Genomic DNA, 57,671 nt, shown 5'->3' with positions numbered 1-57,671 from the left:
GTGTTTCATCTTATCAATGAAGGATTCATCGTTCGAGTTAGTAACGACGTCTACATCGGCATCCCGCTTTTCATTGAAGAAATCCAAGTCTTCTTTCTTATCAGCCATCACGGTTATTTCTCCTTCATGGTCCCCCTTTTCCTTGAGGGATTGTATAGCCTGGATTATTTCTCTTTCCGTATTAAAAACACCATATACTGTTCTTCCCATACATCTTCCTCCTCCTATTATCCCGATATTTCTTCTTACGTGTATTTATACCCTGATGGGTGCTAATTAAACAAAAAATGGTCCATTCAAAGGTTTGCCTTCGCTAGATTCGAACCTTTAATCAGCCTTTAAAATCAAAAGTAGCCTGCAGTTTTTAAAACTGCAGGCCATTTCCTTCACTCTTAGAAGCGGTCGGTTCTACGTTCAGTTGCCTTTTTCTCATTCACGATCGAGTCATCTGTACTTTCAAGCTGGATATCTTCCTTTTTAAGAGTATCCTGAACTTGTTCCGTTTCTTGTACAGCATGTTTCTTAATGACAATTTCATCAGTGACAACCGGTTTTTTCGAAACTTCCAATTTTTCTTCAACAACGGGGATTCGTAATGTTTCCCCATCCCCATCCTCAATGCTTCCGGTTTCCAGATTCGCTTCACGTCCTGAAACTGATCTATGCTCAACTGTCACTTCTTCGTGTTCAACAGGGACATTAATCGTTTTATGTTGTTCATTGACTTCTTTGTTAATGACGACTTCACCTGTCTGAACTCTTTCTTTGTCAATGTTCAGCTGTTCTTCCCGAAGTGTAAGCGTCCTTTCATCCTCTGGCAATTCACGGCCTTGTCCGTTGACTCCATAAACATCTTCTTTATTTAATGCATCGGTTTTTTCAGTGCCGTTAAATAGTTGGTTGGTGGAGTTTGTATCAAGCCTTGTACCGGCAGTGTCCATTTTTCCGGTCGTGAATTTATCTCTTGCCGTTCCAAGGTGGCCTTCACCTTCTTCAACCAGAACCAGGACTTTTCCATTTTCTACATCAAAGACATGTTCAGCCGCATCACTGTTCGAAAGGCCTGCATTCGCCAATCTTGTTGAAAGGTCTGCCGTATCTTCCGGCATGAAGAAACCTGCCACCTTGTCCATAAATGATTCGTCGTTAGGTACATTCGTCATTGTATGAACATCCGTTTCGCGTTGATGATTCGTGAAATCCAATGTTTCTTCCTTGTCTGCGACGACCGTAATATCGTCTCCTTCAAAGCCCTTTGCTTTAAGTGCATTAATTGCTTGGATCACTTCTGCATTTGATTCATATACACCATATACTGTTTTATTCATTTTACATTCCTCCTTAGGTTTTGTTGTTTCGTTTAGTGGATGCTATATATAAACTCTACCCGCTATGTTCCTAAGTAAACGAGGAATCAATATTTCATTTATGTTATATCATTTACATTTTGTTCTCAGCACAGAACGCTTTTTCAATTGAAATCCAGTCTTTACAAGGGTTTCCCCCTTTTTTCAAATGCAATATTTAACCAAATAATGCTATTTTCATTTTTTTCGAATACTTCTTATATTTTTTCTTCTATTATAACGCCACAGCCTTTATTAGCAGGTCCGCTATATGCACCGCTTTCGTACATTCCCCCAAGTTTACCCTCTCGATTCCCAGTTGCATTTGCAACAGGCAGCCAGGGTTTGCCGTGACAACAATATCGGCCTGTGTCGATTTCGTGTGTTCCATTTTAGAGTCGAGAATTCTCATGGACATCTCTGATTCAACAATATTATAAATACCAGCGGAGCCGCAGCACCGATCCGCATCCTTCATTTCCCTGAAATCGATTCCATCTATCGATTGAAGGAGAATTCGCGGAGCCAAGGAGGTGTTCATCACATTCCGTAAGTGACAGGAATCCTGGAAAGTTACAGATTGAGCTGGCAGTTTCAAGCGAACTTTTTCATGAAAACGCAAATCAACAAGAATCTGGCTGATATCTTTCAACTTATTTTTAAATGCGATTGCACGATCGTGCCATTCCGGTTCATCTTGGAACAGATGGTCATAATCTATGAGAAAAGCTCCACAGCCGCCGGCATTCGTAATGATATAATCAACTTCCTCCGCTTCAAAAGCTTTTACATTACGCTTGGCCAGTTGCTTTGCACCTGCTTTTTCACCGCTGTGCCCATGCAGCGCCCCGCAGCATGCCTGGGATTTCGGAATCACGATTTCACATCCGGCCACCTGAAGAAGCTTTAGTGTGGCCTTGTTCGTTTCCAAAAACATCGTATCCATCAAGCAGCCTGAAAAGAAAGCCACCTTTTTGAGTGGCGTACCGATTGCAGGCAGCTCGGTTGGCCTATTTTTCATTTCTGATTTTTTAGGGACTTTCGGCAGCACTTTTTCCATGGTTGCCAAATTATCCGGAAGCATGTTGAGGACTCCCGTTTTACGGGCCATGTATTGGAGGCCTGATCTCTGATAGAAGCCAAGCAAACTTGTCATGGCCTGCATTCGCTCCTGGTGCGGGAATAATCCACTGAAAACGGCCTTGCGGATTGTTTTTTCAGGGTAACTGTGCTTTTTATTCTGATGGATGATATCCCTTGCCTCTTCAAGAAGATGTCCATATTTCACACCTGAAGGACACACAGGTTCACAAGCCCTGCAGCCGAGACAAAGACTCAACGAACGTTCTACATCCTCATCGGGCTCAATCACACCATCCGCCACCGCTTTCATAAGTGCAATCCGCCCCCTTGGTGAATGGGATTCCTTTAGCCCCGATTCTATGTATGTCGGGCAGTGGGGTAAGCAAAAGCCGCAGCGCATACAATTCAACAATTCATCTTCATTCATTTTTTCCGCGAATTGAATGGCAATGGTTTCCCTTTCCTGAACTGTCGTCATGAAGAAACCACCACCCTTTTCCTTGTTTCCTTGGCAAATACTTTGCCGGGATTCATGATGTTATTGGGATCGAAAGCTTGTTTAATCGCTCTCATGGCATCAATCCCTTCTTTCTTCAGCTTCCATTCAAGATAAGGCGCCTTCATCGCTCCTACACCATGTTCACCTGTAATCGTCCCGCCAAGGTCGATAGCCGCGGCAAAAATGTCGGCAAAAGCGAGCTCCACTCTCTCCATTTCCTCATGATCACGAGCATCGGTAATGCACGTTGGATGCAGGTTCCCATCCCCAGCATGACCGAAAGTGCAAATGTCCACGTTATGCTTGCCAGCGATCTCATTAATCGCCCTGACCATTTTGGCAATTTCCGACCGGGGAACGGTGGCATCTTCCAAAATGGTCGTCGGCTTGAGGCGTGCCAGTGCGGAAAGGGCGGTCCGTCTTGCCGTTTTCAAGGCGACAGCGTCAGATTCCGTTTCGGCAATTTCCACGGAAACCGCCTTTTCCCCTAGACAGATATCGGCCATCCTCTTCATATCGCGTTCCACCACTTCAGGCGGACCATCCTGTTCGATCAACAGGACGGCTTCCACATTGGTGGGCAAACCGATTTTCGCGAAGTCCTCAACCACGATCAACGTCGGCCGATCAAGAAATTCCAATGTAACAGGAATGATTTTATTTGAAATGATCTTGGCCACTGACTGGGCTGCAGCATCCAGATCTTGATATAAGGCAAGCATCGTCTTTGTTGTTTCCGGCATTGGGATCAGCTTTAAGATCGCTTCCGTAACGATGCCCAAGGTCCCTTCCGATCCGACAAATAGCTTCGTTAAATCATATCCGGCTACATCTTTGGCAAGCTTGCCCCCTGTTCGAATGATATCCCCATTCGGAAGGACAACTTCAAGCCCGATGACATAATCACGGGTGACTCCGTACTTTAATCCTCGCAGTCCACCAGAGTTCTCATTAATGTTGCCGCCAATCGTGGAGATTTTCATCGAACTTGGATCCGGCGGATAAAACAAGCCCTTCTCTTCAACGGCCGAAATCAAGTCCAATGTGATGAGCCCAGGCTGTACGGTCGCCGTTAAGTTTTCCTCATCTATTTCAAGTAATGAATTCATTCGATTGAATAAAAGGACAAGCCCCCCCTCTGTCGGGCAAGTGCCTCCGCTTAAATTCGTCCCAGACCCACGTGGAACGATCGGAACACCATATTCGTTGCAAACTTTGACGATGGCTGCGACTTCAGCTGAGCAGCCCGGTTTAATGACAGCATCCGGCATCGCTTGAAACCCTGGCGTTGCATCATATGAATAGACTAGACATTCCACTTTCGAGTCATCGTAATTCTCCTGACCGACGATGGTAAGAAGTAACTGCTTAACCTGCTTTGTCAACATGTATATCCTCCTCATATAAACAGATGGAATTCGATATTTTTTATATGATTTAAGTATAAGAAATAAAACATTCAACCTTCTATGTATGAACATATAGAATTTAGAGCTTTCCATAAAATTAATTTGTATGTTTATCCAATACACTTAATGCCAGATACATAGTGACTAGATCGGTAAGCTTTCTAGGATTCAGTTGGGTCAAATCTTCTATGCGCTTGAGCCTGTAATGGAGGGTATTGATATGGATATGCAGGGCTGCGGCGGTCTCCTTCAAAGATAGATCACATGCAAAATACATGGAAAGGGTTTTAAGCAGCTCTTCATTAGGAAGCAAATCCTGAATCGTCCGGGATAAATATTCCTGTCTTGTTTCAGCGGTAACTTCATCAAGCAGGACCTCAAGCTTCAAGTCCTCGTCAAATATAATCCCCGATGAAGGAAACGCGATTTTCAAGGAACGTTCGGCTTTAAAAAATGCTGACCTGAAAGCGGACCCTGATGCACGCGAACTAACTCCTGCACACACTTTATAACCCGAACTCTCTTCCAGCTTTTTTTGCAGTTTACTTAATTTCTTTAATTGTTGGATTTTTGAACCGATGAAATCGGCTATTGAAAGAATGACGAATTGGTTCCTCCCCCAACGGACTGCGATGTCATTGGGATGCTGCTGACTAATGTATATCTGAAGCGTTCTCCACACATGAGGCTCAATGATTTCCTCAGTCTTAAATTCACCAAGGGTGATGATCCGGTCAGCATGAACATCGACCCCAAGCAACTTGGCCTTCCGAAGGAATAGCTCATTGAACGTCTGCAGCTGATGCCATTCAAATACAAAGAATTCCATCAGGCGTGATTGGGATTCTGCTTGTTCGATATGATAGCTTTCCTGAATGAACATCTCCGTCATCTTTTTTAAAAGTTCCGCATAGGGGGAAACATGTATGGGGTCGCCCGTAATTCCAATGACACAAACGGCTTCCTGATTGAAGAAAATAGGTAGATTTATTCCTGCCTTCACTCCTTTCCAACTTCGTTCATCCTGTTTATTGATGATCAATTTCTCACGATTGTTGAAAGCGTGGATGGCTCCTTCATGATAAGATCCAATACGGCTGCTATCGGTGCTGGCGATAATCGTGCCAGCATGATCAATAATGATGATTTCCTCATCAATCAGTTTTCGAACCTCATGAACCAATTTTCCTGCCACAACTGCCAGTTGCATGATATGTCCTCCTTTTTTTTATTGGACTTGGAAAATATTTCGAGGCTCCCATTCAAAAGGGAGCCTCATTCTACTTATGGAATCATCCAGGAAAGGACGCCATTTTGCAAGAAGGTAATCACACAAACTAGCAACAATAAGAAAAGACTATGTTTGAGCGTGAATCTCAATAATTCTGATTCCCTGCCCGCCAATCCAACGGCGGCACAAGCAATCGCTATCGATTGGGGGGAAATCATCTTTCCCGTAACCCCTCCGGAAGAGTTCGCCGCTAGTGCCAGGACCGGTTCCATCCCCACTTTAAGAGCGGTCACTTTCTGCAGACTGCCAAATAAGAGGTTGGCTGATGTATCCGATCCGGTAATGAACACACCCAACCAGCCGAGAACAGGTGCGAAGAACGGAAATGAATCACCTGATTTTGCAAGGGTCATCCCTAATGTTGTCGACATGCCTGAAGCATTCGTCACATAGGCAAAAGCCACTACAGTAGAAATCATCAAGATTGGTTTTTCCAATTCTTTCATCGCTTCAACAAAAGTGCTATAAAAGTCTTTTGCAGACATGTGGGCGATGAACTTCGTTACGATGGCAGCCAGTAAAATGGCGGTCCCGGCTGCTCCGAGCAGTTCTATTTTATAGAAAGCCGCAATCGGCAATCCATTGCTTCCGATTATCTCATTATGCAGACCTGGGACTTCGATTTGGAAGGTTAATAGTTTCCCGATTTCATTGATTCCCCCAAGCAACGCATTGTTGCCTTCATAATGTCCTGAGAGTGCCGGCTTTATTGGGTTCATCCCCCATATTGTTATGAAAAGCGTTAACAGAAGGAATGGTGACCAGGCATGGAATATCTGCCATTTCGTGTATTTTGTTTCCGCTTCGGCTGTATATAAAGGTTCGACAGCTGCTGCCGTTTCCTCGGATGCAAAGCGAAAGATCGTTTTAGGTTTCCAGAATTTAAGGAAGATCGCCAATGCAAATAGTGACACTAACGCGGAAAGGATGTCCGGTAATTCGGGCCCAAGAAAATTTGAACTTAAGTACTGTGTAATGGCAAAGGAAAATCCGGAAACCAAAATTGCCGGCAAGACTTCAAGCGACCTTTTCCACCCAGTCATTATTAAAATGAGATAAAGCGGAATGAAAGCCGAAAGGAATGGCAATTGGCGGCCGACCATTTTTGAAATCTCCATGGCGGCTATGCCAGTAGGGCCTTCCATGGCGATGATCGGTATTCCAACCGCCCCGAATGCTACCGGAGCGGTGTTCGCGATCAAACAAATCCCTGCTGCATATAGCGGGTTAAATCCGAGACCGACCAAAAGCGCGGCTGAAATGGCGACCGGTGCTCCAAATCCCGCGGCACCTTCTAAAAAGGCCCCGAAAGAAAATGCCACCAATAATGCCTGAAGGCGGCGGTCTTCCGTAAGCGAAAGCACCGAAGACCGAATGATATTGAATTGTCCGCTTTTAACGGTCATTTTGTACAAAAATACGGAAGTGATGATTATCCATCCGATTGGGAGCAGCCCATATACAGCTCCTTGTGAAGCAGACATCACTGCTTTTCCTGCAGGCATTCCATATATCAATACAGCCACTGCAAGAGCTACAAGCAACGTGGTTATACCTGCAATGTAACCTTTCATCCGTTTGATGGTAAGTGCCCAGAAAAAGTAAAGAATTGGAATGAGTGCGGCAAGAGATGATAAAACTAAATTATCGGTAATCGGCGTAAAGTTTTGTGTCCATGTCATTCATTTCGTCTCCATTTTCTATAAATTTTTTAAAAAATTCAGAAATTAACAGCTGATTGAAACCCCTTACATAACCAAATATTCAAAGTCATCAGATGACTTGATGAGTACTCATTAAAATTAAATGATTGAAAATATAAAATCAAGATTTTTTTTATTTTTTGTTGATTTTTTAACCTTCTGGAAGTGTCAAAGATCATTTGTGTTATATAATATTAACCAGAGAAACTCATAGAAAATAGAGGTGCTACTACTTGGTATATAAAAAAATAAAGCCGAAAAAAATTTATGAAGAAGTCAGCGATGAACTTTATGAAATGATTCGGTCAGGCAGCCTGAAACCAGGTGAACAATTGGATTCCATCCAGCAGCTTGCGGAAAATTTCCAAGTCGGGCGCCCGGCCATCCGCGAAGCATTAAGTGCATTGAGTTCAATGGGTCTTATTGAAATAAAACAAGGTGAAGGAACATTCGTCAAAACCTTCGACCCTACCATCATGAACCATCCCTTGTCTGCCGCCCTTTTGATGGATCAAGACAATATCAAGCATTTACTGGAAGTTCGGAAAATCCTTGAGTCCGGTACGGCAGAAGTGGCAGCGAAGAAGAGAACGGAAGAAAACCTTATCGTACTGAAGGAAAGGCTTTTTGATATGGAAAAGGTATCCGATGATGAAGAGCTAAGTGATAAAGCGGATATCGCCTTCCATGTTGCAGTGGCAAACGCATCACAAAATGAGCTGCTGATTACATTGATGAACCACGTTTCAGAATTAATGACTGAAAAGATGCGTGATATCCGTCGGATTGCGCTTTATTCCGAAGAGATGACACTTAAGCAGCTCTACCAGCAGCATGTCAGGATTTATGATGCAATCGTGGCACAGGATGAAGACGGAGCCCGCAGTGCCATGCTGTTTCACCTTCAAAACGTCGAGGAATCACTGGACCGGGTCATCCAAAAAAATCAGCAAAAGCATAGTTGACTTTCCTTTAAATTTCAAAAATACCCTATACAAAAAAGGATTAAATTGATATATTATTTTGAAAACGATTACTTCATTTAAAAAATCTTGGAAATTGGTCTTAACCATTTCCTTTTTCCATTTTTTAGTCATCAGATGACCTGTTAACCTATTAGAAAAAGGAGGAGTTCAGATTGAAAGTTACTCTCTTTGCAACATGTTTAGTGGATTTGTTTCAATCCAGTGTCGGCAAAGCGACAGTGGAGCTACTCGAGAGATTAGGCTGTGAGATCGATTTCCCTGAGTCCCAGATATGCTGCGGACAGCCCGCATATAATAGCGGGTATACGAAGGAATCGAAGGAAGCCATGAAAAAGATGATTAAAACGTTCGCGGATGCTGAATACATCGTAACCCCTTCCGGTTCCTGCGCAGCGATGTTCAAAGAATATCCGGTCCTATTCAAAGGCGATGCCGAATGGGAGAAGAAAGCGGCATCATTAGCGGCTAAAACATATGAATTGACCCAATTCATCGTGGATGTCTTAAAAGTGACCGACGTCGGGGCGACCCTTAAGGGAAAGGCCACTTATCATACTTCATGCCATATGACACGGCTGCTTAACGTGAAGGAAGCACCTGCCATCTTGTTAAGCCATGTCAAGGGTCTCGAAATGACACCACTTCCGGATGCCCAAAACTGCTGCGGTTTCGGGGGGACCTTTTCGGTCAAGATGGGTGACATTTCCGGGCAAATGGTCGAGGAGAAAGTCTGCAATATTGAAGATACCGGGGCCGATTTTTTAATCGGCGGGGATGCAGGATGTTTGATGAATATCGGCGGACGGATCCAAAGGAAGGGGCAACCGGTGAAAGTCCTTCATATTGCGGAAGTCCTGAATAGTATTTAAAGAAAGCGAGGAGGGAAAAACTTATGGCTATGAAAACCAGCTCTGCCAAATTTAAAGACCGGGTGGATGAAGGAATACATAATGATTTTATGCGATTGGCCGTATCGAGTGCCCAAGAAAGATTACACGGGCGGCGGCTGACTGCCGTTGATGAATTGGGAAGCTGGGAGGATTGGCGGTCACTTGGGGAAGAAATCCGGCAGCATGTGCTTAGTAACCTTGATTACTATTTGCACCAGCTTGCAGAAAACGTCTCGAAAAGGGGCGGTCATGTCTTCTTCGCTGAAACGGCTGAAGAAGCAAGCGGATACATCAAGGATGTCATTTTAAAAAAGAATGCCAAAAAGGTCGTGAAATCAAAATCGATGGTCACGGAAGAGATTAATTTGAATGCAACTCTTGAAGGAGTTGGCATCGATGTCGTTGAAACGGACCTTGGTGAATACATTTTACAAGTGGATGATCATGATCCCCCTTCCCATATCGTCGCACCTGCTCTCCATAAAAATAAAGAGCAGATTAGGGATGTTTTTAAAGAAAAGCTTGCATATACGGAAACCGAAAAACCGGAAGAGCTTACCGCCCATGTCCGGGGCATTCTGCGGAAAGATTTCTTAAGCGCCGATGTGGGCATAACCGGCTGTAATTTTGCAATTGCGGAAACGGGCTCGATCGGTTTGGTGACGAATGAAGGAAATGCCGATTTGGTCACTGCCCTCCCTAAAACACAAATCACCGTGATGGGAATGGAACGGCTTGTGCCTACATTCGATGAATTCGAAGTCCTCGTCAGCTTATTGACAAGAAGCGCTGTCGGCCAAAGATTGACCAGTTACATCACTGCACTTACCGGTCCGCGTGATGAAGGCGATATAGACGGACCCGAGGAATTTCACCTTGTGATCGTAGATAATGGACGCTCCTCCATTTTAGGAACTGAGTTTCAATCCGTTCTTCAATGCATCCGCTGTGCTGCCTGTATAAATGTCTGCCCGGTCTATCGCCAGGTTGGCGGTCATTCATATGGTTCAATATATCCGGGACCAATCGGTGCTGTGCTTTCACCCTTACTCGGAGGATATGATGATTTCAAGGAATTGCCATATGCATCCACTCTTTGTGCAGCCTGTACAGATGCTTGTCCGGTAAAGATTCCTCTCCATGATTTATTGAGGAAGCATCGTGAAGTCATCGTTGAAAAAGAAAAAATGGCGCCATTTTCAGAAAAAATGGCCATGAAGGCCTTCGCTATCGGTGCGGCCTCGCCTATGCTTTATAAGTTCGGCTCCAAAATGGCCCCATCAGCGATGTCACCTTTTAAAACGGGGGATATCATCTCGAAAGGACCGGGACCACTCAAAACTTGGACAGAAAGCCGCGAGTTCCCTGCTCCAGGGAAAGAGAGCTTTCGGGACTGGTTCAAAAATCGGGAAAAGGGAGGGAAACCATCATGAATGGAACCATCCATAATGAAGGGACATTTTTAAACAATATAACCAAAAACCTCGGAAGGGCTCCTATTACGGAGGGCATCTCCGTTCCGGAATGGAAGCACGCCCCCCAAAAAGAAGTTTTGAAACATGCGACACCAAATGATCTTGTCGCGGAATTGGAGGAGCAATGTAAACGGGTGCATACCCAGTTTCACGTTACCGACTCCAAGCAGGTGATGCTTTGTTTAAAACAGGTGATCGAGGAACTTGGAAACGGACCCTTGATCATCCCTAAGGACGATCGATTTTTTGACTATGGGTTAGAGGGTATCTTAAAGGAAAAAGATGTCCATATATGGGATCACCAAGCAGGGAAAGAAAATATCGAAAAAGCAGAAAGTGCTAACATCGGAATCACATTCAGTGAGATGACACTAGCAGAATCAGCGACCGTCGTCTTGTTCAGCGACAAGGACCACGGCCGTTCCATCAGCTTCCTTCCTTCCTGCCATGTTTCCATCATTCCAAAAAGCACCATCGTTCCGCGAATGACCCAGGCAGCTGCGGCCATCCGTTCAAAAGTTACCCGGGGCGAAGTCGTTCCTTCCTGCATCAATTTCATAACAGGGCCGAGTAATTCGGCTGATATCGAAATGGACCTTGTCGTCGGCGTCCATGGACCCATCAAAGCGGTCTATATAATCGTCGAAGATAAGTAAAAATAAGAAAAAGAAAATGGAGAGGACCTGATTAGGCCTCTCCATTATTAACTTTCACTATATCACTCGTAAATGATCCGATCAACCGCTTCACGATCGAGGCGTTTAATCACTTCGACAATGAGCTTAACTGCATTCTCATAATCATCCCGGTGAAGCATTGCTGCGTGTGAATGAATGTAGCGTGTGGCAATCGTGATCGCCAGTGCGGGAACACCATTTGCCGTTAAATGAATGGAGCCGGCATCCGTTCCGCCGCCTGGAATCGATTCATATTGATAAGGAATATTCATTTCATCAGCCGTGTCGGTGACGAAATCGCGTAATCCCTTATGTGCCACCATCGATGAATCATATATGACGATTTGCGGGCCTTCCCCCATCTTACTCATCGCTTCTTTTTCGGAAACCCCCGGTGTATCACCAGCAATGCCGACATCGACGGCAAAACCGATATCCGGCTGAATTTTGAATGTGGATGTTTTGGAGCCACGCAGGCCGACCTCTTCTTGGACAGCACCAATTCCATAAACTACATTAGGATGGTCGCTGTCTTTCAGCTGTTTAAGCACATCAATGGCGATTGCACAGCCAATTCGATTGTCCCAGGCTTTGGCGAGCAGCATCTTTTCATTATTCATGACCGTGAATTCAAAATATGGCACAACCATATCCCCTGGCTTGACGCCCCATTCCTTAACCTCTTCTTTGCTGGATGCACCAATATCAATAAACATATCCTTAATATCGATCGGCTTCTTCCGCGCCTCCGCTGACAGGATATGAGGCGGCTTGGAACCGATAATGCCAGTTATATCACCTTTACTTGTAACGATCGTAACGCGCTGGGCCAGCATTACCTGTGACCACCAGCCCCCTACCGGCTGAAAACGCAAAAATCCTTTATCATCAATCTGTGTGATCATGAAACCAACTTCGTCCATATGCCCTGTAACGACGATTTTCGGTCCGTTTTCATCACCCGTTTTCTTGGCAATTAAACTTCCCAGGCCATCTGCCGATATTTCATCCGCAAATGGTGTTATGTATTCGGTCATCACTTTTCTTACTTCACTTTCATTTCCTGCAATGCCTTTAGCATCCGTTAAATCCCGCAGCATCCTTAACGTTTCATCCAATTGAGCCATCGTTTTACCTCCCTATAAATTACATTACAAGAATAATTATACAGAAAATCGATTGCATAAACAATCAGCAATCAATAGCCTTGCTTTTGCCTTTCGTAGTTCACTTCATTTTTGCTTACATATGCTTTTTCCACATCCACTGCCGAAAATCCAAGCAACTCCCCTAAATGTAAATACGCAGCAAAAACCTTTTGGAAAGATGACTCTGTCAACTGTGTCCGAAATTCACTGATGTAGCCGTAAATAGCAGTAAATTGAACCGTCAAATCCTCCTGATGCATTTTGAGGGCAGATGGAACTTCCGGTACAAATCCCCGTTCAATCCCGAGTGACAAAATGAAATGAATGCCATCCACGTATTCAGCCAAAATCGTTTCCTTATCAGAGGGGCCTTTAAGACTCCAGAATTTAAAACATCTTGTTTCATTGGCAAGCTCTCCAAGCTCCACTAAAAGAGCGAGTATCTTCCGTTCCACCAAGTCTTCAGCACCCAAATCATGCTTTGTTTGTATATGCTCATCCAAAGCTGCCTGCATTTCCATTAATTTACCTATGTTCATTTTCATCACTTCTTTCCATCGTCTTCCCCTAAATTATATCAAATAAATGAAACTTATTAAAAACCCATACGTAAATGAAGGGAATCACTCTGTTTAAGGAGGTAGCTCCATGGTATTGATCATGCGGTTCATTCTTTTGGCTCTCATCATTTTCTTAATATATACAGTCATAAAATACCTATTTAATCCGAAAAGAAAATTAGAGCTGGCACATGAACAGAAAAAGTTCTTTCTGCTCGACGATACAGCCAATATACGAAAGAATTTTTTATTGACGTACAACGGGGTGATGTTTGAAGGGGAAAAGTATTTAGGGACGACGGAACGCTCCTTCGAGGTCATCTCCATCTTCATATGGCCTAAAAAAGTGGCCGGACTGAAAGGCTTGAAGCGAAATGACTTCTTAAAAATCGAGGCAGCCATTAAAAAACAATATCCGGAAGCCGTTATCGATTGGAAGAGCCCGGTTAAGGAGTTTTTACAAAAATGAAAAAAATCACGCGTAATGAAGAGCCTTGAGAAAAATGGACTCAAGGCTCTGTATTAATCATCTGAACGAAAAAATTCCTTCCAGGGGACGACCGTCTGCTTCTCTCTCAATAAATATAGCAATAAGGTTAAGGATAATAAAATAATGACGATCAGCGTTGGACTGAAATCTGCAATATAGTGGCCAAAAACCGTGTATACGAATGCTACAGGGAGATTGGTCATGAAGGATAGATAAAAATAATTTTTCAGCCCTTTATTGGATTCCAATAAGCAAAGAGACAGTAAGTAAAAGTGTATGAATGGTATTAGCCTCAATACAGCAATTTGCCTGCTGTTTAGCTTTCGGTTTCCAAACAGCTTATTCTTAAGCCGCAGCAGCCTATCCTTTGTTTTCGGAAATTTGCCTATCACGAAATAAAAGGCCATACTGGACAAGGTCAAACCGATTACCGAATAGATGGTTCCAAAAGCTGCCCCGAATAATACTCCTCCAGACATGCAAACCACTATGACCGGAATGAATAAAAATTGCCTTAATAAATGAAAGGTGATAAAAATCAACGGTGCAAACACGCTTCCTGATTGAACGTAGCTCATCACAAGTGTCAGTTTATCATTCATGCTCTCCCTCCAGCTACTCTTTGCTGCTTCTACAAGCATATACATTATACGGGCTACATATTACAATTGAATGAATATCTTAATCAATAAGGCTATCTGAAGAATCATCAATATAGGCAGGCCCCACTTAAAAGCGGCATGCTTCGTCTTATGGCGGAATTGCTTCATCCCCAAAAAGGTCCCAGTCCCTCCGCCTATGACCGCCCAAAACCAAAGTGTCTTTTCGCTGATCCGGTACTCCCCATTACGCGCTTTCCTTTTGTCGATTCCCATTAAGGCAAACCCGATGATGTTTGTGATGATCATATAAGCAGCAATGAACCATACTCCTTGCATCCTCATTCCCTCCTTTAAATATGTAAAAAGCCACCCTCTTGAAAAGAGAGTGGCTGTATCAGTCAGACTTATTTGTCTAATTGTTGTTTAGCAGCAGTTGCTAATTGAGCAAAAGCTTGTTCGTCAGCAACAGCAAGATCAGCAAGCATTTTGCGGTTCACTTCGATACCAGCAAGCTTTAGGCCATGCATTAAACGGCTGTAAGAAAGACCGTTGATGCGTGCTGCAGCGTTGATACGAGTGATCCAAAGTTTGCGGAAATCACGTTTCTTTTGACGACGGTCACGGAAAGCATAGTTTCCTGACTTCATTACTTGTTGGTTAGCTACTTTAAAAAGAATATGTTTCGCGCCATAGTAACCTTTAGCTAATTTTATTACCTTTTTACGACGTTTGCGAGTAACAGTACCGCCTTTTACACGTGGCATGTTATTTCCCTCCTATTTAACTCGATAAATCGAACTTATTTAATGTTGTCTAGCATATGACGAATACGTTTGAAGTCACCTTTGCTTACAAGGCTAGCTTTGCGAAGCTTACGCTTTTGCTTAGTAGATTTGTTAGCAAATAAATGGCTTGTGTAAGCGTTAGAACGCTTAAGTTTGCCGGATCCAGTCTTTTTGAAACGTTTAGCAGATCCGCGGTGAGTTTTCATTTTAGGCATAAGGTATTCCTCCTCATTACAAATTACTTTACAATTACTTTTCGTTTTTCGGTGCTAAGATAATGAACATGCTGCGCCCGTCCATTTTTGGGTGTTGCTCGATTGTAGCCACTTCTTTACATGCTTCAGAAAAACGAACGAGTACACGTTGACCAATTTCCTTATGCGTAATGGCACGTCCTTTGAATCGGATAGAAGCTTTTACTTTATCGCCTTTTTCAAGGAATTTAATACCGTTGCGAAGCTTCGTATTGAAATCATGCTCTTCAATCGTCGGGCTCAAACGAACCTCTTTCAGACTGATGACTTTTTGATTTTTACGTGCTTCCTTGTCTTTCTTTTGCTGCTCGAAGCGGTGTTTTCCGTAGTCCATGATCCGGGCTACCGGAGGCTTTGCATTTGCAGCAACTAAAACTAGATCAAGATTTACACGAGCGGCAATTTCCAATGCTTCGAATTTCGTTTTAATTCCAAGTTGTTCTCCGTTTTGGTCAATAAGACGAACTTCACGGGCTCGGATGCCCTCGTTTACCATCGCGTCTTTACTAATAGTTAGCCACCTCCAAAGATATTGGCGAATACGAATATTTGAATAAATTCGGTCACGCTCACAACTCGCTTACAGGATATAATCATAATAAAAAAGTGTGGATGCATGTTGCACCCACACTGATAGACTCATTCAGAAAGATCCAAATAATCAAATCATGACCTGTTAACTGCATTGTTTGCGTCAACCAGGTGAGAAGCGGGTGCTTCTTCTTTTCCTCAAACACGTATTCAATTCACTTTAGAAATATATCATAAACACTGATGACTTGTCAAATGCTAATTTATTCGTTTTTCACAACAAAATTAATATTATCAGACATTCAGTTATTTGACAATACGTTTTTTAAAGTAATTTGGACAAAAAATATTCATCATGATACTCCCCATCAAAAAACAGTGATTCCCGCTTTATTCCTTCCTTTTCAAAACCCATCTTTCGATATAAGGAAAGCGCAGGGGCGTTGTTTGCAATCACGGACAATTCAAGGCGCCGCATTCCGCTTGTCCGTGCATGCTCCTCCATTTTCTGAAATAGCTTCGTACCGATGCCTTTTCCCCTGTCCTGTCCGGCGATGCCAATGACGATTTTGGCCGAATGCCTCGTTCGGCCCATTTGATTGCCCAATAAGATTAGGTAACCATTCAACTCATGGCCGCTAGCAGCAACGAGGAAAACGGAAAGGGGATTTTTTTCGATTTGCTCCATTTGCTTTTCCATTTGTTTCCAGGTCACTTTTCTTTCCCCAGGATTGAACAGCATATATCCGGAATCTTCAACATGATTGAACAGAGCAGCCAAGTTACCCGCGTCTTCCCTTGAAGCCTTTCTAATCTCCATTTATCCCCACTCCCCCTTTGGTTACAGTCCATACTGATCGAAGCCATCAAATGTTAAGAGTTTTCTTTCGCCTTTTTCTTTTTCTCAATGCTGTCCCAAGAAAATAGGGCTATCCAAAAAAGCAGGACCGGGACAATGGCATATTGTCGATAATCATCCAATAACAATAAGATGATGATGACAAGGAATGTCGGTCCGAATAGATAAGAAAATTTCTTTTTCATGCTGACCCTCCTTTTCGTTGCTGTACATATTTTCACATGATGGTTTCATTTTATCATGCCTTAATTAAAAAGAGGGACACAACTATATGTGCCCCTCTTTTTGCTGTTAACGGCTTACTTCCGCCTTAATCGCTGAAACGAAATCTTCAAAAGCGATCGTTTCGGATTTTTGTTCACCGTATTTACGTACATTCACGCTGCCTTCTTTGGCTTCATTGTCTCCAACAACCAGCATGTACGGGATTTTTTGCATTTGCGCTTCACGGATTTTATAACCGATTTTCTCGTCACGTGTATCCAGATCGACACGAATGCCTTGCGCTTTAAGTTTTTCCTGTACTTCTTTCGCATAATCCAAGTGCACTTCAGGTGAAACCGGGATCACTTGTGCTTGGATAGGTGCAAGCCAAGTCGGGAATGCCCCCTTATATTCTTCGATCAAGTAAGCGACAAATCGTTCCATTGTGGAAACGACGCCGCGGTGGATAACAACCGGACGGTGCTGCTTGCCGTCCTCTCCGACGTAATTAAGATCAAAACGTTCAGGAAGCAAGAAATCAAGCTGAACAGTGGAAAGCGTTTCATCTTTCCCTAAGGCAGTACGCACCTGAACATCAAGCTTAGGACCGTAGAATGCCGCTTCACCTTCCGCTTCAAAGTAATCCAGACCTAGTTCATCCATGGCGTCTTTTAACATGCTTTGTGCTTTTTCCCACATGGCATCATCATCGAAGTATTTTTCTGTATCCTGAGGATCGCGATAAGACAGACGGAATGAATAATCCTTGATATCGAAATCTTTATATACTTCCAGAACCAGGTTCACAACGCGCTTGAACTCTTCTTTGATTTGGTCGGGACGGACGAAAATGTGCGCATCATTCAAAGTCATCCCACGTACTCGCTGAAGGCCGGAAAGGGCACCTGACATTTCATAGCGGTGCATCAAGCCTAGCTCGGCAATCCGGATTGGCAGTTCGCGGTAGCTATGGATACTGTTTTTATAGACCATCATGTGATGCGGACAGTTCATCGGACGCAGTACAAGCTGTTCGTTTTCCATCTCCATGACAGGGAACATGCCGTCCTGGTAATGATCCCAGTGACCAGATGTTTTATAAAGGTCCACGCTTCCCATTACAGGTGTGTAGACATGGTCATAACCCAAACGTTCTTCCTTGTCCACGATATACCTTTCGATTGTCCGGCGGATGGTCGCACCTTTTGGCAACCACATCGGCAGCCCTTGCCCCACTTTCTGTGAGCTCATGAACAAGTTCAATTCTTTGCCGATTTTACGATGGTCACGTTCCTTGGCTTCTTCAAGGAAACGCAGGTGTTCGGCTAACTCTTCTTTTTTATAGAAAGCGGTACCGTAAATGCGTTGAAGCATTTTGTTTTTGCTATCGCCTCTCCAGTATGCCCCAGCGATGCTCAATAGCTTGAATTCTTTGATTTTCCCCGTTGAGGGAACATGAATTCCACGGCAAAGGTCAAAGAATTCACCCTGCTCATAAAGCGTTACCTGCTGATCGGCAGGAATCGCATCGATCAACTCCAATTTATACTCGTCGCCGATTTCTTTAAAACGGGAAATCGCTTCATCACGGCTCACTTCGATGCGGGAAATTTCCAAGTTTTCGTTGACGATTTTCTTCATTTCTTTTTCAATCAATGGAAGGTCTTCTGGAGTCAATGATTCCTCCATATCCATATCATAGTAAAAGCCGCCCTCGATGACTGGCCCTACGCCGAATTTAGCGTTTTTGTACAAGCGTTTGATCGCTTGTGCCATCAAGTGCGCTGTACTGTGACGCAATACTTTAAGAGCATCCGCTGCGTCCTGTGTGACGATTTCGATTGTACCATCTTGTTCAATCGGGCGTTTCAAATCATATAATTCACCATTGAATTTTCCGGCAATGGATTTTTTCCTTAAACCTGGACTGATTGATGCAGCGATGTCTTCAGTTGTTGTGCCTTTAGCAAACTCCTTAACCGCTCCGTCAGGAAAAGATATTTTCAGTAATTCTGACATTCAGTTTCACTCCTTTTTATTGTTCAAACAAATTACAGGTTTTTGATTCCATTACAACACAAAAAGCCCGCCCCTGTATAAAACAGGGACGAGCTTAGTATTATATATCATTAACCCGCGGTTCCACCCTCGTTCCAGCTTGCTTTTCACGGCAAAATGGCACTTGTAACTTGGTAACGGCAGCTTCCCGTCAGCTCATATTCGCAGAATGCCTGCTTTCCGAGCCGAAGTTTAAAGGTGGTAAGTGTTCCATGCGAATAGGAAGCTTACAGCCTGTTGGCTTCCCTCTCTGATAATCGGCGACTAGAATACCCTTGTCCTCATCATAACTTTTAGTTTTTTAATAGTATGTAGGAAATTATAATTTGTTATACGGTGAAAATCAAGGTTAATTTTCTTTTTTCCATGAAAGATCATTCAAATGCATGGAAAATGACGAAAGTGGCAGGATAGTCGCCCGTTCTTCGAAAATCCTTGAAATGGTCTGGATCAGCCCCTCTTCCTTGTCATCGGTATAGATACACAAGTTTTCAGGAGCAATCGATAAAAGCGGGGCAAGTATCACCGTATCGAGAAAAAGTGAACTTTTGACAAGAAGCCTCCTGTCGATCATACCATTGATTTTTGGACGGTCGAGTTTGCTGAATTTATGATCATAGAAATGAAAACCATCCCGGTTGACCAGGTGAAGCTTTCTTAATTTCGATTCCTGCCCATGAAGGCAATCACGGAGCGTAGCAATGAAATTTTGATAGTCCTGTTCCAGCTTGTATTCATCAATCGCCTTGACGACATACTTTTCCAAAGTGTGCTGAAATGATTTCAAACGGAAGGTCGTAAAAGAATCGAATGAAAAAGATACCTTTCCAGCCAAGATGCTTTGAAGTCCTTCCTCAATCAATCGTTTTTCCGTACTGAATGCTTCATCTTGGTTCCTGGCTCTTTCCACCTCGATGATCGATGATGCAATTTCAATGATGGCTTCAATTTCTTCCCGTTCCCTATAAAAAAATTTACCGACTATTATTTGCTCCAGAACAGGAAGCGTCTTTTCTTCCAATAAAAAAGAATGAAATGCATCACGAAGCAGAATTAGCCATTTATCACCTGAAGACTTCGTCATATCCACATGCATGCCTTGTTGCGGAAGAAATCGAATGTATGCTTGAAATTCTGCCCCCAGTGGATGGACAGAAACGAAATTCAGTAATTTCAATGCCTCTGAATCGTTTTGAAACGAAATTTGCACTACGACATCCCCCCTTCCCCCTTACTTCTTTTTTCATGTATATGGGGATGGGGACGTGTTTAGAAGTAGGATGGGCCTTGTAAGAAGAAAAAAGTGACCTCCATTAAGAGACCACTTTTCTTCATCTTCTCCGATTCACGCCATCAAGCTTGACCGGCTCCGCTAAATATTGAATTCTTTCCAGAACTCTGGCCGCCTTCACTTCTTCCTTCTCACCACGCTGTGAAAAGGTTAGGTGGTTCTCCAGGCCATTCAAGTCAAAATTCGAAGTGAAAAACGTCGGTAGGTTTTCCAGCATCCTAAATTGCAAAATCGGACCAAAAACCTCATCGCGTCCCCAGCTCGTCATGGACTCCGCTCCAATATCATCCAGCATGAGGACAGGTGCTGTTTTCACCATCTCAATTTTTTCATTGACCGTATTATCACCTATCGATCCCTTAAGTTCCCTCAAGTAGTCAGGGACATAGACAATAAGGGAGGAAATTTGCCTTTCTGCAAGTTCATTGGCAATCGCACCTAATAAGTACGTTTTCCCAACTCCGAATTTCCCATATATATATAAGCCTTTTTGCCTTTTACCTGGCTCATATTCCATAATGAACGACATAGCCTTACTTAAAACACCCAAGCGTTTGTTTTCATTATCCGTTTGGGTAAAGTCCTCTATGGTCGCTTTTAATATATCCTTCGGTACATATAGGCTGCGGATCAATTTTTCCCGTTTCCGCTTTTCATCCTCTGCCAATTTCCGCGGGCAGATTTCATAATGCAGGTTCAGGGCCTTCCCTTGAACCACCAATTTGGGATAATACCCTTGCATCATATTGATGCAGCCATCCAAGTTCGGACATTTATCACACTTATTGCTTTGTGAAGTGAACTCATAAAGCTTCCCCAAATTTTTATCAATCATTTCCTTCGTGACCGTCGAACTGTTGGCATTCAAAAATAACCGCACTTGTTCATCTTCAAAAATCTCCTGTTTCAGCTTTTCATAACGCTGTTGAAATTGGTTTGTATTGGCCAATTTATTAAGGGATCTATTAATCTTTTCCATCGTTCATTTCACCTCCTGCTTTCCACTGCTTCCATATCTCCTGAAGCTCGCGTTTCTGGGCGTTCAATTCAGGCTGATCTGCATTCTGCTCCTGCTGTGCTTCTTCTTTTTTCTCAAGCCACTCCGGAACGACTTCTTCCCGTATCGCCTTTTTCCGGCTGCCCTTAGCATTCCTGCTTCCTTGAGCCCAGTCCTGATATTTCCTATGTTCATTTTTAGCTAGTTCCATCGCCTCGACGACCGTAGAGACCTTTAGCCGCGCCCAATGGCCCGCCAGCTTTTCCACATAACCCTTCGTAAACTTCATATCCGTTTTGAGCATGACATATTCAATCAAGACATTGACGACACCCGGATTCAGCTTTTGATTGATCATCACGCCCTCAACCACTTTCAAATCACCGCTTGATGGCTCTGCACCGCCAGACAATTGCATCAGCCGCTCCCTTGGAGAAATCGTCTCCAAATGACGGATTAACTCTTGTTCCTGTGTTTTCGGTTCTTCTTTTTGTGTCCGTTCACGAATCGGCTGCACTCGATTGACAAGGGAAGGCATATCAGCCTGCCGTTCGATCTGATACCAGTCCCTTGCCGCCTTTCTAAGCACTTCCTCATCGATCTCATCATCCAAAGAAACGGCATCCATTACTAGTTTTTGCATTTCCAGCGGATCAATGCCATATAAAAAAGCAAGTTTGGCAATCGTACTTTTTATTTTCGGGGTAAAGGCCTTTTTCGGTACGATCGAGGATTTCATCCCGGCAAATAAAAGGTCAAAATCGAATAAGTCGTCAAATCCCGATGGCTCGACGCCTTCCGTCCGATCGATGAATTGCTGTTCAGGCATCGGTTTCCATTCGTTTTTCGCTTCATCCGTTACATATAAAGAGTCCAAATGATCTGATGAGAATACTTCCGCAAAAGATTTAGTCACACCTTCATATTGATCGGTTAAGATATGGTCATCACAAAAGAATCTTTTTAACCGATTGAATTGCGCTTTACCGATTTTTTTGTATAAGTATATATTCAGCATTCCATCCGTGAAAAACTGCTGGGGGGAAAGCGGAGGATTTAACTCATAGATAAATTCCTTCGTTTCATTTTTCGATTTCTTATATACATTCAACAGGCCGATTCCTTCAAGCAAAAGGCGTGCTTCGTAAATATCACTTAACTTAAGGCCGATCGTATTCATTAATTGATAATGCGAGGAGGTTTCCGACCATAGCCTGTTTTCCTCCAACTCACTCCATAACGTCATATATAGGCTTATGCAGATAGGTCCAATAAGAGGTTGATATAGTCGGGTAAGTATTTTCCGATCATAGTCATGAAGCAGCCCCGCAGATGAGACCAAATATGAATCCGCTGGGAGCAATTCTTGCCAATGCATTGACATCTCCATTCAAACCTTTCAAAAGATGTAGTGAAAAAAGAGCCAAAGTAAATCTTCAGCTCTACTTTCTTTCTTTATTTATTAAATCTTTCAATTCATCAATAAAGACATTGATATCTTTAAATTGCCGATAGACGGATGCGAACCTTACATAGGCAACCTCATCGACTTCTGCCAGCTTGTCCATTACCATTTCGCCGACACTGTCGCTTTTCACTTCCGATATGCCCTGGTTGCGTAGTTCTTTTTCTACATAACTGGTGATTTGCTCTAGTTCTTTCAAGGGAACCGGACGTTTTTCGCAAGCCCTGATTAAGCCACGCAGGATTTTATCACGACTGAACTCTTCCCGTGTCCCGCCCTTTTTCACTACAATAAGCGGTGTTTCCTCCACCTTTTCAAATGTCGTGAATCGAAAACCACATGCCTCACATTCACGGCGTCGTCGAATCGATTTACTTTCATCGACTGGCCTGGAATCGAGCACTCTTGTTCCGTTATATTGACATGATGGGCATTTCATCATTATCAGCTCCGTATTTTATGTAGGACTCCCCTATCTAAATGTTCCCCAAGGAATTACTTCTCTATCTTAATCTTATATTAAAAGGAACGGCCAGTACAAGTAAAAAGTGTAACTTCCAGCAGCAAGCACTTTTTGTTCTGCGCTTGAAGCACCGTTGTCAAGGGCTTTGTGCTACAAGGAAATCCTCTCCTATAAAGTGAAGCAGACTGCCGATTCATTGCATTAAAAAAGAGATGCACCCATGGCATCTCTGTGTATACGTGTTTTTTATAGGGCACTTATATTGGCTTTTTTCATTTGTACAGGACCTAATCCACGTGGTAATTCTATGTTTTCACGTGTTTGCGCATTCAAAGCTTCTGCAATATAATCTGCCGCAATATTCGGATCCAAGTTACCGCATGTATAGACATCAATGCTCGCATAGCCGTGTTCTGGAAAACTGTGAATCGTTAAGTGTGATTCAGAAATGATGACGACCCCGCTGACCCCTTGTGGAGCAAATTTGTGAAAGGCAACTTCTCGTACCTCTGCACCTGATTTCAAAGCAGCATCAACAAAAATCTTTTCAATTAAATCGATATTGTTCAGTTTTTCAAAGTCACAACCCCAAAGTTCAGAAATGACATGTCTACCCATTGTTTCCATAGTGTAAGCTGTTTCCATATTAAGCTTCCCCCTTACCATGATTTAAAAATAAGTTCTGATAACTACCACGGGGGAAAGTTAGTCCAAAGAGGTCCTAACCCTTTAAGTAGCCATCATGCAAACCGCTTTTGAAGAAGTTCACGATTCATAGTATATATGGTTTGAATTTTTTTTGCAACTCCAAATTGAACTTTTGGAAAGATAAACTTTATATGTAATAGGGATATAGCGAAGGTTCCAATGTGGAACAAATTCTTTTTCGTTTTTATTCAGCGCCATAAGACAGCCAGAAATTGATTAATCACTAAATTAAAAATAGCCCGCTAAAAAAATTTTAGCAGGCTCTATTTTTTCATTATTTTACTGATAATTCGACCTCGGAAGTTTTTTTCAACTCGGATCCAACCAGTTTCACAAGGTCCACTACCCGGTTGGAGTAACCCCACTCATTATCATACCATGCAAGGACTTTCACTTTCCTGTCCCCAATCATCATCGTCGTCAAACCATCGATGATTGCAGAGTGAGGATTCGTTTTGAAATCACTGGAAACTAAAGGTTCCATCGTGAATTCCATAATTCCTTTGAGTTCATTTTCTGAAGCATCGATGAAGGCTTGGTTCACTTCATCAATCGTGACATCACGGTTTAAATCCACAACAAGATCGACTAGAGATACGTTAGGTGTCGGTACGCGTATTGCCATTCCATGAAGCTTGCCTTTTAATTGCGGCAACACTAGTGAGATGGCTTTTGCAGCTCCTGTAGTCGTAGGAATGATGCTTTCCGCAGCGGCACGGGCACGTCTTAAGTCTTTGTGCGGGTTATCGATATTATTTTGATCATTTGTATAAGAATGTATCGTTGTCATTAAACCGTTGTTTATGCCGAATTTTTCATCAAGCACTTTTGCAACCGGTCCAAGACAGTTGGTTGTACAAGATGCATTGGATATGACGAAATGCTTGTCAATTTCCAGCACTTCCTGATTTACTCCCATTACAATGGTAACGTCTTCATTTTTACCCGGCGCTGATAAAATAACTCTTTTTGCTCCTGCATCTAAATGAAGAGCCGCTTTAGAACGATCATTGAATTTACCCGTGGCTTCAATTACAATATCTATGTTCATCTCTTTCCAAGGCAATAGCTTTGGATCGCGGTTATTTATTAGTTTTACTCGGCGGCCATTCACTACTAGTGAATCATCTTCCGCTATAATGATACCGTCGAATTTACCATGTATCGTATCATATTTTAGTAAGTGTGCTAAAGTTTCAGCTGGATAGCTTGCATTAATGGCAACAATGTCCAAACTCTCGTCTAATATGGCCTTTCGGAAAACCATTCTTCCAATTCTCCCAAATCCGTTAATCGCTATTCTTGAATTCATTGTTCGGACCCTCCAGAAAATATTAATGTTATACTTATTACCTTTAGTATGTAATTAGTATAACATAATTCAATGGAATTGTGCTAATAAAAATGCGGATTGTTCTTATTTTTTAACACAAAAAGAAGAAACCGGGCGGTTTCTTCTTTTTATCATAATTATATGACATGCCATTCGCTAAGTATGGATTTCACTTGCGTCTTCGTTTCATTAATGTCCCCATTATTATCGATGACGGCATCCGCTAAAGCCTTTTTATCGGCCAAGGGCATTTGCGAATTGATCCTGGCAAGTGCCTCCGTCTCCGAAAGACCATTCCTGTTCATTAATCGTTGCAATTGAACTTGCTCATCCACATATACCAAAAGCGTCTTTTCCACCATGAATGTCAGCTTGCTTTCGAATAGGAGCGGAATATCCATGAACACCGTTTCTTCCCCTGATGACAGTGCCGCTTCCGTTTTGAGGCGCATCCAATTCCTGACGGCAGGATGCACGATGCCATTCAAAAGCAATCTCTTTTCCTCATCATGAAATATGATCGATCCGAGCTTTACGCGATCTATATTCCCATCCATCAATAAGATATCTTCACCAAATGCCTTCACAACTTGATGATAGGCTTCCTCACCTGGCTCAACGACAGCACGGGAAGCCAGATCTGCATCGACAATCGTGAACCCGAGTTCCTGTAGATAGAGGCTGACACTGCTTTTCCCACTGGCGATGCCTCCGGTGATTCCGATGATTTGTCCCATAAGCTCCCCCTTTTAACCATGTTTCATAATTTGAATAAACCGATGATAATCAATAGTACACCTGGAAGAAAGGTCAAATGCTGGACAATTTTATTATTTGAAAGCAATTTCCCGCTTTGAAGCCCGCTCCAAATGAAAATCGAGCTCATAACAGCGATGCACCCTGCGAGGATAATCGGTGAGATCCCGATCATAGCCGCACCAACTCCGGCCCCGAACGCATCCAGCGAAAGTGCAAACCCCAGAACAAGCGCTTCAACACCCGTTATCGTACCTGATTTATCAAAATCGGCATTCAATGGTTTTTGTAAAATATTAATGACTACCCCAAGAGATTTAATTTCAAAATTAAAGATGATCTTTTCATGGTATCTATCATCTTTCAGATCCTTTTCAGGCTTAAAATACTGGTACACCATCCAGGCACCAAGAAAAATGAGGATGATGCCACCCGTTTTTTCAGCCGCCCCGATAGATATGAGCTGACTGATGAATTGTCCGATGACCATCGCTATGCCTAAACTCAATGCAGAACAAACTGAGATGACCGCTATTGACCTTAAGGGGATTTTCATCTTCCGCATACCGAATGTCAAACCTACGCCAAATCCGTCAATACTAACTGCAAAAGCGAGAAAAATAATTTGTAGCCACATCGGAATATTACTCCTTCCCTTCTCGTTGCTACCCTAGTATATGGAAGGAGCCCATCCGATGTGTTTGAAAAAAAAATACCTATTTTAACGGCTGGCATAACGGGCAAATATGTGTGCCGCGTCCTGCAACAACCAGTTTTTCAAGGGGCGTGCCGCATGTTTTGCAGTTCTCGCCTTTTCGTCCATAAACATTCAGTTCCAACTGAAACATGCCGATTTGCCCTTGGGAATTAATGTATGAACGAATCGTACTACCGCCTTTCTCCACAGCTTCACCTAACGTTGCGATGATTTCTGCATGCAACGTTTTGATTTCCTGCAATGAGAGTGAAGATGCGATTCGCTCAGGATGGATACCAGAACGGAATAACGACTCGTCCACATATATATTCCCAATCCCGACGACGACCGTTTGATCAAGGAGAACGGGCTTGATTTTCCTGTTGGTTTTAGCCAGCTTCGCACTAAGCCCCTCGACAGTAAAATCTTCAGATAAAGGTTCAGGCCCTAAGTGCAGCAGGGGCAACCGCTCAAGTTCTTCCCCTTTTGCAAATAAATGCATCGTTCCGAATTTCCGGACATCCCTATACCGAAGTTCACTGCCATCCGTGAAAGTGAAGATCACATGGGTATGCTTATCATACGGTTCCTCTTTTGGATGGACGCCGTATTTCCCCTCCATCCTTAAATGCGAAACCATCGAATAATCATCCAAGGTGAAAATGAGGAACTTGCCCCGACGGCCTATTCCCTGGATCGTCTGCCCTCTTAAAGCATCCTGAAACTGTTCGACAGGCTCAGGCGCTTTAATGATCTTCGGCCAGAAGACGGACACTTCTTTGATCTCTTTTCCAAGTACGAGCTGCTCTAATGTTCTTCTGACTGTTTCCACTTCTGGAAGTTCTGGCATTGCAATCACCTATCTTTTATTATTTGGCATCAAACCATGTTGGCCCGAAAGCATAATCCACTTTAAGGGGCACGTTCAATTCAATGGCATTTTCCATTTCCTCCGGAACGATCACTTTAAGGATTTCGAGTTCCTCAGGAGGAGTTTCAAAAATCAATTCATCATGCACCTGAAGAAGCATTCTCGTTTTAAGCCCTTCCCTTTTCAGGCGCTTATTCATGTTTATCATGGCAAGCTTGATGATATCCGCTGCGCTGCCTTGAATCGGCGTATTCATCGCTGTCCGTTCGGCAAAGCTCCTGATGTTGAAATTCCTGCTTGTTATCTCAGGTATATAGCGCCTTCTTTGCATTAAAGTCGTGCTATATCCTTTTTGACGGGCCTCATGTATGCTTTCTTCCATATATTCCTGTACACCAGGAAAGCTTCTTAAATACTTCTCGATGAACTCTCCAGCTTCTTTTCTCGTGATGCCAAGACTTTGCGATAGCCCGTAGTCACTTATACCATAAACGATTCCGAAGTTGACCGCTTTGGCATGGCGCCTCATGTTCGAAGTGACCTGCTCTGCCGATACATGGAATACATCCATAGCTGTCCTGGTATGGATGTCCATCCCGGCCTGGAATGCTTCCACCAATCCGCTGTCATTGGCAATATGCGCCAGGACGCGTAACTCGATCTGGGAGTAGTCGGCAGCAAAAATGATCCAATCCTTTTCGGAAGGAATGAATGCCTGCCTGATTTTCCTGCCTTCTTCCAGTCTGATCGGGATATTTTGAAGATTGGGATCTGTAGAACTTAACCGGCCGGTCTGGGTCAATGCTTGGTTGAACCGGGTGTGCACCTTATCCGTTTTGCCATTGACCACTTTGAGCAACCCTTCAATATAAGTGGATTGCAGCTTGCCAAGCTGGCGATACAGTAGTATTTCCTTAACGATATCGTGCTTGCTCTCCAGTTTTTCCAGCACATCGGCTGAGGTCGAATAACCTGTTTTGGTTTTCTTCATGACCGGAAGCTCCAACTTTTCAAACAGGATGGCCCCAAGCTGTTTAGGTGAATTGATATTGAAAGCCTCTCCAGCCAGATCAAAGATTCGAGCTTCGATGTTTCTTAAGCGAATGGCCAATTCCTGTCCCATGTTTTTCAGTCGGCCTATATCCACCTTGATTCCCTGCCACTCCATATTGGCCAGGATGATCGACAGTGGCAGCTCCAGTTCCGTAAATAGGTGAAATTGCTCGAACTCTTGCAGCTTATCAATCATCGGTTCTTTCAGAGAAAGGATCGCCTTCGATTTCCTGGCAATATGCTCCCTCAATTCCGCTTCCTCAGGTATCTTGCGTTTTGCACCTTTTCCATAAAAAACATCATCCGCTTCAAGCCGGATAGTACCTTGAGTTTTCGTGATTTCTGCAACTTCGTCCACTGACTCTGCCGGATCCAGGATATAGGATGCCAAAAACACATCAAAATCGATGCCTTTTATTTCGACTCCTCGATGACGCAGTGCCACAACCGTACGCTTCGCATCGAAAACCGTTTTCTTTTTTGTTTCATCCTCTGCCCAGGATTTAAATGCCCCGGAATCCAGAGCATCATCTCCATGGAAGTAAAAATGACCTTGTTCATTACTGATGGCGATCCCTATTATATCTGCACGATGATAATTATCTTCTAAAATTTCAACATACAAAGCACTTTCATCTGAAAACATTCCTTCTGTCATTTCAGCGGTGTGCACCTCTATTATCTCCTGTTCAAGCGGTGCACTTTCCGTTACATCCAATTTATCGAGCAAAGTCGAAAAGCCAAGCTCTTTATAGAACGAGATGACTCGATCCTGATCCATGCCAGTGTACTCTGTCTCGTTCACGGAAACTTCAAGCGGCGCTTCCCTCGTTATTGTAGCCAGCTCCTTGCTTAATAGGGCCAGGTCTTTATGTTCTTCTATTTTCTCTTTCAATTTTTGTCCGCTTACCTCATCAATCGACTGCAGAAGGTTTTCAACCGTTTCAAATTGATGCAATAATTTAAGGGCGGTCTTTTCACCAACACCCGGTATACCGGGTATATTGTCGGAGGCATCCCCCATCAGACCTTTTAAATCAATGATCTGCAAGGGGGATAGACCGTATTTTTCATGTATATGCTTTGGAGTGTATTCCTCAATTTCAGTAATCCCCTTTTTCGTGATGGAAACCGTCGTACTAGGGGAGGATAATTGTGTTAAATCCTTATCACCGGAAATGACCTTCACTTCAAAACCATCTTTTTCCGCTTGTAAAGACAGCGTACCGATAATATCATCGGCTTCATAGTTCTCCAGTTCATACCTTTTTATTTGAAAACAATCAAGCAGTTCGCGAATGAAAGGGAATTGCTCCGATAATTCTGGCGGCGTTTTTTGGCGCCCACCCTTATATTCTTTAAACGATGCATGTCTGAATGTCGTTTTACCCGCATCGAATGCCACAAGTATGTGCGTTGGCTTTTCTTCTTCAAGAATGCGGTTGAGCATCATGGTGAATCCGTACACGGAATTCGTATGGACCCCCTTATCATTATTTAAGAGCGGAAGCGCAAAAAACGCACGGTATGCAATGCTGTTTCCATCTATGAGTACTAACTTTTTATCCAAATCCGTCTTCCTCCAGTCATACAGGTTTATGTATTTATAGCTTCTATATTAAAACGCAAAAAGCCGTTCATTTTCTTTCTCTATTCTACCATGAGTAGAAGCGGAAAGAAAAATGACGGCATCAAGGTTATTTAGTATTTCCCATTAACAAGCTGGCATAAGGGGAATCCGAAGGCAGAACGATGACCGTTTGATCCCCAATCGTTTTTTTGTAGGATTCAAGAGTCCGGTATAGTTTATAGAATTCGGGGTCTTTGGAAAACGACTTATTATAGATTTTCGCTGCTTCCCCTTCCCCTTCAGCCCTGATCACTTCTGCATCAGCCTCTGCAGTGGAGAGCAATTCTTTCACTTTCCGATCAGTATCCGCAATGATACGGTTTTTCTTCGCATCACCTTTGGATAGGTATTCTTGCGCTTTCGATTCCCGCTCGGAAATCATCCTCTTGAAGACGGATGCTTCGTTTTCGGAGGGCAGGTCAGTCCGCTTTATCCTGACATCCGTCAAGCTGATTCCATAACTGTCCTTTTGCAGCAGATCGTTTACTTTTTCGGTTATGCGGTCGTTTAAACTTCCTCTGGATGACTTCTCATCATTGATGATCTCATCATAATTCAGCTGGCCCAGCTCTGAACGAACTGCCGAATAGATGAACTCTTCCATTTTCGTTTCGGCATTCTCAAGTGTCCTTGCATTTGTGATCAATTTCTTCGGATCTTCTATTCTCCAAACTGCATAGTTATCGATCAGCATCCGCTTTTTATCTTTCGTATTGATTTCCGCTTCGGAAACATCAGAAGTCATCTGATACTTCGGCAAGGTCATGATACTCTGAATGAATGGCACCTTCGCCTTCAATCCCGGGGTCTTATCGATCCTTACCACCTCACCGAATTGGCGGACGACTTTGTATTCACCCTCTTTGACGATATATACATTGGTGAAGATGATTAGCAGCAACGCGATGAAAATAATCAGGAAAATACCGATTCTCACATAGCCCCTCCAATGAAAATCCCCTTTTTTCAACTCAGAGAAATCTATTATTTTTCCGCTCATTGTTTAGTGCCCCCTTCCCCTGTCGCTTTTTCTTCCGATGCATTCCCTTTTTTCGTTTCTTCTTCAGGTATAGTGGCTTCATCAGGGGCAGGGGTTTTTTTCGTTTCCTCCTTTTCAAGGGAGCGAAGCGGCAAGTACTTCATTGTGTTTCCATCATCATTCATAATATAAATCTCTGCATTCGGCAATACTTCCTCAAGGGTCTCAATAATAAGGCGGTCCTTCGTAATCCCCTTATTGCCCTTATACTCACTGAGTAATTTTTCAAAGACCGCTACATCCCCGCGGGCAGCTTCCGTACGGGCAGCTTTATCCCCATTAGCCTGTGAAATGAGGGCATCTTTTTCCCCTTCCGCTTCATTCATACGCTTATTTTCATATTTATCCGCTTCGTTGATTTTCGTATTCGCCGTTTCCCGGGCATCCGTTACATTGGTAAATGCTTTCCGCACTTCTTCATTCGGTAACTCCACGTCCTGGAGTTTAACCGCAGATATGGAAATCCCGACATCATATTTCTCCATTAGCTGTGACAATAAATCTCGTACATCCGCTTCGATTTGCGCTTTACCGGATGTAAGGGCATCATCGATTTTCGTGCTGCCGATAATGCTCCGTAATGCAGCTGAAGTCGTATCGTATAATATTTTTTCTGGATCATCCGCATTGTATAGATATTTTGGAGGGTCGGTGATTTTCCACTGAACCACTAGGTCGGCCAGCACAATATTTTCATCACCCGTAATCATCTTGGTCTCACTCGGGTAATCCGTCACCTCTCCATCCTCTTCCTTATATCCAAATTTAAGACTGAATGTTTCTTTGGATAATTTCTCGACCGATTGAATGGGCCAAGGCAGTTTAAAGTGAAGTCCTGGTTCCGTTATCGTCTGCTCCACTTTACCAAACGTCATTATGACAGCTTGATCGGATTCATCAACCGTGTACCAGGTCGATATCGCAACTACACCTAAAATTAAAATAAGAAAGACAAGTCCTGTGATCGTATATATCCTTTTTAAGCTAACGATATGTATCACCCCTTCTTTGCAGTTATATCTTATTTACGCAAGAAAGGGCCTAAAGTTTCATAAAAATCAAATATTTTCCTAGGAAAATAGGATAGAGGAATGGTTCCAGGGAAATATAGCCAAAATTAAAAGACAGAGACTATGTCTCTGTCAATGTTTAACTCCTTGGATGAGGGGTTATACAACCATTGTACCCCTGCATTATGAAGTCCGTTTTAAGGAATTGTAAAGGACATGTAAATAAGAACCCGCTACATTTTTCCTTTTAAGCTTTTATTTAAAGTGACTGTAAAAGTCGTCCCGGTTCCAGGTGTGCTTTCCACATTGATTTTACCTTTATGGACTTCTATTATATGCTTGACGATCGCCAGTCCAATGCCCGTTCCTCCTGAATCGCGGCTCCTCGCCTTATCGATCCGGTAAAACCGTTCAAAGATCCTCGGCAGTTCTTTTTCTTCGATGCCGATCCCGCTGTCTTGAACTGCAATATCGATCGTCTGTTCATTTTCAATGATATCAACGGTGACCCTTCCGCCATTTGGTGTATAGGTCAATGCGTTCGTAATCAAATTGATGAAAACCTGTTTGATCCGGTCAGATTCCCCTTCAATGAATACCGGTTCCGGTGATGTCCTAATTTCAAGGGATACTTCTTTTTCCTTCAGCTTGCCTATAAGCATCTCTTGTATTTCGCCAAGCACTTTCGTAATATCCACGACCCCTGCGTTTAAAACGAATTCCTGTTGCTCCATTTTGGATAAATTCAGAAGCTCCTGAATGAGTTCTTGCAGCCGATCACTTTCTTTCAGGATAATCGATAAAAAGTGCTTTAAGGTCTTTTCGTCTTTTAAGGCGCCATCTAACAGTGTTTCAGAAAAGCCTTTAATAGAAGTGATCGGGGTTCTCAATTCATGGGAAACATTAGCCACGAAATCCTTCCGCATCTGCTCGAGCCTTTTCAATTCAGTGATATCATGGAAAATGAGGAGGATCCCCTTCCATTCATCATGATTCCCGATAATGGGAGCCCCGTAAATCTCAAAATGCTTACGTTCTATGGCAAGCGGTATCTTCACCTGTCGTTTTATCGTTTTTTCCGTTCGAAAGATCTCTTCGATGATGGCTATCACTTGCTGATCTTTAATGACTGAATAATATTCCTGAAACAAAAACGTAGCGGCGTTCACATGGAAGCTTTTCTTGAATTCCCGGTTGATTAAGGTGGTATACCCTTTACTGTCTATCAGCAAGACACCACTACCGATATTTTCAACAAGTGTTTCCAAACGATCCTGATTCATTTCCCTCGCAATCTCTGTTTCCTGAAGATTCCTCGCCAATATGTTCAAGGAAGTTGTCAGCATTCCCGTTTCATCGGAATGCCGCCCGAATGTCCGGGTTCCATAATTCCCTTTTGCCAGTTCAATGGCTGCCATCGTCGCCTCTTCGATCGGACGGGTATAATATGAAGTGATTTTGCTCGCAAGCATGAGAATGATGATCAAGGCAACCCCTAAACAAATGATCAATATTTGCCACATTTGTTTATTCACTTGATGGATGGCCTCTATTTCATTGCTATGAACGACAAAGCCTTCAATCTCGCCATCCTTTTCAACCGTCTTCCAATAATAATGGACATCCGATTCCCCTTCGACCACTTCATACCCTTCTCCATGCTTAAGCCCTTTTTCCAAAGTTATTTTACGAAGGACATCGGCATGGCTTTTAAGTATTTCATTGGATGATGTCGAATCGTATAATATTTCCCCATTCGTGGAGAGAATGGTTAAATTCGAATCTAAAAGGGGTGTAAGTTTTGCCGTCTTCCCTTTTTCCAAAAAGGACTCGATCCCGCCATGCTCCTGAATATATGTAGAAATGAAAAATGTTTCGTTCTGAATACGCTCATTGAACGTTTTAATATAATAACTTTTGAACAAGTGCCCTAATAAAAAGCCCACTGCCATCAGGACGACCATCACCAATGTGATGAGGGTATATAAGAGCTTTTTACGATAGGTCGTCATTCTTTTTTAGGCTCCTCAAGCTTATACCCCAAGCCCCTTATCGTTTTAATATAGAGAGGTTTTTTTGTATCTTTCTCTATTTTTTCACGAAGATGGCTAATATGGACATCGACGATTCGTGAGTCCCCCGCGAAATCATAATTCCATACCGCACTGAGCAGTTGATCCCTGGTCAGCACTCTTCCTTTATTCTTCGCCAAGTATAAAAGTAATTCAAATTCCTTTGGAGTCAATTCTAATTGCTGTTCATCAAAGAATGCTTCGTATCGTTCCGGGAACACTTTCAATTCCCCTAATTTCAAGAGACCATCTTCCTGATCCTGACTTGACTCACTGCCGTTCGATTGAAACTGGGATCTTCTTAAAATGGCTTTAATCCGGGCCACTACCTCCCTGGGACTAAATGGCTTGGTCAAGTAATCATCCGCCCCTAGTTCAAGTCCCAGCACCTTGTCAAATTCATCGTCCTTAGCTGTCAGCATCAAGATCGGTATATTGATTTTTTGCTGGCGAAGCTGCTTACATACTTCAAGCCCGTCCATTTTAGGCAGCATCAAATCCAATACCACTAAATCGGGGCGTATATCCACGGCAGCCTCCAGCCCTTGTTCTCCATCCGAAGCTGTGATTACCGAATAGCCTGATTGTTCTAAATTGTACTGAAGTAAGGTAACTATTGATTGTTCATCATCCACTACGAGAATTTTCTTTGACATTAGATCCTCCTGAATTATGTATTACCCAAAAGACCAATTTCTTGGTCTACTCATCCAATTCCATTATAAAGAATATTATATGAAATTTACACATAAAAAAACGGAAAGAAAGTTATTCCTATCTTCAGCAGGGAGATTATAAGTCCCCGGATGGTTCCAGCGGTCTTTTGAAGCGGATTAAAAAACTGCCCGGAGTTGGAAATAGGCCTTGGCCTTTTCTTCCAATATCCGGGCAGTCTGATCATGATCTCTTATTGAAGGACTTGCATTACTGCTTTAACTGATTCAACTGATTTTGACAGTGCCGCTTTTTCATCTTCAGTCAATTCAAGTTCGATGATTTGTTCAATGCCGTTTGCACCGAGTACAGTAGGCACTCCAAGGTAGATACCTTCAAATCCGTATTCGCCTTCCAGATAAGCGATGGACGGAAGAACGCGACGCTGGTCTTTAAGGATCGCTTCAGCCATTTCCACTAGAGATGCAGCTGGTGCATAATATGCGCTTCCGTTTCCAAGAAGGTTTACGATTTCTCCGCCGCCAGTGCGGGTACGAGCCACTATTGCTTCTAAACGATCTTGAGGGATCAATGTTTCCAAAGGAATTCCGCCTGCATAAGAGTATCGCACTAGAGGAACCATATCGTCTCCGTGTCCGCCAAGTACGAAACCAGTTACATCTTTAACGGATAAGTTTAATTCTTGAGCTACGAAAGTGCGGAAACGAGCTGTATCAAGAACACCCGATTGTCCGATAACGCGTTCTTTAGGGAAACCTGATTCTTTGTATACAGTGTAAGTCATTGCATCTACAGGGTTAGTCAAAACGATGATGGTTGTATTAGGGGAATATTTAACTACTTCTTTAGTTACTGATTTCATAACTTTTTGGTTAGTTTGAACTAAGTCGTCACGGCTCATGCCGGGCTTACGGGCAATTCCGGCAGTGATGATCACTACGTCGGAACCAGCTGTTTCTGCATAGTCGGATGTACCGATGATGTTAGCATCGAAACCTAGAACAGGTCCTGCTTCCGCCATATCAAGAGCTTTACCTTTTGTAGGGTTTTCAGCTTGCGGAATATCAACTAAAACGATATCACCAAGTTCTTTTTGAGCTGCTAGGAATGCTGCTGTGGCACCAGTGAATCCAGCACCTACCACTGTGATTTTTTTACGTTCAGACATGTTATTTCCTCCTTAAAATATATACATACTTTTGGAATACTTTTAACATCTTCATGAAAATATATATAAGCCTCCTGGAAAAGCAGCCCGTTCAGGCACTTTTCCAGAAAGCATATAATGAATTATTTAAGGTTTTTGATAAGCTCGTCAGCGAACTCAGAACATTTAACTTCTGTTGCACCTTCCATTAGGCGGGCAAAGTCGTATGTAACAACTTTAGAAGCGATTGTTTGTTCCACTGATTTAGTGATGCTGTTTGCAGCTTCGTTCCAGCCAAGGTGCTCAAGTAAAAGAACGCCTGAAAGAAGGACTGAAGATGGGTTAACTTTATCAAGACCAGCATATTTAGGAGCCGTTCCGTGAGTTGCTTCGAAGATGGCATGTCCAGTTTCGTAGTTGATGTTTGCTCCTGGAGCGATACCGATTCCGCCAACTTGTGCAGCCAATGCATCAGAAATGTAATCTCCGTTCAAGTTCATTGTTGCAACAACATCAAACTCTTTAGGACGAGTCAGGATTTGTTGTAAGAAGATATCAGCAATGGAATCTTTAACGATGATTTTGCCTTCAGCTTCAGCAGCAGATTGTGCTTTGTTAGCAGCTTCAGTGCCTTCAGCATCTTTAATTTTGTCATATTGGTTCCATGTGAACACTTTATCGGCGAATTCTTGTTCTGCAACTTCATAACCCCAAGTTTTGAATGCACCTTCAGTGAATTTCATGATGTTACCTTTATGAACAAGAGTTAATGACTTACGGCCTTCTTTGATCGCATAGTTAAGTGCAGCGCGAACAAGACGTTTTGTTCCTTCTTCGGAAATCGGTTTAATTCCGATACCTGAAGTTTCAGGGAAACGAATTTTTTGAACACCGAATTCATTTTGTAGGAATTCGATTAATTTCTTAGCTTCGTCAGAACCTTTTGCATATTCGATACCTGCATAGATGTCTTCAGTGTTTTCACGGAAGATGACCATGTCAGTGTCTTCTGGGCGTTTTACTGGTGAAGGTACACCTTCAAAGTAACGTACAGGACGAAGACATACGAATAAGTCCAATACTTGACGCAATGCAACGTTCAATGAACGGATACCGCCACCGATTGGAGTTGTAAGAGGTCCTTTAATAGCAATTAGATATTCGTTAATGACATCAAGAGTTTCTTGTGGAAGCCATTCGCCAGTTTGGTCAAATGCTTTTTGTCCAGCTAAAACTTCTTTCCATTCGATTTTCTTTTCGCCATTGTAAGCTTTTTCAACTGCTGCGTCTAAAACGCGGGATGCTGCAGCCCAGATATCAGGACCGATTCCGTCTCCCTCAATATAAGGAACGATTGGGTTGTTTGGTACGTTAAGAGCACCGTTAGTAACTGTGATTTTTTGGCTTTGTGTCATGTCTCTTACCTCCGATTCAAATTCAAAGGTTAGATGGTCTGCCATTAAATGGGGCAGAACCACTAACCTTTTTTACTCACATCTATTAATTTACTACAAATTCGATGAAATAAAAAATGATTTTTCGAAAAAACTTTTAATTAGCGGTTTTCAATCGGTACGTATTTTTGCATACCTGGTCCAACATACTCTGCACGCGGACGGATAAGGCGGTTGTTTGAATATTGCTCAAGGATATGAGCGATCCAGCCTGAAACACGGCTTACAGCAAAGATTGGTGTAAATAGGTCATGCTCGATACCTAAACTGTGGTATACGGAAGCAGAATAGAAATCCACATTTGGCGGAAGATTTTTTTGACCGGTCACGATTTCATGAATTTTGATGGACATATCATAATATTGCGGTTGTCCAGTAAGTTCAGTCAGTTTTTGTGACATTTCTTTAAGGTGTTTAGCACGAGGATCACCTTTACGGTATACACGGTGGCCAAAGCCCATGATTTTTTCTTTATTGGCTAATTTTTCGTTGATATACGGCTCAACGTTTTCCACTGAACCAATATCCGTAAGCATTTTCATGACTTGTTCGTTAGCTCCGCCGTGAAGTGGGCCTTTTAATGCGCCGATGGCAGAAGTTACGCCAGAATAGATATCAGATAATGTAGCCACACAAACGCGTGCAGTGAATGTAGAAGCGTTTAATTCATGGTCAGCATGAAGAACCAATGCTTTGTTGAATGCTTCTTCTTCGATTGCCGTTGGTTCGTTACCGCTTAACATATATAAGAAGTTAGCAGCGAAGCTTAAATCTGTACGTGGAGCAACAGCTTCTTTCCCTTGACGGATGCGAGCGAAAGTTGTTACCAATGTAGGGATTTTTGCTTGGATGCGGATTGCTTTACGATAGTTAGCGTCTTCACTCATCACATCTGCTTCTTCATCATAAAGACCAAGAAGAGATACTGCAGTGCGAAGAGCTCCCATTGGATGTACTTTATCAATTGGGTATGTTTTGAAGTGATTAACCACTTCAGCTGGAATTTCAGCATTTTCAGCAAGTTGTTTAGTTAATTCTTCCAGTTGGCTTTTGTTCGGAAGAGCTCCGTGCCATAAAAGATAGATTACTTCCTCGAATGTTGCGTTTGAAGCCAAATCATCGATGTCATAACCTACATACGTTAATGTGTCATCGATAATGGAGCTTACTGATGAAGTTGTTGCTACCACACCTTCAAGACCTTTTGTTGCTGTCATACTAAATCTCTCCTTTTCCTAAATATTCCCCTATGCCCTTGCTATTAGCGTATAAATATAGCGCTTCCAAGAAATTAGCTATTGTGAACAACCATCTATTTTTTAGCAGAAGACATACATCTTGTATTGGAAGCGTTCACAGAATATGACCCCAACAATAGTAAAATGTACGATAATCTTTAATAAGAAATTCTAAAAATAATGCTTGTAGCTATTCCTAGTGAGCGCTTGCTCAATAACTACATCTTTTTTTTTAAGATTCCTCAAAAATATCAATGATATTCTGAATCCCAATTTTAATAAATCAGAGCAGTTACATGATTATTATAAACAATAAACACTTTTTTGGGAATGAAAAGCACTTAAAATGTGAAAAAATTATTATTTTATTAGAAAAATTAGCTACATATTCTCTTGCTTTTTTTCATGAGATCCAAAACGTTTTTTTTGAAAATTTGCCTCGAAGCAGAATAAATGAAACATTAAATAGAAAATTTATATTCCCGGTACTGACGGACTTTTCTACCCTTTGCCACTCGCTTCATTTAAAAAAATTGAAGATCTGCATGCATAAATAAGCAATTCCCGCCCCGATTAACGGACCGACAGCCACACCTTTGAATAATGCGACCGCCAGAATCGTCCCAAAAACAAGAGCCGTGGTAATGTGCGGATCATGTGATAGGAGCGTAATCCCATTTTTTGCTATGAGCGCAACCGCTATTCCAGATGCAAGCGCAATCCAGGCATAAGGAGATTTTATCGCGTCTCCGAGTTCCTTGAAACCTATCGCCCCGTTTGCTATGGGTATGAGTACGGAAATCGTAATGATCGTAACGCCCAAGTTGATTCCTTTCGCTTCCAGGTATGGAAACACTTTAGCGTCGAGGCCAATCAGTTTCATGCTTAAAAGAAAACCCGCAGCCATGATCAGTGAGGTATTTTTCCCAAACCAACCGATTGCAGCAAGCAGAATTAAAAATACGACAGGACCGTTGATCATTATCCCTTCACCTTCTTCCTTCTGTTTTTGTTATTTTAACATAACAAACTCCCCTCTTTCCTGGGAGGAAAATGATTTATTGAACGATGCATCGGCGGAAAAAAAAATTAAGCCGAAAGATGAAAGAATCTTTCCTTTCTTTTCCATCATCGTTACAATTATAATACAAACTTTATGATTGAAGGAGGATATGACTTGAATCCGGTATATATGTATCGTTTCATTCGCTCTTTACTGGTCGTCGGAGGGATAATTTCAGGTGGAATTGCCTTGTTTTATTTATCTAAATATACATATCCATTCATCATTGCCATGATAATCGCTTTCTTGATGAATCCCCTGGTCACTTTTTTCGAAAGGAAAGGAAGGCTGCCAAGGGGGTTGGCTGTATTCGTTTCCCTTTTACTCATTTTCCTTTCATTTGCGGGTCTTATCACCTTACTGGTTACCGAGATCATTTCAGGGACCAATTACCTTGCCGGAGTCATCCCGAAACACATTGAAACCATCGTGGATTATATAGAAACATACATCGCTTCCACCGTCATCCCTTTATATAATCAAATAGCTGCCATGTTCAATAATTTGGATATCGAACAGCAAGACACAGTCCTCAAGAATATCCAAAATATCGGTGAATCCATCACTACCGCAGTAAGCGGCTTCATACAAGCTTTCTTGAAGAACATCCCCACAATCATCGGATGGTTTCCAACTACAGCAACAGCACTCCTTTTTACCCTGCTGGGCACTTTCTTCATCAGCAAAGATTGGGATACCTTTGGCCGCATGACCGGAAAAGTGTTGCCTGATAAGATTTTTGCGGGTGCCAAGCGTTTATTCAGGGACTTGAAACGGGCTTTGTTCGGGTTTATCCGTGCACAATTCACTCTTGTTTCATTGACGACTGTCACGATTTTAATCGGATTTCTCATTTTGGGAGTGAATTATTCAATTACCATTGCCCTGATATGCGGACTGGTCGATATCATTCCCTATTTAGGGACAGGTACGATTTTCATTCCTTGGATCATCTTTGAATTCATCGCCGGGAATACAAGTCTTGCAATCGGTTTGTCCGTCCTTTACATAATCGTCGTTGTCCAGCGTCAGTTAATAGAGCCAAAAGTACTTTCTTCCAGTATTGGTTTGGATCCGCTTGCCACTCTCATCGCCTTGTTCATCGGCTTCAAATTAATCGGTTTCCTAGGGCTGATTGCAGGACCTGTCGTACTTGTCATATTCAATACACTTCAGCGTGCAAATGTCTTCAAGGCCATATGGACTTTCATCATCGGGGATACAAAGAAAACCACTTAAGTTAATCCAGGCAACTATTAGGATTCACCCATTTCCATTTAAAAATCCGCCTCGGGTACAAGGCGGATCTTTGGTTTTAAGCTTAAATTATTTTGACGTCTCGAATTGTTCTGTTTCAGTAGAACCTGCAAGTGCTGTTGTGGATGATGTTCCACCAGAAACGACTTGTGCCACTTCATCAAAGTAACCAGTTCCCACTTCACGCTGATGACGTGTTGCTGTATAGCCATCGGGCTCACTAGCGAACTCCGCTTGTTGGAGTTCTGAGTATGCAGCCATGCCGCGGTCTTTATAACCAAGAGCAAGGTTGAACATGCTATGATTCAATGAGTGGAAGCCTGCAAGTGTAACGAATTGGAATTTATAACCCAATTTACCCAACTCCACTTGATAATTGGCAATCTCCTCATCACTTAATTTCGCTTTCCAGTTAAATGATGGGGAACAATTGTAAGCAAGAAGTTTGCCTGGGAACTCTGCATGGATCGCTTCGGCAAAGCGGCGAGCATCCGCAAGATTAGGTTCAGAAGTCTCGCACCAGATAAGGTCGGCATACGGTGCATAAGCAAGGCCTCTTGCAATTGCTTGGTCAAGACCTGCATTCGTGCGGTAGAATCCTTCTGGGGTCCTTTCACCAGTGATGAATGGTGCATCGACCGGATCAATATCATCGGTGATCAAATCTGCAGCATCCGCATCCGTACGGGCAATCAAGATAGTCGGTGTACCCATTACGTCGGCTGCCAATCTGGCGGAAACTAAATTACGTACTGCCGTTTGGGTTTGGAAGAAGGACTTTACCGCCTAAGTGACCACATTTTTTCTCGGAAGAAAGCTGGTCTTCAAAATGAACGCCTGCCGCTCCAGCTTCGATCATGCCTTTCATTAATTCGAAAACGTTAAGGGAACCGCCAAAGCCTGCTTCAGCATCCGCCACGATTGGAGCGAACCAATCGATATCACCTTTTCCTTCAGCAAAGCTGATTTGGTCTGCACGTTGAAGTGTCTGATTAATGCGTTTAACCACTTGCGGCACTGAATTGGCTGGATATAAACTTTGGTCAGGGTACATTTGCCCTGCGATGTTAGCATCTGCCGCCACTTGCCAGCCGCTTAAGTAGATTGCTTTTAAACCAGCTTTCACCTGCTGCATGGCTTGGTTACCAGTCAATGCTCCTAATGCGTTGATGAAATCCTCTGTATTCAATAGATTCCATAGTTTTTCAGATCCACGGCGTGCCAATGTTTGTTCAATATCGATGGAACCCCTTAGTTTAATAACTTCTTCGGCCGTATAAGGACGTTTAATACCAGTCCACCGTGAGTCATTTTCCCAGCTTTGTTGTAATTTTTGCGCTCTCTCATTCATCATCATCATTTCCTCCTAATTCATAACTTATATTTTGAATATTAAGATAATTTTTCGTATGCCGCGTTGGTTAAGAAATCTGCAAAGTCATCCGCTTCAATCAATTGTTCAAATAGTTTAGTAGACTCTTCAAACTTTCCTGATTTGAAAGTTTCTTCCCCTACTTCCGATTTAATGACCGCCAATTCTTCTTCTTTGATTTGATGGAATAATTCCACGGTTATTTTCCTGCCATCTTCGAGAATGCCTTTTGGATGACGGATCCATTGCCAGACTTGAGCCCTTGAAATTTCAGCGGTTGCAGCATCTTCCATTAAGTTATTGATGGGTGCCGCACCTCTGCCGCTTAACCAAGAGGCGATATATTGGATGCCTACGTTAATATTCGTCCTTAATCCTGCCTCTGTGATCGTTCCTTCAGGCACAGTCAGCAACTCTTGAGCTGTTACATGGACATCTTCCCGTTTTCGGAAAATTTGATTCGGTTTTGGGACGAGCAGGTCAAAAACCTCTTTTGCCGTGCTTACCATACCCGGGTGGGCAACCCATGTTCCATCATGACCGTCTCTTGCTTCGCGTTCTTTATCTGCCCGGACTTTCGCAAAAGCCTCATCGTTCTTAACCGGGTCATTTTTAACAGGAATTTGTGCGGCCATCCCGCCAATTGCAGGAGCATTACGAGTGTGACATGTTTTGATTGCCAGTAAGGAATACGCCCTCATGTTCGGGACGGTCATCGTGACCTGCTGCCGGTCTGGGAAGATAACATCATCCGAGTGACGGAATTTTTTCAGGAAACTAAAGATATAATCCCAGCGGCCACAGTTCAGGCCTGCCGAATGTTCTTTCAGCTCGTACAGAATTTCGTCCATTTCGAATGCAGCAAGTATCGTTTCTATCAAGACCGTTGCCTTGATGGTTCCTTGCGGGATTCTCAAATCGTTCTGTGCATATACGAATATTTCATTCCATAATCTTGCTTCGAGATGGCTTTCCATTTTTGGTAAGTAAAAGTATGGACCGCTTTGTTTTTCGACCAATGCTTTTGCATTGTGGTAAAAGTACAGTCCAAAGTCAAAAATGCTGGCTGATATAGGCTGTCCATCCAAAAGGACATGTTTTTCCTCCAAATGCCAGCCGCGTGGCCTTACCTTTAGGACAGCTGTTCTTTCATTCAATTCATACACTTTGCCATTTGGATTTTTAAATGAAATGGTTCCGCGGATTGCATCGCGCAGATTCAATTGACCATCAATGCAATTCTCCCAAGTGGGTGAATTGGCATCTTCAAAGTCCGCCATGAATACATTTGCACCTGAGTTCATGGCATTTATGATCATTTTACGATCGACAGGTCCTGTGATTTCAACCCTGCGGTCCTGCAAATCATTCGGGAGGGGCGCTATCGTCCAATCACTTTCACGAATATGCTTCGTTTCTTCAAGGAAATCAGGAAGCTTACCTTGATTCAGTTCTTCCTGAACGCTTTTCCTCAGTTCTAGAAGTTCTGCCCTTCTTCCACTGAAATGCCGTTCAATCCTTTCTATGAATTGAAGAGCTTCCGCTGTAAGTATTTGTTCATATCCTGGCTTAATGTAGCCTGTAATTTGTAAGCCTTTTGCTTCCGTAATCATGTTGCCTCTCCACATCCTTTCCAACTTTTATATGTTATAATACAGTTGTTTTATTTCCTGTTTGTATTATATAACACGTTGTATAAATTTGTCACCAGTTTTTTCTAAAAAATCTAAAAAAAGATTTTTAAGCATGAAAAAGCCTGATTTACCAATGATTCTTAGGAGTTAACAATTTAAAAATCCTGTTATTATACACTTTTTCATTCTCGTGGAATTCATCATTTAATGGTGAAACAGGTAAAATCAGATTTACATTGAAACTCCCATTTCAATGAAAAGCAAAAAAGCACCCTATAAAAAACTTGGATGCTTTTGTTGACCTTTTTCCAGACCAAAAAGGCTGCCTAAAAGCTTATGCCTTTAGGACAGCCTTATATTATTTATGCCGAATGATGGTTACTTTCCCTTTATTCATCCTGTTCATGATAAACCGGATAACAATCGGTTTGAGGAGATTCCGGGTTGGCGGAAACACAAGGATCAATCCCATGATATCCGAGATGAGCCCAGGGGACAGCAACAGTGCGGCTCCGATAAAGATACAGATTCCATCAATGATTTCATTTCCTGGCATCATTCCGTAACGAATCTGTTCCTGTGCCTTTTTCCATGTTTCCATCCCTTGCCGTTTAGCCAAATAGGCTCCGATCAAACCTGTGGCCACAATCAGGAACAGAGTTGGCCAAAAACCAATCAGATTACCTGACAGCAAAAGGACAATAATTTCAACGACCGGCATCGCAATGATAAACATTAAAAAATATTTCATCTACATTCCTCCTGCACAGCCCATTTCTGGTGCGGTACATCCATCTTACCTCATTGGCACGGAATCAGCCAAAATTTCGTTTTACAAAACGTTGGCATGTCCATCATAAATGACTCCACGACCTGCATCGACTGTTATCCTTTGACCATCCTTGAAAACCTTGGTCGCGTCCTCCGCCCCAACGATGACCGGTATGCCCAATGTGACTCCTACAACAGCTGCATGGCTTGTCAAACCGCCTTCTTCCGTAATCAATGCCGCACACTTTTCAATCGCCGGCATCATTTCGCGGTCCGAACCGATCGTTACCAATACAGAGCCTTCCGTCACTTTTTCCAAAGCTTCCCTGGCATTCTTAGCTATAACCACTTCACCTTTCGCTGATTTCCTGCCGATTCCTTGAGCCTTCAAAAGAACCTCTCCTAACACATGAATTTTCATCAAGTTAGTCGTACCTGTTTCACCTACAGGCACACCGGCTGTAATGACGACTAAATCCCCATGGGAAACTAAGCCAGAATGCAAGCTTTCATCTATAGCGGTTTGAAGCATTTCATCGGTAGTCGTCGCTTTTGGGCCAATCTGCGGATAGACCCCCCAAGCCAATGCAAGCCGTCTTGAAACATGATCATTGGATGTAACCGCAATGATCGGTGCTTTAGGGCGGTATTTGGAAATCATCCTTGCCGTATGACCGCTTTCTGTAGGGGTGATGATTGCCCCGGCACTAAGATTAAGCGCAGTGTGGGCAACGGATTGACCAATAGCATCAGTGACATTATGACGGTTCACTTTGCTTCTGACTGATAATATATCCCGATAATCAAGGGCAGTTTCAGCACGTGAAGCAATGTTATGCATCGTTTGCACCGCTTCGACAGGATAGGTTCCAGCAGCTGTTTCGCCAGAAAGCATGATTGCATCCGTTCCATCAAATATGGCATTGGCCACGTCACTTGCTTCTGCGCGGGTCGGCCTTGGGTTACGTTGCATCGAATCGAGCATTTGTGTAGCCGTTATGACTGGTTTCCCAGCATTATTACATTTTTTGATCATTTGTTTTTGGACTAATGGCACTTCTTCTGCAGGAATCTCCACTCCCAAGTCTCCACGTGCTACCATCAATCCATCTGAAACTTCCAAGATTTCATCAAGACGGTCTACGCCTTCTTGATTCTCGATTTTAGGGATGATTTGAATATGTTCCGCTCCATTTTGCTGCAATAGTTCACTTACTTCAAGCACGTCGGAAGCCCTGCGTACAAATGAGGCAGCAATGAAGTCGATACCCTGTTCGATTCCAAAAAGGATATCCTGTTCATCTTTCTCCGTTATGCCAGGCAGGTTAACCGAAACTCCAGGAACATTCACGCCTTTTTTGTTCTTGAGTGTACCGCTATTCAATATCTTGGTATGGATTTCTTTTCTTACCTTATCTATCTTCAACACTTCAAGCCCGATCAATCCATCATCCAAAAGGATTTTAGATCCTGGGTGGACATCATGCAGAAGCCCTTCATAGGTAATGGAGAATTTTTCAGGTGTTCCCAGGACTTCATTCATGGAAATAATGACTTCATTGCCAGCTACAAGCTCAATGGAATCATTTTCCATATTATTTGTCCGTATTTCAGGCCCTTTCGTATCTAACAGGATGGCAACCTGTTTACCCGCTTTTTCGCTCGCTTCTCTGATATTGCGGATTCTAGCGGCATGTTCATCATGATTTCCGTGAGAAAAGTTAAGCCGTGCTACATTCATCCCCGCTTCTATTAATTGAACCAGCTTTTCTATACTTTCACTTGCAGGGCCAATCGTACAAACAATCTTGGTTTTACGCATGTGTCATCCTCCTTTAAGGAAAACTCCCCGCCTGTCCACCTTTTGAAGACAGGGAGGAAGTGTTTTATGTCTTCTTTTAAATACCCAATTCTTTAAAAAGCATTTCCTCTCGGTCATTAATGATTAAATGGATAGCTCAGCGGATAAATCATACATCTTCTTATCAATTGTATGCGGTTTAGCAAGAGCTTCGATAATATCATAATCAACAAGTTGATTTTGTTCTATCCCGACAGCCCTGCCTCCTTTTCCTTCAAGAAGCAATTCAACGGCTCTTGCTCCAAGCCGGCTTGCCAATACCCTGTCATTTGCCGAGGGAGATCCTCCGCGCTGAACATGGCCCAAGACCGTTACACGGGTTTCAAATCCTGCTTTCGCCTCAATTTTCCTGGAAATATCAACGGCACTTCCAACACCTTCAGCTACAATGATGATACTGTGCTTTTTCCCACGGTCATGTCCGCGGTTAAGCTTCCCAATCAGTTCTTCTATATCATATTCATATTCAGGACAAAGAATCGTTTCAGCTCCGCCAGCCAATCCAGCCCAAAGCGCAATATCGCCGGCATCTCTTCCCATCACTTCAACCACATAAGTCCTTTCATGAGAAGTGGCCGTATCCCGAATTTTATCGATAGCATCGATGACTGTATTCAGGGCCGTATCGAAACCAATGGTAAAGTCCGTACCCGGTATATCATTATCAATCGTTCCAGGAACCCCGATACAAGGGAAACCCCTTTCCGTTAAAGCTCTCGCTCCGCGGTAAGAACCATCGCCACCAATAATGACAATGCCCTCGATACCAAGTTTATTCAATTGTTCAATCGCTTTCAGCTGGCCTTCCTCCGTCTTAAATTCCGGACAGCGAGCCGTATGTAACATCGTGCCGCCTCTATGAATGATATCCCCGACCGACCCAAGTTCAAGCTTCTTTATATTTCCATTTATCAGACCCTGATAGCCATGATAAATTCCGAAAACTTCCATTTCATGAAAAATTGCTTTCCGGACAACTGCTCGGACTGCCGCATTCATGCCTGGAGAATCTCCTCCACTCGTCAATACACCTATTCTTTTCATAAATGTCACCTCTCTACAGCACTAATCAATTTTTAGCTTCGTTATATCATTGTACCCTTTTTCAAGCTTCAATAAGCAGTAACTGTTTCACTTATGCACACTTGATGTTATAAGCCTAACCGATTATCTTCAGAAATTGAAGTAATATGATGTAAAAGTTTACATTCTACACACAAACCATATTCTTTACTCGTTTCGATAATGAATACATATGCACCCTGAAAGGATGAAAAAACGTGTTGCCCCAGGCAGCACGTTTTTCCTTTTGCAAAATGTGTTTATGAATGCTGTTCCACTTCCTTAGGTTCGCCCTCAGGTTGTTTTGCAAATTCATATTCACCGATTTTCTTGAATTTCATATAACGCTGGTTGATAAGATCTTCACTATTCAATGGCAGAAGTTCATTGAATGAACGTTTCAGGATTTCCTTGATGGCTTCAGCCTGTAAATTTGAATCCCGATGGGCGCCGCCCCTCACTTCAGGAATGATCTCATCGATTACTCCTAAGCGGTTTAAGTCGGGAGCCGTGATTTTCATCGATTCCGCAGCCCTCTTAGCCTGAGAAGCATCCTTCCAAAGCAAGGCTGCAGCCCCCTCAGGGGAAATTACCGAATATGTTGAGTTCTCAAGCATGAAAATTCGGTCTCCGACGCCAAGTGCCAATGCACCGCCGCTTCCGCCTTCACCGATGACAATACTGATGACCGGCACCTTCAGCCCTGCCATTTCGAAAAGGTTTTTCGCAATGGCTTCACTTTGCCCGCGCTCTTCAGCAGCTTTACCAGGGAAAGCTCCCTTCGTATCAATGAAACAAATAATCGGCCGGTTGAATTTTTCCGCCTGTTTCATCAGACGCAAAGCTTTTCGATAGCCTTCAGGATGGGGCATGCCAAAGTTACGACGGATGTTTTCCTTCGTATCTTTACCTCGTTGATGACCGATGACAGTCACGGCAAGTCCATCAAATTCTGCGATTCCAGCGACAATCGCTTCATCATCCCCATAATAACGGTCACCATGAAACTCGATGAAGTCATTGAATAATAGCGGAATGTAATCAAGCGTCGTCGGACGGGCTGGATGCCGGGCAATCTGAACACGATCCCACGGTTTTAGATGGTTATAAATATCCACTTCCAGCTTCTCTAAACGCTTTTCCAATGTTTCGATTTCAGCTGTAAGGTCTACATCAGCATCCTTCGAAATTTCCTTTAGCTCTTTAATCTTATTTCTCAGGTCCGTAACGGGACGCTCGAACTCTAATTCATAAATCATAACCATTCACCGCCCGGGGCATGGATTTTAAGGATCGTCGTCAAGGTTTCCTTCATTTCCGTACGTTTGACGACCGCATCCAATTGGCCGTGCTTCATCAAGAATTCAGCGGTTTGGAAATCTTCAGGAAGCTCTTCATGGATCGTCTGTTCAATGATTCTTCGGCCCGCAAAACCAATAAGTGCTCCAGGTTCGGCTAGATTAATATCGCCAAGTGACGCGAAACTTGCCGAAACCCCACCTGTGGTAGGATGGGTCATCATTGAAATGATCAGTCCGCCTTCATTGCTGAACATCTTGAGTGCTGCACTTGTCTTTGCCATCTGCATCAAGCTTAAAACACCCTCCTGCATCCGAGCGCCGCCGGATGCCGTAAATATGATGAACGGAATCTTCAATTCAGCTGCACGTTCGATGGCACGGGTAATTTTTTCCCCTACAACGGATCCCATGCTTCCCATCCTGAAATTCGAATCCATGATGGCTGATGAAACTTGGTACCCATTGATGCTTCCCACTCCTGTGACAACAGCCTCATTAATCTTGGCTTTCTTTTTATCTTTTTCCAATTTATCCAAGTAATCCGGAAATTCAAGCGGGTTAACTGAAATCATTTCTTTATCAAATTCATTAAAACTGCCTGCATCGAATAAAAATTCGATGCGCTCATGGGAAGACATCGGATGATGGTGCCCGCAATGCAGACAGACTTTCTTGTTTTTCACCAATTCTTTTGTATACATGATTTTTTTACAGCCGGTGCACTTTGTCATGATTCCTTCTGGTACATCTTGTTTCTCCCGATCTAAAGGAACCGTTGCATATTTCTTCTTAGACTTCGCAAATAGCTCTTTAAGCAAGCTTAATCCTCCCTTTACCACCAATTATCTATTTTATGATACTTGGTACAAACTATATCAGAAATAAAATTAGTATCGTGTAAAAAGGTGTCACTCGTCCTTCGACATATTTCTAATTCTAATAAGATACGTTTCGATGGCTTTTTCTTCATCACGTTCGAGCAAATATGTAAGAAGTGCCAGATAATCTTCTTTTTTCACATTACCCTGTACCATCTCTGATGTTCTAGCATAGCTGTTGACAATGCGCCAAATTCTTTCCAGCAAACGATTGCGATTCAAAATGGCAATTCTTAAGAAGAAATCATCATCATGAAACTCATCCGCTTTGACCCAGGCCATTAATCTTTTGATATCCTCAGCCGTAGCGAAAAAGGCGACGATCCGCAAACAGTCTATTTCAATCAGCCTTTTCGTCTCAGACAAATCTTCTTGTACTTTTTTATCTTGCAAAAAAAAGGTTCCCAGAAGCTCGACTAGCTTATGCTCCTGGAAATCCCTGATAAACGTCCCTTCACCACGCCTTGTTTCTATTAATCCTAATAGCTCTAAGGCACGCAATGCTTCACGGACAGAGGAACGGCCAACATTAAAACGATCCGATAACTCCCGTTCTGATGGGATTTTATCTCCCGGCAGGAGGCTGTCCGCTTCAATCATGCTACGTAGGCTCTCAACGACATCGAGATAAATTTTGGATGAAGAAGTACGACCTGCCAAATTAATTATTCCTCACTTTTTCCAATGATCGCTAATTTCCTTGTTTTTTCTTTAATTTCCTCGGGATCCACATTAATTCTAGCCACTCCCGTTTCCATCGCTGCCTTGGCAACAGCAGCCGCAACGGCAGGTGCTACCCTCTCATCAAATGGAGCAGGGATAACGTAGTCTTCGTTTAACTCATGTTCCTGTATTAAACCGGCAATGGCTTGTACTGCAGCAACCTTCATTTTTTCATTGATATGAGTCGCACGTACATCTAAGGCCCCACGGAAAATCCCTGGGAAAGCAAGGACGTTATTGACCTGATTCGGGAAGTCCGAACGGCCTGTTCCAACAACCTTGGCACCCGCTGCTTTCGCATCTTCCGGCATGATTTCCGGATCTGGATTAGCCATCGCGAAAATGATCGCATCCCGATTCATCGAAGAAACCATTTCTTTTGTCAATGCACCTGCGGCAGAAACACCTATAAATACATCAGCGTTTTGAATGACAGTTTCCAAAGATCCTGAAACCTTATTTCGATTGGTCACTTTCGCCACTTGGTCTTTTGTATCATTCATACCTGTCGAACGGCCCTCATAAATGGCACCCTTCGTATCACACATGATAATGTCACGAACTCCATAGCTATAAAGCAATTTAATGATGGCAATGCCCGCAGCGCCTGCTCCATTCGCTACCACTTTAATTTCCGACATTGATTTATTCACAAGTCGTAACGCGTTTACAAGACCGGCAACAGTAACAATGGCTGTACCATGCTGATCATCATGAAAAACAGGGATATTCATTTCTTTCTTGAGACGTTCTTCAATTTCAAAACAATTTGGTGCGGCTATGTCCTCTAAGTTCACTCCACCGAAAGTCGGTTCGAGTAATTTAACGGTCTCTACAATTTTGTCCACATCCGTCGTTTTTAAACAGATTGGGAAAGCGTCCACTCCAGCGAAGCTTTTAAATAAAACGGCTTTTCCTTCCATAACCGGCATAGCAGCTTCCGGACCGATGTTTCCAAGTCCCAACACAGCCGTTCCATCAGAAATAACGGCAACCGTATTCCCCTTCATTGTATAGTCATAAACGGTTTCCGGCTTATCGTAAATATCTTTACACGGTTCTGCGACACCAGGAGAATAAGCCAGGCTTAAATCTACTGCATTCCTTACCGGTACTTTCGATACTGTTTCTAATTTCCCTTGATTCAAGCGGTGCATATGTAATGCTTCTTCTCTTAATGTCATAGTTTCACTCCTAAAACAAATTGGGTAAACCAAATCTTATATGCTGAAATCTAGTGGTCAGACCACAGCGGCCTGTTTTCAATATAACATAACTATTAAAGTTGTAAAACAGTTATTCTTTCTTGTAAACCACATTCCCTTTTCCGACCAAGTCAAATAGTGCCTGCATCAGACTATCTGTAGGATTGACCCAATCCCAATAAGATAGCTGTACATAGCGGTTTTCCCTCTCGTAAAAAAGCATGACCTTGGTTTCACCGCTATGCTGCATTAAAATTTTTTTTATTTTTTGCAATGTATCCTTCGTTTGCTTGCCAGCCTCAATTTTCAGGAATATCGTTCCGTTTTTCTCCTCTTTCATCTGCTTCACTTTTTCAAGCGGGTACACGTTCCTGATCAGGAGCTGTGTTTTTCCATCCCGCTCTTCCAATGTCCCTTGCAGCATAACGAGCTGTCCGTGATTCAAGTCGGCAGAGTGGTTTTTATAAACATTTGGAAAAACGACCGCTTCAATATCCCCCTCTTCATCACTAACGCTCAAGAAAGCCATCACATCGCCCTTTTTTGTCCTTATGGTTTTAACCGACGTAATGTATGCGCCAAGTAAGACTTTTGATTCCTTTTTATTGGTAGCCTCATCTATGGTCAAACAGCCGAAGTGCTGAAAAAGTTCTCTGTAGCTTGTCACCGGATGATTCGATAGATAAAGCCCCAATGCGCTTTTTTCCAATGAGAGTTTGTGCTCGATAGGGATAGGCTCGACCCGGTTGTACTTCGGTTTGAGTGAAAACTCGCCATCCGAAAACATATCGAATAGGTCATCATCCGGATTAACCAATTCCGTATGATTGATCGCTATGTCCAAGCTCGCCAACAATGTTGCCCGGTCTTCACCGAATTCATCAAATGCACCTGAATGCACAAGCGCCTCCAACACTTTTCTATTTACGATTTTTCCGGAAACGCGCAAACAGAAATCGAATAAATCAGCGAACTTCTTCTGCCGTCTCGCAGCAAAGATTTCTTTTAGGACCGTCCCGCCTATCCCTTTTATGGCTCCAAGGCTATATCGGATCCCTTCCTTTTCCGGTAAAAACGGGTAACCGCTCCGATTAATCGAGGGAGTCAGAACCATTATCCCTTTCTTTTTTGCTTCACGGATATATTGCGAAATCTTTTCATCATTCCCGACGACCGAGGTCAGGAGTGCTGCCATGAAATATTCCGGATGGTGGGTTTTCAAGTAACCCAGCTGATAAGCGATGAAACTATACGCCACCGCATGGCTCCGGTTGAACCCATAGTTAGCGAAGCGGACAATCAAGGAATAAATCTCATCTGCCGTTTTTTCGGAGTATCCTTGTTTCAATGAGCCGCTCACGAAATGCTGCCGCTCTTGATCCAGAACATCCTTCTTCTTCTTCGAAACGGCACGACGGAGCATGTCAGCCTCCCCTAATGAAAACCCGGCTAAGCGGGAGGCAATTTGCATGATTTGTTCTTGATAAACAATGACCCCGTATGTAGGCTCGAGGATATCCTTCAAATCCTCATGCAGGTAATCAATCGGAGCCAGTCCATGTTTTCGCTCGATGAACAGCGGTATATTTTCCATCGGACCTGGACGATATAGGGCATTGACCGCGACGATATCCTCGAATCGGTTCGGTTTCAGCTTGATCAAAACCTTTCGGATGCCGTCCGATTCAAATTGAAACACTCCGGTGGTTTCACCTCTCCCTAAAAGGGCTAGTGTCTCGGGGTCATCCATCGGGATATGGGACAAGTCCAGCTTTTTCCCCGTTCCCTTTTTGATGTTATTTAAAATATTATCGATGAGCGTTAAATTGCGGAGTCCAAGAAAATCCATTTTAAGAAGTCCCAGTTCTTCAAGAAGGTCCATTGGATATTGAGTCAGATGGATGCCGTCATGCCCTCCTTGAATGGGGATATGTTCTGTCAGTGCCTGGTCGCTGATGACGACTCCGGCAGCATGTGTCGAAGCATGGCGAGGCAGACCTTCAAGCAATAACGCGGTTTGAAAAAGTTTTTGGTTCAGGTCACTCTCATTGACGAATTCCCTGAGCTTTTTCGATTCCTTGAAAGCCTCGGGAAGCGTGATGCCCAGACGGCCTGGAATCATTTTCGATACCGCTTCCTGTTCCTTTGAGTTCAAGCCGAAAACACGTCCTGTGTCCCTTAACGCAGCCTTGGCAGCCAATGTTCCGAATGTAATGATTTGTGCTACATGAAGTTCCCCGTATTTCTTCGCGACATAGGCAATCACTTCTTCACGGCGGTTATCCGGAAAGTCAATGTCGATATCCGGCATCGAGACACGTTCCGGATTCAGGAAACGCTCGAACAGCAAAGAATGTTCGATTGGATCGACATCCGTTATCGACAGCACATAAGCGACCATCGATCCTGCGGCCGACCCCCTTCCAGGACCAGTAAGGATTTGATGGTCCTTAGCGAATTTCATGAAATCCCAAACGATTAAAAAGTAATCGCTGAATTTCATCTTGGTGATGATATCCAATTCATATCGCAGGCGCTCTTCATATTGAATGGATGGCTCCGGCAATCTTATCTTCAGCCCTTGGAAACAGATGGATTCGAGCATTTCCTCGGCTGTGACTCCATCTTCGGTAGGGTACTTAGGCAGCAGTGAACGATGAAATGGAATTTCCAGATTGCATTGCGCGTCAATATGTAGTGTATTTTCGAGTGCATCCGGTCTGTCATGGAATAGTTCAGCCATCTGAGCCCGGCTTTTCAAATAAAATTGATCGGATTCAAGAACCGTATGCGTCTCATCCGCCATCTTGTCGCCATTTCCAATCGCCAATAAGACTTCATGAGCGAGTGCATCGCTTTCGTTCAAATAATAGACCGGATTCGTCGCAACAATCTTTATCTCTAAATCTCTCGCCAACTGACTTATGGCCTCATTACCTTTTTCCTCATCCGCAATCGAAAGTCTCTGTATGGATACATAAAAGTTATCATGCCCAAAAATTTGCAGAAATCGCCCTGCTGCCTGTTTGGCTTCTTCAGGATTTTCTTCTCTCAATAGGGTTTCTATTTGCCCCTCCGCACCCGGTGTGATTGCAATCAAGCCCCGGGAATAGGCTTTAAGCCAATTCATTGGAATGCCTGACGGGGATTTAGTTTTTATTGCACTGCTTATTTTAAGCAGGTTTTGATATCCTTGTAGATTTTTTGCCAATAAAAGAAGTCCATGTGCCGATTCCCGTTCATCAAGGACATCCGCAAGTATGCCGACGATCGGCTTTATACCCTGTCTCTTGCATTCTTTATAAAAATAGACCGAACCGTACATAACATTTCGATCGGTTAAGGCAAGACTTTTACAGCCATCCGCTTTCGCTTTGGCCACAAGTTCAGTGATCTTCACCGTACTTGTCAGCAGGCTGTATCCGCTCTGAATATGGAGATGAGTATACACGTTTTTTCTCCCACCTTTGTAAGGCATGTTTCTTTTCATTATAGTGTTTATTTCAAAAAAAGAAAATATGTTCTCATTACCAATGCAATTTAACTTCCTGATTTCCGGCGACTATCATATTACCTCTGAACTTCCCATATAAATGGAATAGAAGGATATCAAGCAAAAAAGGATGATGATATATGAATGAAGCCTTTGTTCCAGCCTTTCTCAACAGCTTTTTCATATCGCTTGGCGTTTTGCTTGGCGGCTCGATAATCGGGGGCCTCGCCGCTTTTTTTACTGGACAAGCCCCGATGACGACTGTATTCCGGCTGTCGGACAGTCTTCGTATTTGGGCGATTGTCGCTGCGATCGGGGGTACTTTCGATATGGTCTATAATTTCGAACGCGGTATTTTCCACGGAGAAACGAAGGATATAGTCAAGCAGGTCCTATTGATTCTATCTGCACTTGGCGGAGCACAGACAGGAGCACTGATCATAAACTGGTTCACGCAGGAGCATATTTCATCATGAGGATTCCTCCCTATCACCGGTCTCCCACCTGGCAGCGTTTTTTTGCCGGAGCCGCAATTGGCGGTTTGATCAGCTGGGGGATTTTCTTTTATATGCATGGTGTCCAGCAGGAGAAGCAGATCCGCACCCTTCACGAACAAAGAGAAAAGATCAAGGATTTAAACGGGAAAATCGGAATTTGGGAGCAGGATTATAAAAAGTTGAACCAGAAAAACGAGGAGATCCTGACGATTCAGGAAGTGGAAGTAACCATTACGAATGAAAAATACAGTCTGGATCGGCTTAGTATTGCAGAAGCGGAGGATGTGATTGAAGACGACCTTTCCTCTCTTCTCGCCAAAGATGTCGCCAGTGTCTATGACGGAAAGGTGCTTTTGAAAAAATCCATAGAAAATAAGATCGTGAACATCAATAAAAAGCGCTATCAACTTGAAGTCGTTGAAATCATGTTTTATACGAAAATGAATATTGAAATCAAACTAAAAAGGACTACTTCTTAAATGTTGACTTAATGGGTGAACATCCACCAAATTTAAAGACCAAATCATATGCGATTTGGTCTTTAAATTTTTTTCATTCCGCTTTATTCAACTCTTCCATGTCGGCAAGGATATTATCCACTTCATCCCAAGAATGGATCGAAGCCCCTGCTGCAAGCGGGTGGCCTCCCCCGTTATATTTACGGGCAATCGTATTGATGATTGGTCCTTTAGAACGGAAACGGACTCTGATTTCTTTATCTTCTTCAATGAAAAAGACCCATGACTTAACATTTTTAATCGAACCGAGCGAGGAAACGAGCTGGGATGCCTCAGATGTAGAAGCATGGAATTTATCAAGTATATCTTTTGTGATGATCATTTTCCCCGTTCCATATGGAAGGATTTCAAAATGCTGCAGCACATAGCCATTCAACCGTACTATGCTTTCCTCGACGTCATACATCTCCTGATATAACTGCGGGCGGGAGAACGAATAGTGAATCAACTCACTGGCATAGGCAAATGTCTTTTCAGTCGTACTTTGGAATAGGAAACGACCTGTATCGCCAACAATGCCTGCATATAGAAGGCGAGCCGCTTCATCACTCATCTTCAGGCCCTGTTCTTTACCGAACTGGTAAAACTCATAAATCATTTCACTTGTGGAACTGGCGGATGTATCGACCCAACGCATATCCCCATATGGATCTTCATTAGGATGATGATCGATCTTAATCAGTTTATCCCCCGTCGTGTACCGTGCATCACAAATCCGGTCCGTATTTGCGGTATCACAAACGATGACCAAAGCACCTTGATATGTTTCATCCGAAATCACATCGAGCCTTCTTAAGTAATTCAATGACGGTTCTTCTTTCCCGACCGTAAAAATTCGCTTTTCGGGAAAAGATGCTTTCAGGATTTCCGCCAATCCCCCCTGTGAACCATAAGCATCCGGATCTGGACGGACATGACGATGGAGAATGATAGTATCATAACGCTTTATATCTGCTAATAATTCAGCTTTCATATAGATCTCCCCTTCACATATGTATCATCAAGCCTAATAAAGATGATATATTTCATTTAATCAAAAAATTGGGGAAATAGGAAGACTCATCTTGTTTACTGTGGCATTCTCTTTCATTTCCCGCTACAATAAAAAGGTACATATGTTAAAATTGGGGGAATTTCAAACGATGCCTATTCTTGTCACCTTGATCGTTCTTTCACTAGGGGTCTATCTGTTTTATAAAATCAAATCGGTCCGAACCAGGATGCCGATGGAGAAAAAGTGGATTTCAGGGAAGTCTTCCATTGCCCTTGGTGCGTTTGTCGCACTAT

General features: G+C 43.0%; 53 protein-coding genes, 1 pseudogene and 1 other annotated feature (2 of these 55 cut by a window edge). Of the genes and pseudogenes, 9 read left to right on the top strand and 45 right to left on the bottom strand.

Annotated elements, in window-relative coordinates; genetic code table 11:
- The 6 genes from QFZ73_RS18925 to QFZ73_RS18900 all read right to left on the bottom strand — a co-directional run.
- Nucleotides 1–210, bottom strand: the beginning of a protein-coding gene (locus QFZ73_RS18925) for a YflT domain-containing protein (protein WP_307269370.1). It extends 609 nt beyond the left edge of the window; only the first 210 of its 819 coding nucleotides appear in the window; it begins with the start codon at nucleotides 208–210; its stop codon lies off the left edge, out of view.
- A gap of 182 nt (nucleotides 211–392) precedes the next feature.
- Nucleotides 393–1,328, bottom strand: a complete 936-nt coding sequence (locus QFZ73_RS18920) for a YsnF/AvaK domain-containing protein (protein ID WP_307269367.1) — start codon at nucleotides 1,326–1,328, stop codon at nucleotides 393–395.
- A 253-nt stretch (nucleotides 1,329–1,581) separates the two neighbouring features.
- Entirely contained in the window at nucleotides 1,582–2,907 is a 1,326-nt protein-coding gene (locus QFZ73_RS18915; protein ID WP_307269364.1) for a (Fe-S)-binding protein, read from the bottom strand.
- Nucleotides 2,904–4,316, bottom strand: coding sequence for a glycolate oxidase subunit GlcD (glcD, locus tag QFZ73_RS18910; protein WP_307269362.1), 1,413 nt, complete (start codon nucleotides 4,314–4,316; stop codon nucleotides 2,904–2,906). The genes QFZ73_RS18915 and glcD overlap by 4 nt, the downstream gene beginning before the upstream one ends.
- A gap of 118 nt (nucleotides 4,317–4,434) precedes the next feature.
- Nucleotides 4,435–5,547 carry a PucR family transcriptional regulator gene (locus tag QFZ73_RS18905; protein WP_307269359.1) on the bottom strand — a complete coding sequence of 371 codons (1,113 nt, stop codon included), beginning with the start codon at nucleotides 5,545–5,547 and terminating at the stop codon, nucleotides 4,435–4,437.
- 74 nt (nucleotides 5,548–5,621) lie between these two features.
- Nucleotides 5,622–7,310 (bottom strand): L-lactate permease, encoded by a 1,689-nt coding sequence (locus QFZ73_RS18900; protein ID WP_307269355.1) that lies wholly within the window; start codon nucleotides 7,308–7,310, stop codon nucleotides 5,622–5,624.
- 254 nt (nucleotides 7,311–7,564) lie between these two features.
- On the opposite strand from QFZ73_RS18900, the gene QFZ73_RS18895 reads away from it, so the two are divergent.
- The 4 genes from QFZ73_RS18895 to QFZ73_RS18880 all read left to right on the top strand — a co-directional run bounded on the left by QFZ73_RS18895 (nucleotide 7,565) and on the right by QFZ73_RS18880 (nucleotide 11,338).
- Complete coding sequence (locus tag QFZ73_RS18895; RefSeq protein WP_285847007.1) at nucleotides 7,565–8,296, top strand: FadR/GntR family transcriptional regulator; 732 nt, start codon at nucleotides 7,565–7,567, stop codon at nucleotides 8,294–8,296.
- Nucleotides 8,297–8,469: 173 nt separating this feature from the next.
- Nucleotides 8,470–9,186, top strand: a complete 717-nt coding sequence (locus tag QFZ73_RS18890; RefSeq protein ID WP_307269350.1) for a (Fe-S)-binding protein — start codon at nucleotides 8,470–8,472, stop codon at nucleotides 9,184–9,186.
- A gap of 23 nt (nucleotides 9,187–9,209) precedes the next feature.
- The gene (locus QFZ73_RS18885; protein ID WP_307269345.1) at nucleotides 9,210–10,640 is read left to right on the top strand and encodes a LutB/LldF family L-lactate oxidation iron-sulfur protein; all 1,431 of its coding nucleotides are present in this window, start codon (nucleotides 9,210–9,212) and stop codon (nucleotides 10,638–10,640) included.
- A complete protein-coding gene (locus QFZ73_RS18880; protein ID WP_307272916.1) occupies nucleotides 10,634–11,338 on the top strand; it encodes a LutC/YkgG family protein in 705 nt (234 codons plus the stop codon). Before QFZ73_RS18885 ends, QFZ73_RS18880 begins: the two co-directional genes overlap by 7 nt.
- 62 nt (nucleotides 11,339–11,400) lie before the next feature.
- On the opposite strand, the gene QFZ73_RS18875 is transcribed toward QFZ73_RS18880, so the two are convergent.
- Both QFZ73_RS18875 and QFZ73_RS18870 read right to left on the bottom strand, forming a co-directional pair.
- Nucleotides 11,401–12,486: a M42 family metallopeptidase gene (locus QFZ73_RS18875; RefSeq protein ID WP_251429192.1), complete on the bottom strand. Its 1,086-nt coding sequence runs from the start codon at nucleotides 12,484–12,486 to the stop codon at nucleotides 11,401–11,403.
- 71 nt (nucleotides 12,487–12,557) lie between these two features.
- On the bottom strand, nucleotides 12,558–13,046 hold the full coding sequence (locus QFZ73_RS18870) for a dUTP diphosphatase (protein ID WP_251429195.1): 489 nt from the start codon (nucleotides 13,044–13,046) through the stop codon (nucleotides 12,558–12,560).
- A gap of 109 nt (nucleotides 13,047–13,155) precedes the next feature.
- Between QFZ73_RS18870 and QFZ73_RS18865 the strand changes: the two genes are divergently transcribed.
- A complete protein-coding gene (locus QFZ73_RS18865; RefSeq protein ID WP_144480505.1) occupies nucleotides 13,156–13,536 on the top strand; it encodes a sigma-w pathway protein ysdB in 381 nt (126 codons plus the stop codon).
- A 53-nt stretch (nucleotides 13,537–13,589) separates the two neighbouring features.
- Here the strand turns inward: QFZ73_RS18865 and QFZ73_RS18860 are convergent, their stop codons facing one another.
- From QFZ73_RS18860 to QFZ73_RS18735, 26 genes are all read right to left on the bottom strand, one after another.
- Nucleotides 13,590–14,159 carry a TVP38/TMEM64 family protein gene (locus QFZ73_RS18860; RefSeq protein WP_101222877.1) on the bottom strand — a complete coding sequence of 190 codons (570 nt, stop codon included), beginning with the start codon at nucleotides 14,157–14,159 and terminating at the stop codon, nucleotides 13,590–13,592.
- A gap of 60 nt (nucleotides 14,160–14,219) precedes the next feature.
- The gene (locus QFZ73_RS18855) at nucleotides 14,220–14,495 is read right to left on the bottom strand and encodes a DUF1294 domain-containing protein (protein ID WP_307269333.1); all 276 of its coding nucleotides are present in this window, start codon (nucleotides 14,493–14,495) and stop codon (nucleotides 14,220–14,222) included.
- A 68-nt stretch (nucleotides 14,496–14,563) separates the two neighbouring features.
- Nucleotides 14,564–14,923 (bottom strand): 50S ribosomal protein L20, encoded by a 360-nt coding sequence (gene rplT / locus QFZ73_RS18850; protein ID WP_034309067.1) that lies wholly within the window; start codon nucleotides 14,921–14,923, stop codon nucleotides 14,564–14,566.
- Between the two features lie 35 nt (nucleotides 14,924–14,958).
- Nucleotides 14,959–15,159, bottom strand: a complete 201-nt coding sequence (gene rpmI, locus QFZ73_RS18845) for a 50S ribosomal protein L35 (protein WP_034309070.1) — start codon at nucleotides 15,157–15,159, stop codon at nucleotides 14,959–14,961.
- 34 nt (nucleotides 15,160–15,193) lie between these two features.
- Nucleotides 15,194–15,694, bottom strand: coding sequence for a translation initiation factor IF-3 (gene infC / locus QFZ73_RS18840; protein WP_034309072.1), 501 nt, complete (start codon nucleotides 15,692–15,694; stop codon nucleotides 15,194–15,196).
- Nucleotides 15,695–15,792: 98 nt separating this feature from the next.
- Nucleotides 15,793–15,929 (bottom strand) — a sequence feature (ribosomal protein L20 leader region).
- Nucleotides 15,930–16,054: 125 nt separating this feature from the next.
- A complete protein-coding gene (locus QFZ73_RS18835; RefSeq protein WP_307269328.1) occupies nucleotides 16,055–16,549 on the bottom strand; it encodes a GNAT family N-acetyltransferase in 495 nt (164 codons plus the stop codon).
- A gap of 53 nt (nucleotides 16,550–16,602) precedes the next feature.
- Nucleotides 16,603–16,773 (bottom strand): hypothetical protein, encoded by a 171-nt coding sequence (locus QFZ73_RS18830; protein ID WP_155726452.1) that lies wholly within the window; start codon nucleotides 16,771–16,773, stop codon nucleotides 16,603–16,605.
- A gap of 106 nt (nucleotides 16,774–16,879) precedes the next feature.
- Nucleotides 16,880–18,811 carry a threonine--tRNA ligase gene (gene thrS, locus QFZ73_RS18825; RefSeq protein WP_307269322.1) on the bottom strand — a complete coding sequence of 644 codons (1,932 nt, stop codon included), beginning with the start codon at nucleotides 18,809–18,811 and terminating at the stop codon, nucleotides 16,880–16,882.
- Between the two features lie 388 nt (nucleotides 18,812–19,199).
- The gene (gene ytxC / locus QFZ73_RS18820; RefSeq protein WP_307269318.1) at nucleotides 19,200–20,060 is read right to left on the bottom strand and encodes a sporulation protein YtxC; all 861 of its coding nucleotides are present in this window, start codon (nucleotides 20,058–20,060) and stop codon (nucleotides 19,200–19,202) included.
- Nucleotides 20,061–20,181: 121 nt separating this feature from the next.
- Nucleotides 20,182–21,120, bottom strand: a complete 939-nt coding sequence (gene dnaI / locus QFZ73_RS18815; RefSeq protein ID WP_251429211.1) for a primosomal protein DnaI — start codon at nucleotides 21,118–21,120, stop codon at nucleotides 20,182–20,184.
- Nucleotides 21,107–22,516: a replication initiation and membrane attachment family protein gene (locus tag QFZ73_RS18810; protein WP_251429214.1), complete on the bottom strand. Its 1,410-nt coding sequence runs from the start codon at nucleotides 22,514–22,516 to the stop codon at nucleotides 21,107–21,109. Before QFZ73_RS18810 ends, dnaI begins: the two co-directional genes overlap by 14 nt.
- Nucleotides 22,517–22,580: 64 nt before the next feature.
- On the bottom strand, nucleotides 22,581–23,042 hold the full coding sequence (gene nrdR, locus QFZ73_RS18805) for a transcriptional regulator NrdR (protein ID WP_034309080.1): 462 nt from the start codon (nucleotides 23,040–23,042) through the stop codon (nucleotides 22,581–22,583).
- A gap of 270 nt (nucleotides 23,043–23,312) precedes the next feature.
- A complete protein-coding gene (gene speD, locus QFZ73_RS18800) occupies nucleotides 23,313–23,693 on the bottom strand; it encodes an adenosylmethionine decarboxylase (protein ID WP_034311443.1) in 381 nt (126 codons plus the stop codon).
- Between the two features lie 355 nt (nucleotides 23,694–24,048).
- On the bottom strand, nucleotides 24,049–25,086 hold the full coding sequence (locus QFZ73_RS18795; protein ID WP_251429218.1) for a glyceraldehyde-3-phosphate dehydrogenase: 1,038 nt from the start codon (nucleotides 25,084–25,086) through the stop codon (nucleotides 24,049–24,051).
- A gap of 158 nt (nucleotides 25,087–25,244) precedes the next feature.
- A complete protein-coding gene (coaE, locus tag QFZ73_RS18790) occupies nucleotides 25,245–25,844 on the bottom strand; it encodes a dephospho-CoA kinase (protein WP_307269308.1) in 600 nt (199 codons plus the stop codon).
- A 23-nt stretch (nucleotides 25,845–25,867) separates the two neighbouring features.
- Nucleotides 25,868–26,500, bottom strand: a complete 633-nt coding sequence (gene ytaF, locus QFZ73_RS18785; protein WP_251429224.1) for a sporulation membrane protein YtaF — start codon at nucleotides 26,498–26,500, stop codon at nucleotides 25,868–25,870.
- 79 nt (nucleotides 26,501–26,579) lie between these two features.
- Nucleotides 26,580–27,410: a DNA-formamidopyrimidine glycosylase gene (gene mutM, locus QFZ73_RS18780; RefSeq protein WP_251429227.1), complete on the bottom strand. Its 831-nt coding sequence runs from the start codon at nucleotides 27,408–27,410 to the stop codon at nucleotides 26,580–26,582.
- 19 nt (nucleotides 27,411–27,429) lie between these two features.
- Complete coding sequence (gene polA, locus QFZ73_RS18775; protein WP_307269301.1) at nucleotides 27,430–30,054, bottom strand: DNA polymerase I; 2,625 nt, start codon at nucleotides 30,052–30,054, stop codon at nucleotides 27,430–27,432.
- A 127-nt stretch (nucleotides 30,055–30,181) separates the two neighbouring features.
- On the bottom strand, nucleotides 30,182–31,114 hold the full coding sequence (gene hflC / locus QFZ73_RS18770) for a protease modulator HflC (protein WP_034309097.1): 933 nt from the start codon (nucleotides 31,112–31,114) through the stop codon (nucleotides 30,182–30,184).
- On the bottom strand, nucleotides 31,111–32,145 hold the full coding sequence (hflK, locus tag QFZ73_RS18765) for an FtsH protease activity modulator HflK (protein ID WP_251429494.1): 1,035 nt from the start codon (nucleotides 32,143–32,145) through the stop codon (nucleotides 31,111–31,113). The genes hflC and hflK overlap by 4 nt, the downstream gene beginning before the upstream one ends.
- 251 nt (nucleotides 32,146–32,396) lie before the next feature.
- Nucleotides 32,397–34,175, bottom strand: a complete 1,779-nt coding sequence (pnpS, locus tag QFZ73_RS18760) for a two-component system histidine kinase PnpS (RefSeq protein ID WP_307269297.1) — start codon at nucleotides 34,173–34,175, stop codon at nucleotides 32,397–32,399.
- Nucleotides 34,172–34,891, bottom strand: coding sequence for a response regulator transcription factor (locus QFZ73_RS18755; protein ID WP_251429232.1), 720 nt, complete (start codon nucleotides 34,889–34,891; stop codon nucleotides 34,172–34,174). Before QFZ73_RS18755 ends, pnpS begins: the two co-directional genes overlap by 4 nt.
- Before the next feature lie 251 nt (nucleotides 34,892–35,142).
- A complete protein-coding gene (gene mdh, locus QFZ73_RS18750; protein WP_251429235.1) occupies nucleotides 35,143–36,078 on the bottom strand; it encodes a malate dehydrogenase in 936 nt (311 codons plus the stop codon).
- A 122-nt stretch (nucleotides 36,079–36,200) separates the two neighbouring features.
- Nucleotides 36,201–37,517 (bottom strand): NADP-dependent isocitrate dehydrogenase, encoded by a 1,317-nt coding sequence (gene icd / locus QFZ73_RS18745; RefSeq protein ID WP_285847018.1) that lies wholly within the window; start codon nucleotides 37,515–37,517, stop codon nucleotides 36,201–36,203.
- Between the two features lie 95 nt (nucleotides 37,518–37,612).
- Nucleotides 37,613–38,728, bottom strand: coding sequence for a citrate synthase (gene citZ, locus QFZ73_RS18740; RefSeq protein WP_251429237.1), 1,116 nt, complete (start codon nucleotides 38,726–38,728; stop codon nucleotides 37,613–37,615).
- A 541-nt stretch (nucleotides 38,729–39,269) separates the two neighbouring features.
- Nucleotides 39,270–39,731, bottom strand: a complete 462-nt coding sequence (locus tag QFZ73_RS18735; protein ID WP_034309113.1) for a DUF441 domain-containing protein — start codon at nucleotides 39,729–39,731, stop codon at nucleotides 39,270–39,272.
- Between the two features lie 195 nt (nucleotides 39,732–39,926).
- Here QFZ73_RS18735 and ytvI point away from each other — a divergent pair, with 195 nt between their 5' ends.
- Nucleotides 39,927–41,051 carry a sporulation integral membrane protein YtvI gene (ytvI, locus tag QFZ73_RS18730; RefSeq protein ID WP_251429238.1) on the top strand — a complete coding sequence of 375 codons (1,125 nt, stop codon included), beginning with the start codon at nucleotides 39,927–39,929 and terminating at the stop codon, nucleotides 41,049–41,051.
- Between the two features lie 87 nt (nucleotides 41,052–41,138).
- Here the strand turns inward: ytvI and aceA are convergent.
- The 10 genes and pseudogenes from aceA to dnaE all read right to left on the bottom strand — a co-directional run bounded on the left by aceA (nucleotide 41,139) and on the right by dnaE (nucleotide 55,327).
- Nucleotides 41,139–42,423: pseudogene (gene aceA, locus QFZ73_RS18725) on the bottom strand (isocitrate lyase).
- A 38-nt stretch (nucleotides 42,424–42,461) separates the two neighbouring features.
- A complete protein-coding gene (gene aceB / locus QFZ73_RS18720) occupies nucleotides 42,462–44,054 on the bottom strand; it encodes a malate synthase A (RefSeq protein WP_307269290.1) in 1,593 nt (530 codons plus the stop codon).
- Between the two features lie 379 nt (nucleotides 44,055–44,433).
- Complete coding sequence (locus QFZ73_RS18715) at nucleotides 44,434–44,826, bottom strand: FxsA family protein (RefSeq protein WP_034309123.1); 393 nt, start codon at nucleotides 44,824–44,826, stop codon at nucleotides 44,434–44,436.
- Nucleotides 44,827–44,907: 81 nt separating this feature from the next.
- Nucleotides 44,908–46,668 (bottom strand): pyruvate kinase, encoded by a 1,761-nt coding sequence (gene pyk, locus QFZ73_RS18710; protein ID WP_307269287.1) that lies wholly within the window; start codon nucleotides 46,666–46,668, stop codon nucleotides 44,908–44,910.
- Nucleotides 46,669–46,791: 123 nt separating this feature from the next.
- Nucleotides 46,792–47,751: a 6-phosphofructokinase gene (gene pfkA, locus QFZ73_RS18705; protein WP_251429246.1), complete on the bottom strand. Its 960-nt coding sequence runs from the start codon at nucleotides 47,749–47,751 to the stop codon at nucleotides 46,792–46,794.
- Between the two features lie 278 nt (nucleotides 47,752–48,029).
- The gene (gene accA, locus QFZ73_RS18700; RefSeq protein ID WP_251429249.1) at nucleotides 48,030–49,028 is read right to left on the bottom strand and encodes an acetyl-CoA carboxylase carboxyl transferase subunit alpha; all 999 of its coding nucleotides are present in this window, start codon (nucleotides 49,026–49,028) and stop codon (nucleotides 48,030–48,032) included.
- Nucleotides 49,025–49,888: an acetyl-CoA carboxylase, carboxyltransferase subunit beta gene (gene accD / locus QFZ73_RS18695; protein WP_251429252.1), complete on the bottom strand. Its 864-nt coding sequence runs from the start codon at nucleotides 49,886–49,888 to the stop codon at nucleotides 49,025–49,027. The genes accA and accD overlap by 4 nt, the downstream gene beginning before the upstream one ends.
- A 90-nt stretch (nucleotides 49,889–49,978) precedes the next feature.
- On the bottom strand, nucleotides 49,979–50,608 hold the full coding sequence (locus QFZ73_RS18690) for a FadR/GntR family transcriptional regulator (protein ID WP_094246639.1): 630 nt from the start codon (nucleotides 50,606–50,608) through the stop codon (nucleotides 49,979–49,981).
- Between the two features lie 5 nt (nucleotides 50,609–50,613).
- A complete protein-coding gene (gene ystJ / locus QFZ73_RS18685) occupies nucleotides 50,614–51,855 on the bottom strand; it encodes an NADP-dependent malic enzyme (RefSeq protein ID WP_251429255.1) in 1,242 nt (413 codons plus the stop codon).
- A 112-nt stretch (nucleotides 51,856–51,967) separates the two neighbouring features.
- Nucleotides 51,968–55,327, bottom strand: coding sequence for a DNA polymerase III subunit alpha (gene dnaE / locus QFZ73_RS18680; protein WP_307269281.1), 3,360 nt, complete (start codon nucleotides 55,325–55,327; stop codon nucleotides 51,968–51,970).
- A gap of 182 nt (nucleotides 55,328–55,509) precedes the next feature.
- Here dnaE and ytrH point away from each other — a divergent pair, with 182 nt between their 5' ends.
- Nucleotides 55,510–55,845, top strand: coding sequence for a sporulation membrane protein YtrH (gene ytrH / locus QFZ73_RS18675; RefSeq protein WP_076364742.1), 336 nt, complete (start codon nucleotides 55,510–55,512; stop codon nucleotides 55,843–55,845).
- Nucleotides 55,842–56,345, top strand: coding sequence for a sporulation membrane protein YtrI (ytrI, locus tag QFZ73_RS18670; protein ID WP_307269276.1), 504 nt, complete (start codon nucleotides 55,842–55,844; stop codon nucleotides 56,343–56,345). Before ytrH ends, ytrI begins: the two co-directional genes overlap by 4 nt.
- A gap of 73 nt (nucleotides 56,346–56,418) precedes the next feature.
- Here ytrI and QFZ73_RS18665 read toward each other — a convergent pair whose 3' ends face one another.
- Nucleotides 56,419–57,357: a DHH family phosphoesterase gene (locus tag QFZ73_RS18665; protein WP_307269274.1), complete on the bottom strand. Its 939-nt coding sequence runs from the start codon at nucleotides 57,355–57,357 to the stop codon at nucleotides 56,419–56,421.
- A 169-nt stretch (nucleotides 57,358–57,526) separates the two neighbouring features.
- On the opposite strand from QFZ73_RS18665, the gene QFZ73_RS18660 reads away from it, so the two are divergent.
- Nucleotides 57,527–57,671, top strand: the 5' end (the start) of a protein-coding gene (locus QFZ73_RS18660) for a YtpI family protein (RefSeq protein ID WP_034309143.1). 158 nt of this gene lie beyond the right edge of the window; 145 of the gene's 303 nt are visible here — the first part of the coding sequence; it begins with the start codon at nucleotides 57,527–57,529; its stop codon lies beyond the right edge, outside the window.

Origin of the sequence: Peribacillus sp. V2I11, from assembly GCF_030817135.1 — a bacterium.
In the GTDB taxonomy this organism is placed as follows: Bacteria; Bacillota; Bacilli; order Bacillales; family DSM-1321; genus Peribacillus; species Peribacillus simplex.
Note: the sequence above shows the minus strand (reverse complement) of the source record. Positions and strands in the feature narration are given on the sequence as shown.

Bases quoted from the DNA above. Each gene is read 5' to 3' on its own strand.
- QFZ73_RS18920 (WP_307269367.1), bottom strand. From the start codon at position 1,328: ATGAATAAAACAGTATATGGTGTATATGAATCAAATGCAGAAGTGATC.
- QFZ73_RS18915 (WP_307269364.1), bottom strand. From the start codon at position 2,907: ATGACGACAGTTCAGGAAAGGGAAACCATTGCCATTCAATTCGCGGAA.
- glcD (WP_307269362.1), bottom strand. From the start codon at position 4,316: ATGTTGACAAAGCAGGTTAAGCAGTTACTTCTTACCATCGTCGGTCAG.
- QFZ73_RS18905 (WP_307269359.1), bottom strand. From the start codon at position 5,547: ATGCAACTGGCAGTTGTGGCAGGAAAATTGGTTCATGAGGTTCGAAAA.
- QFZ73_RS18900 (WP_307269355.1), bottom strand. From the start codon at position 7,310: ATGACATGGACACAAAACTTTACGCCGATTACCGATAATTTAGTTTTA.
- QFZ73_RS18885 (WP_307269345.1), top strand. From the start codon at position 9,210: ATGGCTATGAAAACCAGCTCTGCCAAATTTAAAGACCGGGTGGATGAA.
- QFZ73_RS18875 (WP_251429192.1), bottom strand. From the start codon at position 12,486: ATGGCTCAATTGGATGAAACGTTAAGGATGCTGCGGGATTTAACGGAT.
- QFZ73_RS18870 (WP_251429195.1), bottom strand. From the start codon at position 13,046: ATGAACATAGGTAAATTAATGGAAATGCAGGCAGCTTTGGATGAGCAT.
- QFZ73_RS18865 (WP_144480505.1), top strand. From the start codon at position 13,156: ATGGTATTGATCATGCGGTTCATTCTTTTGGCTCTCATCATTTTCTTA.
- QFZ73_RS18860 (WP_101222877.1), bottom strand. From the start codon at position 14,159: ATGAATGATAAACTGACACTTGTGATGAGCTACGTTCAATCAGGAAGC.
- QFZ73_RS18855 (WP_307269333.1), bottom strand. From the start codon at position 14,495: ATGCAAGGAGTATGGTTCATTGCTGCTTATATGATCATCACAAACATC.
- rplT (WP_034309067.1), bottom strand. From the start codon at position 14,923: ATGCCACGTGTAAAAGGCGGTACTGTTACTCGCAAACGTCGTAAAAAG.
- rpmI (WP_034309070.1), bottom strand. From the start codon at position 15,159: ATGCCTAAAATGAAAACTCACCGCGGATCTGCTAAACGTTTCAAAAAG.
- infC (WP_034309072.1), bottom strand. From the start codon at position 15,694: ATGGTAAACGAGGGCATCCGAGCCCGTGAAGTTCGTCTTATTGACCAA.
- QFZ73_RS18835 (WP_307269328.1), bottom strand. From the start codon at position 16,549: ATGGAGATTAGAAAGGCTTCAAGGGAAGACGCGGGTAACTTGGCTGCT.
- QFZ73_RS18830 (WP_155726452.1), bottom strand. From the start codon at position 16,773: ATGAAAAAGAAATTTTCTTATCTATTCGGACCGACATTCCTTGTCATC.
- thrS (WP_307269322.1), bottom strand. From the start codon at position 18,811: ATGTCAGAATTACTGAAAATATCTTTTCCTGACGGAGCGGTTAAGGAG.
- dnaI (WP_251429211.1), bottom strand. From the start codon at position 21,120: ATGGAAAAGATTAATAGATCCCTTAATAAATTGGCCAATACAAACCAA.
- QFZ73_RS18810 (WP_251429214.1), bottom strand. From the start codon at position 22,516: ATGCATTGGCAAGAATTGCTCCCAGCGGATTCATATTTGGTCTCATCT.
- nrdR (WP_034309080.1), bottom strand. From the start codon at position 23,042: ATGAAATGCCCATCATGTCAATATAACGGAACAAGAGTGCTCGATTCC.
- speD (WP_034311443.1), bottom strand. From the start codon at position 23,693: ATGGAAACAATGGGTAGACATGTCATTTCTGAACTTTGGGGTTGTGAC.
- QFZ73_RS18795 (WP_251429218.1), bottom strand. From the start codon at position 25,086: ATGAATTCAAGAATAGCGATTAACGGATTTGGGAGAATTGGAAGAATG.
- coaE (WP_307269308.1), bottom strand. From the start codon at position 25,844: ATGGGACAAATCATCGGAATCACCGGAGGCATCGCCAGTGGGAAAAGC.
- ytaF (WP_251429224.1), bottom strand. From the start codon at position 26,500: ATGTGGCTACAAATTATTTTTCTCGCTTTTGCAGTTAGTATTGACGGA.
- mutM (WP_251429227.1), bottom strand. From the start codon at position 27,410: ATGCCAGAACTTCCAGAAGTGGAAACAGTCAGAAGAACATTAGAGCAG.
- hflC (WP_034309097.1), bottom strand. From the start codon at position 31,114: ATGAGCGGAAAAATAATAGATTTCTCTGAGTTGAAAAAAGGGGATTTT.
- pnpS (WP_307269297.1), bottom strand. From the start codon at position 34,175: ATGACGACCTATCGTAAAAAGCTCTTATATACCCTCATCACATTGGTG.
- QFZ73_RS18755 (WP_251429232.1), bottom strand. From the start codon at position 34,891: ATGTCAAAGAAAATTCTCGTAGTGGATGATGAACAATCAATAGTTACC.
- mdh (WP_251429235.1), bottom strand. From the start codon at position 36,078: ATGTCTGAACGTAAAAAAATCACAGTGGTAGGTGCTGGATTCACTGGT.
- icd (WP_285847018.1), bottom strand. From the start codon at position 37,517: ATGGCAGACCATCTAACCTTTGAATTTGAATCGGAGGTAAGAGACATG.
- citZ (WP_251429237.1), bottom strand. From the start codon at position 38,728: ATGACAGCAACAAAAGGTCTTGAAGGTGTGGTAGCAACAACTTCATCA.
- QFZ73_RS18735 (WP_034309113.1), bottom strand. From the start codon at position 39,731: ATGATCAACGGTCCTGTCGTATTTTTAATTCTGCTTGCTGCAATCGGT.
- aceB (WP_307269290.1), bottom strand. From the start codon at position 44,054: ATGATTACGGAAGCAAAAGGCTTACAAATTACAGGCTACATTAAGCCA.
- QFZ73_RS18715 (WP_034309123.1), bottom strand. From the start codon at position 44,826: ATGAAATATTTTTTAATGTTTATCATTGCGATGCCGGTCGTTGAAATT.
- pyk (WP_307269287.1), bottom strand. From the start codon at position 46,668: ATGCGTAAAACCAAGATTGTTTGTACGATTGGCCCTGCAAGTGAAAGT.
- pfkA (WP_251429246.1), bottom strand. From the start codon at position 47,751: ATGAAAAGAATAGGTGTATTGACGAGTGGAGGAGATTCTCCAGGCATG.
- accA (WP_251429249.1), bottom strand. From the start codon at position 49,028: ATGATTTATGAATTAGAGTTCGAGCGTCCCGTTACGGACCTGAGAAAT.
- ystJ (WP_251429255.1), bottom strand. From the start codon at position 51,855: ATGACATTAAGAGAAGAAGCATTACATATGCACCGCTTGAATCAAGGG.
- ytrH (WP_076364742.1), top strand. From the start codon at position 55,510: ATGAATGAAGCCTTTGTTCCAGCCTTTCTCAACAGCTTTTTCATATCG.
- ytrI (WP_307269276.1), top strand. From the start codon at position 55,842: ATGAGGATTCCTCCCTATCACCGGTCTCCCACCTGGCAGCGTTTTTTT.
- QFZ73_RS18665 (WP_307269274.1), bottom strand. From the start codon at position 57,357: ATGAAAGCTGAATTATTAGCAGATATAAAGCGTTATGATACTATCATT.